We start from the raw sequence: 49,439 nt of genomic DNA, 5'->3' as shown, positions 1-49,439 counted from the left end.
GTCTGTCGCTTGTGGAGCTGTTTCGGGCGTCCCTGATTTTCTCACCACTGGAGCTGTGTTAAGTGGGGTTGGAATAATGGGCACGAATGCAGTTGACTATTTTAACAGCAAATTAAGGTGGTTGTCATTTAAGCAGGGTAAAATAATTGAAAAATAGAATGTGGTTCTAAGAGATGTTTTCGGTTTTATGTTCTGGCTGGAATTATGTTATACTAAATTCCGTTTATGCAATGTTTCAATCCTCTTGAGTAATTTGAAAGAAAGAAAAAATTCGACCCAGCCAGACAAATCGTCTGACTGGGTCGCTTTTCTTTCTTGAACTGTTCGATCTAGCGGCGGCCACGGCCTCCACGGTCGCCACCGCGGTCATCGCGGCGCGGTCCGCGTCCGCGATCGTCGCGGCGTCCGCCGTCCCGGTCGCCGCTGCGCGGGGCAGGGCGCTTGAACTCTTCGAGGTCAACCTCCTGCCCGGCCTGCTCCATGAGGTATGCCTTGCGGGAGAGGCGGATGCGTCCGCCGGGTTCAAGGGCGATGCACTTGACCCAGACCTCCTGGCCGAGCTGGACCACGTCCTCCACGCGTTCCACGCGCTCGATGTCGAGCTGGGAGACGTGGAGCATGCCTTCCTGTCCGGGCAGGATTTCGACCAGGGCACCCACTTCGAGCACCTTGCGCACGGTGCCGTGGTAGTTCTTGCCCGGCTCGGGCTTCTGGTCGTAGTAGAGGACCATTTCCCTGGCCTTTTCCATGGAGGCGAGGGTGGGGGCGAAGATGGAGATCTTGCCGGAGTCCTCGATGTCGATGTCGGCCTCGGTTTCGGCGGTGATCGCCTTGATGTTCTTGCCGCCGGGACCGATGACCGAGCGGATCTTCTCCGGGTCGATGTAGACCACGGCCATCTGCGGGGCCAGGTCCGAGAGTTCGGCGCGGGGCTCGGCCAGCACCTCGGCCATGTGGTCGAGGATGTGCAGGCGCGCGTCCCTGGCCTGGCTGAGGGCCTTTTTCAGGACGTCGGACGGAATGCCCGATATCTTGATGTCCATCTGGATGGAGGTGATGCCGTCACGGGTGCCGGCCACCTTGAAGTCCATGTCGCCCAGGGCGTCCTCGTCACCGAGGATGTCGGTGAGAACGAAGAACTGGTCGCCCTCCTTGCACAGGCCCATGGCAATGCCCGCCACCGGGGCGGAGATGGGCACGCCCGCGTCCATCAGCGACAGGGTCGCGCCGCAGACCGAGGCCATGGACGAGGAGCCGTTGGACTCCATGATCTCGGACACCACGCGGATGGTGAAGGGGAATTCGTCCTGGTTGGGCAGCACAGGCGCAATGGCGCGCTCGGCCAGGGCGCCGTGGCCCACCTCGCGGCGGCTGGTGCCGCGCAGCATGCGGGCCTCGCCCACGCAATAGGGCGGGAAGTTGTAGTGGAGCATGAACCGCTTGGTGGCGTCGCCCAGCAGGGAGTCGTAGCGCTGCTCGTCACGGGTGGAACCCAGGGTGGCCACGGCCAGGGCGCTGGTCTCGCCGCGGCGGAACAGGCTGGAGCCGTGGGTCATGGGCAGCACGCCGGTCTCGATGGAGAGCGGGCGCACCGTGGTGGTATCTCGGCCATCGATGCGCAGCCCTTCCTTGACGATGCGCTCGCGCACGATCTTCTTGGTCAGGTCGCCCACCACACCGCCAACGGCCTTGAGCTTGGCCTCGTCGTCGGGGAACTTCTCGGCCACGGCCTCCTTGGCCTTCTGCTTGGCGGCGTCCTTGGCCGCGTAACGGGTCATCTTTTCGGACGTGGTCACGGCGGCGCGCAGGTCGTCGGTGATGATTTCACCCAGGAAGGCGATAAGCTCTTCGTCCTGTTTGGGCGGGGTGACTTCCATCTTGGGCACGCCTACCTTGGCGCGCAGCTCGTCCTGAATGTCAAAAAGCGGCTGCACCTGCTCATGGCCCCAGGCCAGGGCGTCTGCCACCAGCTCTTCACTGACGAAGTCGCCACCGCCCTCGACCATGACCATGGCGTCGCGCGTGGCGGCGAAGATCAGGTTGAGGCTGGAAAGGCTCTCCATGCCCTTGTAGGACGGGTAGAGAACAAACTCATTGTTCACATAGCCGACGCGCGCGCCCACGATTGGGCCGAGGAAGGGCATCTTGGAGATGTGGGTGGCGGCCGAGGCGCCGGTCAGGGCCAGCACATCGGGGTTGACGTCCTTGTCGGCCGAAAGGACCGTGGCGATGATCTGCACTTCGTCGCCAAAGCCCTTGGCGAACAGGGGGCGGATGGGCCGGTCGATGAGCCGGGAGATGAGCGTTTCGCGCTCGGACGGGCGGCCTTCGCGGCGGAAATAGTTGCCCGGCACGCGCCCGGCGGCGTAGGCCATTTCCTGATAGTTGCAGGTCAGGGGGAAGAAGCCACGGTCAACCTCGATGGGCTGGGTGGTGGACGTGACCAGGATGACGGTGCCGCCGGACCGGATGGTCACGGCGCCGCTGGCCTGCCGGGCGTATTTGCCCGATTCGATGGTGATGTCGATTCCGCCGACCGTGGTGGTCAGGCTTGTGCTGTCAAAAGGTTTCAGCATGGGTAATCCTACCTTTAATGAGGTAATGGGTGGATCACTTCCTGCGATAGACCCTCTCTGGGGTTAGCCGGCTTGGGGAGGAGCTTTTGGAGAGTTTGGACCAGAAATTCGTGTCCAAAAACGCCTTCCGCAGCCAACTAAACATCGCGTGAGGGCATTGGCGGAGCGAAAAGTCGGCTCCGCCGCAGAAAGTGACAAACAACCGGGGGAGGCTGGCGCCTCCCCCGACATCAGTGCTTCAAAGAACTACTTGCGCAGGCCGAGGCGACCGATCAGGTCGCGGTAGCGCTGGACGTCCTTGTTCTGAAGGTATTTCAGAAGCTTCCTGCGCTGGCCGACCATCTTGAGCAGGCCGTTGCGGGAGTGGAAATCCTTCTTGTGGGTCTTGAAGTGGTCGGTCAGGTACTGGATGCGGGCGGTCAGCAGCGCCACCTGGACCTCGGGGGAGCCGGTGTCGCCCTCGCAGGTCTTGTACTCTTCAACGATCTTCTGCTTGTCTTCGGCAGTCATGACCACAGCGGTATCCTCCTAGTTGGGTGTTTCATATCAATAGCCTTCCGTGCGTCGTCGGGCGGGTCAGTCCTCGCCCCACAGACCTCTGAGAATGGCCCACTTGGGCTTGCCATCCTGGATTTTCGCCTCCACCAGGGCCAGCGGCTCGCCGTCGTCATCGAGCAGAAACGCCCGATCGCCGATGGTTCCGCAAAGCTCCCGCGCCGGGTCGTCCGCGACCGGGAGCCATGCCCCGTTCCTGACAAGGCCGGCCAGCGGCCGGGTCAGGGTGAAGCGGGGCCAGTGGGGCAGGGTGTCCCGAAGGGGGATCACCCTATCCGGAAACGAGTCCGGATTCTCCAGAACGTCCGAGAGGTCGTGAGCCGCATCAAGCCCGAAGGGCTCGCTGCGCTCGCGGGTCAGGCTGGTCAGCACCGCGCCGCACCCCATTCGCATCCCCAAGCTGTGGACCAGGGATCGTATGTACGTGCCTGCGGAACAGCTGACCCTGAACACCGCCTCCGGCATTCGCACGTCCAGCACTTCCACATGGGAAACAACAATGGGCTTTGTCTTGACCGGTGTGGCCAGACCCTCGCGGGCCATGGCGTACAGCGGCGTGCCCTCGTGTTTGGCAGCCGAATAGGCAGGAACTTCCTGCTCTGTCAACTGATTCCAATGCAAAATTTCATTTTCGACATCTTTGGCGCTGGCCGTTACCGGGGACTGGGAGACAATTTCTCCTTGAATGTCATAGGTGTCGGTGGCAACGCCGAGCTTGAGCGTCCCGCGATAGGTCTTGACCGCGCCGCTCAAGTACGTTGCCAGTTTGGTACCATGGCCGAGCAGGACCAGCAAGACCCCCTCGGCCAGGGGGTCCAGGGTTCCGGCGTGGCCGATCTTGAACTGCTTGAGCCGGAACTTGATGTCGTTGAGGCAGGCGGCCGAGGTGGGGCCGGACGGCTTGTTGAGCACCAGCAGGCCGTCGAGCTGCTCGGGGCCGCGTTTTCTTCTGCGGCGACCCATCAGGCAAGCTCCAGGGATTTGGTGATGGCGTCCACCATCTGGCGGCGGGCCTCGTCGAGCGGGGCGGCGATGATGCCGCCAGAGGCGTTGCGATGGCCGCCGCCGCCAAAGAGGGCGGCGATGGCCTGGACATTGTCGTCGCCGTAGGAGCGCAGGCTGAACTTGTAGGCACCCGGCTTCTCCTCGCGCAGGATCACGGCCACGCGCACGCTCTTGAGGCGGCGGATGGTGTTGATCAGGTTCTCGGTGTCCTGCGAGTCGGTGCCGGTGCGCCGGAACATGTCGCGGGTGATGACGCCGACGGCCACCCGCTTGTCGGCAAAGAGACCGACGCTGCCCATGACTTCGGTCCACAGGCGCAGCCTCGCCTCGGTCCATTGCTTGTTGATGAGCATGTTCATGCGGGCCAGATCGAGCCCGCCGCGCAGCATCTCGGCCGCCAGTTCCAGCGACTCGGGCGTGGTGGAGCCGTAGGTGAAGAAGCCGGTGTCCGTGGACACGGCCAGGTAGACGCCCTCGGCCAGTCCGCCGTCAAGGGCGAGTCCCAGGTCCTTGGCCAGCAGGGCGATCATGGACCCCACGGCGGGCTGGTCCACGGCCACCCAGTTTTCGTCGCCGTAGTCGCCGTTGCCCAGATGGTGGTCGATATTGATGATCCGGGTCTCGCCTATGCGGTCCAGAAGCTCCGGCCCCATGCGCTCGGCCGCGCCGCAGTCGAGGATGATGGTCCAGGCGGGCATGGTCGCGGGCAGGGCGGTCTCAAGGGGCGCGGGCATGGTGACGAAGTCGTAGCTGGTGGGCAGGCCCGAGGGATTGTAGAGCCGGAAACGCTTGCCAAGGCGGGCCAGGATGTGGCCCATGGCGCAGGTGGAGCCGATGGCGTCGCCGTCAGGGTTGACGTGGGCGGCCACCAGGAAGTCGTCGCCGCCTCGGATGATCTCGCTAACGCGACGCATCGGGTTTTGCATAGACCACGTCCTCAAGGAATTCGTCGAAGGTGAAGCGCAGCTCCGGGGTGAACTGGAGCTTGAGCCGCTTGCCCACGTTGGAGCGCAGGAATCCGGTGGCCTTCTCAAGCCCGGCCTGGACCTCGCGGCGGTGCTCGGCGTCGCCGGAGACGGTGTAGAATATTTCGGCGATGCGCAGGTTTGCGTTCATGCGCACCCCGGAGAGAGTAACCAGGTTGAGTCTCGGGTCCTGGGCTTCTTCCACCAGCAGGATGGCGACCTCGCGCATGATCTGGTCGCCCATGCGCACGGCCCGGCGGGAACTGGATGCCTTCATGGATGTGTCCTCATTCGCTGTCGCTGAATATTTCCGTGTCGCACCGGGTCAGCTCGACCGGGGCGATGGCTTCCACCATGGCCAGCGCCTTGCTCAGGCGGCTTTCGACCTTGTCCGTGCGGTTTGCCGCCGTGACCACCCCGAGCACCAGCCTGTCGTGCGCGTCCATGGCCTCCACCTCGGCCACGGCCACGTTGAAGGTGTTGCGCAGCTTCTGCTTCAGGCTCTGGGCCACGCGGCGCTTCTCCTTGAGGGAGCGATTGCCGTGGAGCCGGAATTCGAGGGTCAGGACGCCGATGATCATGTCTGGTCCGAAAAAGGCGGCGGGCGGCCCCATGGGTGATGGGCCGCCCGCCGTGAATGCCGTGTCTCTAGTCTATGGTACGGGCGACTTCCTTGGTCTCGAAGGCCTCGATGACGTCGCCGGTCTTGATGTCGTTGAACTTATCAAGGCCCATGCCGCACTCGAAGCCCTTGGTGACTTCCTTGACGTCGTCCTTGATCCGGCGCAGCGATGAGACCGATCCGGTGTAGATGACCACGCCGCCGCGCAACAGGCGGACCTTGCAGTTGCGGGTGATCTTGCCATCGGCCACGAAGCAGCCTGCCACGGTGCCGACCTTTGGCACGCTGAAGGTGTCGCGCACCTCGGCCTGACCGAGGTAGACCTCTTCGATGTCCGGGGCGAGCATGCCGCTCATGGCGTCCTTCACCTCGTTCACCAGCTTGTAGATGATGTCGTAGAAGCGGACTTCCACGCCTTCATGCTCGGCGATCTCCTTGACCTTGAGGTTGGGCCGCACGTTGAAGCCGATGGTGATGGCGTCCGAGGCGCTGGCCAGCAGGATGTCGGATTCGGTGATGGCACCCGCGCCGCCGTGGACGACGTTGATCTTGACCTCGTCGGTGGAGAGCTTGTTCAGCGCCTCGGTGACGGCTTCAAGGGAACCCTGCACATCGGCCTTGAGCACCAGGTTGAGGGTCTGGGCCTCGTCGTTGGGCCGGCTGGCCAGGAAGGATTCCAGGGTGACCTTGGTCTTGGAGGAGAGCACCTTTTCCCGCTGCTTCATGGCGCGGGTCTGGGCGATGCGGCGCGCCACCTTCTCGTCATCGACCACGAAGAGTTCGTCGCCTGCCTCGGGCAGTCCGTCAAAGCCCTGTATTTCCACCGGCATGGCAGGACCGGCGCTCTTGATCTTGCGGCCCTGGTCGTCGAACATGGCCCGGACCTTGCCGAAGTGGATGCCCGAGACGAAGCTGTCGCCCTGGTTGATGGTGCCTTCGATGATGAGCATGGTGCCCACCGGGCCGCGTCCCTTGTCGAGTTTGGCCTCCACGATGTGGCCGCGTGCGTGCTTGTCGGGATTGGCCCGAAGCTCCAGCACTTCCGCCTGGAGCAGGATCATTTCGAGCAGTTCGTCCAGCCCGGTCTTCATCTTGGCCGAGACGTGGGCGAAGATGGTCTCGCCGCCCCATTCCTCGGGGATGAGGCCCAGGTCGGCCAGTTCGCGCTTGACGTTGTCGGGGTTGGCCCCTTCCTTGTCCATCTTGTTGACCGCAACCACTATGGGCACGCCAGCGGCCTTGGAGTGGCTGATGGCTTCGCGGGTCTGGTCCATGACGCCGTCGTCTGCCGCCACCACGAGGATGACGATATCCGTCACCTGGGCACCGCGCATGCGCATGGTGGTGAACGCCTCGTGGCCCGGGGTGTCCAGGAACACGATCTCGCCGCGATTGGTGTTGACGTGGTACGCGCCGATGTGCTGCGTGATGCCGCCAGCCTCGCCGTCGGTGACGTTGGTGAGCCGGATGGCGTCGAGCAGCGAGGTCTTGCCGTGATCGACGTGACCCATGATGGTGACCACGGGTGGGCGCGGCTTGAGGTCCTCGGCCTTGTCCACCTCGGTGGGCGTGAGGAATTCCTGTTCGTCAAAGGAGACGTTGTCCACTTCGTAGCCGAACTCGGCTGCCAGCAGCGAGGCGGTGTCGAGGTCAAGGGCCTGGTTGATGGTGGCCATGACGCCCATGCCGAAGAGGGTCTTGATCAGGTCCTGGGCCTTGACGCCCATCTGGTGGGCCATGTCGGCCAGGCGGATCGCCTCGTCGAAGCGGACCTTGCGCTTGGCGGCCTTCATGGGCTGGATGTTCGGGTCCGGGACCATGGGTCTTTGGCCCTTGCGTCCCTTGCGCCCCTTGCGTCCCTGGGGGAAGCCGTCGTTGAACGGCCCGCCGCGATCAGACTTGGCTCCGGCCGCGAATTCGACCACGCGCCGGTCCTTCTTGCCCTTTTTCTTCTTGCTGCGACCATCGGGCATGGACGGGTCAACCGGGGCTGCGTCGTCGCGTCCGCCGGGCGCGGCAAAGCCGCCGGGGCGCGGGCCGGTGGGCCTTGCGCCAGCGGGGCGGGGGCCGCTCGGACCACCCGGGCCACCTGGTCCACCTGGTCCGGCCGGGCGGGCCGGGCGGACCGGGCGCGGGGCGCTCTCGGCGGCCAGTCTGGCCACCTCGCGCGCCCTGACCTCGACGGGATCGGGCATGGAAATGATCTTGACCTTGGGAGCCTCCGGCTCCTTCTTGCGCTTTTTCTTTTTCTTGGGAAGTTCGCCAGCCTCGTCGGCTTCGGCGGCGGTATCGGCTTTCGGGCCTGCGGCTGTCGGAGCCTCGCCGGCATCGGGGGTACCGTCTGCCCGGGCGGGAGCGTACTCGTCGCCGGTCGGGCCGGTTTCCACGGTTTCGGTCCTGGCGACGGGCGCGGTGTTTTCAGGCGCGGGTTCGGGGGCGGCCTCTTCTGCCACGGGGGTCGCTTCGGGAACAGTCTCGGGCTCCGGCTTTGCCTGCACGGCCGGTTTGATGATCCTGACCTGGGGCTCGGACTTTTCGCGCTTCCTGGCCGGTTCGCGAGGGGTTTTGGCGGCGGGTTCCGGCTCGGCGGCAGTGATTTCCGCCTGTCCAGGCGTCACGGTCTCCACCGCCTCGTCGGTCCCGGTGTCCGGGGCCACGGCCGAGTCGGCCTCGTCGGCCGGTGCATCGGGCCCGGCAGCCGGGGCCTTGGTGCGCCTGCGCCTGACGATGACGCCGGTATCGGTCACGCGACGCACTTCCTGTCGCGCGATGGCGCCTTTTTTCAGTTCCGCCTTGAGGCGGTCCACATCCTCGGTGTCAAGGGCGGTCATCTGGCTTTTTGCCTGGATGCCGATCTCGCGGAGGTGTTGTATTATCTCCTTGGTGCTGAGTCCAAGCTCAGCGGCCAAGTCTTCTACCCGAACCTGTGCCGTCATCTACTTTCCCCCTTGCGTTTCTTCATCAGGCCCTTGAACACTTTTGGGAATAATTCCCTGCACCGGGCCTGGACGCATACGTAAAACCCACGCCCCGGCTTGATCTGCTCCGGGTCGGAAACCGGATCGTTCGTTTCCGGTTTCTCCATGTCGGCCGGGCGGACGTGCCGCGTCAGCTCCCCCTTGGGGAACCGCTGGCGGCAGACGATGCACATGCGGACGGGTTGGTGTCCTGTGTTCATCATGTCCGCGTATCCTTGCTGACCGGCCCTTATTTCGTCTCCTCGCCTTGTGCGGGAGTGTCGTTCATTTCGTCTTCATTGTCGGCCTTGGTCTCGCCGTCGCTTCCGATATCGGTCGCTTCCCCTTCAGTCGCTTCGGCGTCGGCCTCGGCCACTGCGGCGGCGATCTCGGGCGCAAGCATGTTGATGGCCAGACGGATATCGGCGATCTTGCGTTCGGTCAGGCCGTTTACGGCGAGCAGTTCCTCGTCGCTGGCGCGAACGATGGATTCCAGGGACTCAAATCCCGCGTTGAAGAAGCTCTCCATGGAGATCTCGGCCACGCTGGCGATCTGATCCATGCCCTTGCGTGAGGCGTTGAGTTCGCCGTAGCGGGATTCCGTGAAGATGTCTATCTTCCAGCCGAGCAGTTTGGCGGCCAGTTTGACGTTCTGGCCCTTGCGCCCGATGGCCAGGGTGAGCTGGTCGTCGGGGCAGACCACCTCGAGCGCCTCTTCCTCGTCGTCCACGGTGATCCGGGTGATGACGGCCGGGGAGAGGGCGTGCTGGGCGTACATGGCGATGTCCGGGCTCCAGACCACGATGTCGATGCGTTCACCCTTCATCTCCTGCACCACGTTCTGGATGCGCGAGCCCCGGATGCCGACGCAGGCGCCCACCGGGTCCACATCGCGCTCGCGGGACATGACGGCCACCTTGGCGCGCAGGCCCGGATCGCGGGCCACGCCCATGATCTTGACCGTGCCGTCGGCCACCTCGGGCACCTCGCGCTTGAACAGCTCGACCATGTAGTCGGGATGGGAGCGCGACACGATGACCTGCGGCCCGCGGGATTCCTTGAGCACGTCGATGATGTACGCCTGGACGCGGTCGCCGCGCTTGTAGCGCTCGCGCGGGATCTGCTCGTCCTTGGGCAGCAGGGCCTCGGTGCGGCCGAGGTTGATGATCCAGCCGGTGCGGTCGCGCCGCTGGACGATGCCGCTGGCGATCTCGCCCATGCGGTCCTTGTATTCCTCGTAGATGATCTCCTGCTCCGCGTCGCGCATGCGCTGGATGATCACCTGCTTGGCCGACTGGGCTGCGATGCGGCCCAGATCCTCGATCTTGACGGGGAAGCCCATCTCGTCGTCGAGCTGGGCGTTGGGGTCGTGCTCCCGGGCGTTTTCGAGGGAAATCTCGCTGATGGGGTCGTGGACTTCGGACACCACCACCTTGAACTCGAAGACCTCGATCTCGCCGCTGTCCTCGTTGAAGGCGACCTCGATGTCCATGGTCTCGCCGTGCTTGCGCGCCACGGCGGAGCGCACGGCCTCTTCAAGGGTGTCGATGAGCAGGTCTCGGTCAATGCCCCTGTCCTTGCTAATCTGGTCGATGGCTCTTTTCAGCTCCGACATGATCAAACCTCCGCTTCATCCGGGGTCAGTCGCCGTCCCGGTATATATTGCTGATATGCTCTAAAATTCAGGGACAAGCCTGACTTCCTTCAGGTCGATCCAGGCCAGGGTCGTTTCCTGTCCGTTTTCGCTCACGGTGAATTCGCCGTCGCCCACCCGGACGAGGGTGCCTGTCACCTTGCGTCTGCCGTCGCGGGCCTCGTGGAGCAGGGCGGTGACCGGGCTGCCCACGTAGTCGGCCATCTGCGCGGTGTCGAAGAACCTCCGGTCAAGACCGGGCGAGGAAACTTCGAGAATGAACGCCCCGGGGATGATGTCTTCCACCTCAAGCAGCAGGCTCACCTGTCGGCTGACCTGGGCGCACTGGTCGATGGTCACGCCGTCGGGTCCGTCGATGTATATCCTTATTATACGCCGTTGGCCCTTGCTTGGCGAGGAGAGTCCCCACAGGCGGCAACCGAGGGCTTCCACCTCCGGGCGGATGAGTTCCGCGAGTGTTTCCTCGAATGTCGGACGCATGGTTTCTCCCGATACCAATAAAAAAGGCGAGCCCGAGCTCACCCTGTTGTGCGAACCCCGCAGGGTCCTCGACGGACCCTGCGAAAGGCGTTGGAGCGGGTGACGGGGGTCGAACCCGCGACACCAAGCTTGGGAAGCTTGTACTCTACCAGCTGAGCTACACCCGCTCGGAAACGAGCCTATTTATACACAACCCACACCAATGTCAACAGCCGCAACCCGGTGAAAAAAAACGGCCGTCAGCCCGATTTGCGTTGGCATGCATAGTGCAAATCATCGGGCAGACAGGAGGTCCGCACCATGCGAGACAGCAGCTTGAGCGCGTTGTTCGGCGCTTTGTCCAATGAAATGAGGATGTCATCCATTGCCAATAATTTGGCGAACGTGAACACCACGGCCTTCAAAAAAGACCACATGGCGTTCCATGACGTCTTCACGCGCTTTGCCCACGACTACGTGGTGACCACCAAGTCGTTCCTGCGCGACAAGGACATGTTTCCCGACCCCAAGATCATGGCCAAGGCCCGGCTCTCTGAGCAGACCGTGGACTTCTCCCAGGGGGGCATGCACCAGACGGGCAACCAGCTCGACTTCGCCCTGGCGGGCGAGGGTTTCTTCCGGGCCCAGGTGGGGGGCGACGTGCTCTACACCCGGGCGGGCAATTTTCTGGTGGACAACACGGGAACCCTTGTCACCCAGGACGGCCATCCGGTCATGGTGGAGGGCGGGCCGCTGGTGGTGCCGCCCGGAGCCACGCTGAGCGTGGAATATGGCGGCATGATCTCCATCAACGGTGAACCGGCCGGGGCCTTTGACCTGGTCACCTTCGAGAATATCGGTGCCCTCGAACGGGTGGGCAGCAATTTTTACCGCGCTGCGCCCGGTGCGGAGGAGATCCCGCCCGAGGATCTGGCCGTGCAGCAGGGGTTCCTCGAAAAGGGAAACGTCGAGGTGGTCACCGAGATGGTCCAGATGATCGAGACCCAGCGCGCCTTTGAAATGTATTCCAAGGTGCTTCAGAACACCGACAGTCTCGACAAGAACATGATCGTCAAGATCGGCAAGCTCTTATGATAACCAGGAGGCAATAGCCAATGATGCGCTCACTTTGGACTGCCGCGACCGGCATGGTCGCCATGCAGACACACATCGACACCCTTTCGAACAACCTGGCCAACGTGAACACCACGGGCTTCAAGAAGAGCCGCGCCGAGTTCGAGGATCTGATGTACCAGACTCTCCAGATCGCGGGCACAGAGACCCAGAACGGCGGTCGGCTGCCCGTGGGCATGCAGATCGGCATGGGCGTGCGGCCGGTGACGGTACACAAGTTCTTCACCCAGGGCGACTTCAAGAACACGGGCAACCCGCTTGATATCGCCATCGAGGGCGAGGGCTTCTTCCTCGTGGATATGAACGGCGAGGATGTCTACACCCGCGATGGCTCCTTCAAGCTCGACAACGAGGGCCGGATGGTCACCGCAGGGGGGCACGCGCTTCAGCCCGAGTTCACCGTGCCGCCCGAGACCGTCAGCGTGGTCATCACCGAGACCGGGCATATCGCCGCCCTGGACCGCGAGGGAGCAGCCCTGGCCGAGGCGGACCTCGACATCTACCGCTTCCAGAACCCGGCTGGCCTGACCGCCATCGGGCGCAACTTCTACCGCGAGAGCGAGGCGTCCGGCGCGGCCGTGGCAGGCACGCCCGGCGACGACAACTTCGGCACCCTGGCCCAGGCCTTTCTGGAAGGGTCCAACGTGGAGATGGTGGACGAGATGGTCGGCCTCATCGTGGGCCAGCGCGCCTACGAGATCAACTCCAAGGCCATCACCACCTCGGACGGCATGCTCCAGACGGCCATCAATATCAAGCGCTAGCGGCATTGTCCGCAGCGAGGAAGGGACGACACATGGCAGGCACGACACGGAAACGGAACAGCCGCTTCGGACAAATGGTCCGCGCTTTGGTGTTGGCGGTCGCTCTGGTCGCGGTTTCGGCCACCATGCCCGGCGCGGGCACAGGCCCGGTCGTCGGCGACAACTGGAAGCTCCTGGTCCGCAGCGTGGCCTGCGTGCGCGGGCCGGACGTGCTTCTGGGCGAGATCGCGGACCCGGTGGGCTCCATCGACCAGCGCACCTGGGAGGCAGTGAGGAATATGAAGCTGTGGAAGGCCTCGGACCGGCTCGGTCGGCCCGTGACCATCGACCGCGACAAGCTGCTCGGCGTGCTGCGCTATTATATGGGCGACATGGTGCGCAACCTCGTGCTGCCCAGCCAACTCACGGTCCAGACCGGGGGAACCGTGGTCTCGGGCGAGGAGTTGGAGGCGGCTGTTGTCGCGTTTTTGACGCTGCGCGCCAGGGACCTGAGCGACGACTTCGAGTTCCGGAATCTGCGGCTGCCCCTGCATTATTTTTTCCCGAACGATTACGACACGCTGTCGGTGGAGCTTGACGGCGACCTGAGGCCCGGCAGCAACCAGGTCAGGCTTCGGGGCGTGTCGCCCGATGGGCGGACCGTGTCCACCAAGGCGGGCTCCGTGTTCGTGGACGTCTGGAAGGCCGTGCCCGTGGCCGCCAAGCCCCTCAACCGCTTCGAGCGCCTGAGCCGGGAGAACATCACCTTCATGCGCATGAACCTGGCCTACAACCAGGAAGTGTGGGACGGCAAGGGCGGTCCTTGGCGCATGACCCGGCCCCTGGGCCGCAACCAGCCGTTTTCCATGGCTCATCTGGAGCGGGTGCCTCCCATTGAGAAGGGCGATGTGGTCACCCTGGTCTACCAGGGCAAGCGGGTCCAGCTGACCATGAAGGCCGAGGCCCTGGCCGACGCGGACATGGGACAGCAGGTGTCGGTGCGAAACATGCAAAGCAACAAGGTGATCGTGGCGACCGTGGTGGACGGCGAAACGGTCGTGGTCAGGTAGCCAAGGAGAATGTCATGAGACGTGTATTTCTGATCGCTGTGGCGGCCGTGATGCTGGCCTCCCTCGCCCTGATGGCCGGGTGCGCCTCCAAGTATCAGGAGATGCCCATGCCGGTGCTGACGGAGCCGGTCTACGAGGAGCAGGACCCGGCCTTGAATCCCGGTTCCCTGTTCGACGCCAACCGGTCGGAATTCCTTTACGACGACAACCGGGCCAGCAGGGTGGGCGACATTGTCCTGGTCAAGGTGGCCGAGGCCTCCAACTCGCGCATCAAGTCCGAGACCAAGGCCAAGAAGGACAATTCCAACAACATTTCGGTCACGGCCATGCCCAGCACCGGGCTCATCGGCAACATGCCCCTGGCCGGCACCCTGGGTGCCAAGGCGGGCATGGAACTGGACACCTCCACCGTGACCGACCTCAAGTCCAACGGCGAGACCAAGCAGGAGTCCGAGTTTGAGGCCGTGGTGGCCACACGCATCGTGCGCAGGCTGCCGGGCAACCTGCTCCAGGTGGAGGGCGCGCGGCGCATCCGCGTCAACAACGAGACCCAGTTCCTGGTGGTGCGCGGGCTCATCCGCCAGCGCGACATCACCTCCAACAACACCATTCCCTCCACCAGCCTTGCCGAGGCGCAGATCGAGATATTCGGGCAGGGCGTCCTGGCCGACAAGCAGCGTCCGGGTTGGCTGTCGCGGATTCTGGACAACATTTATCCCTTCTAGGCGGGCACGATGCACACCCAAGGCACGAGGACGGGAATCATGACGATGCACATTCGGTTTGCGCGGGCGCTGCGCGTCCCGCTGGCGTCCCTGGTCGGCGCGCTGGTCCTGGCCGCATCACTGGCCGTCGCCCCGGGCGACGCCTCGGCGGCCCGGCTCAAGGACATTGCCAGCTTCAGCGGCGTGCGCAACAACGACCTGGTTGGCTATGGCCTGGTGGTCGGCCTCTCCGGCACCGGCGACGGCACCTCGTCCACCTTTACCCTTCAGTCCATGTCCAACATGCTGGAGAAGATGGGCGTTGAGGCCAGCCCAGACAAGCTCAAGCCCAAGAACGTGGCCGCGGTCATGGTCACGGCCAAGATGCCCGTGTCGTCCAAGCCGGGCTCCATGCTCGACGTCACGGTCTCGTCTCTGGGCGACGCCAAGAGCCTGCTGGGCGGCGTCCTCCTGCTAACGCCCCTCAAGGGACTCGACGGCCGTGTCTATGCCGTGGCCCAGGGGGCTCTGACCATCGGTGGTTTCGCCATCGAGGGCGAGGCGGCCACGGCCCAGAAGAACATCGCCACCGTGGGCCGCATTCCGAGCGGGGCGTCTGTGGAGCGCGGCGTGCCCTTCCGGTTCAACAACCAGGACACCATGACCCTCAACCTCATGGTGCAAGATTTCGGCACCACCATGCAGGTGGTCAACAAGATCAACGCCACCATGGGCGGAAACTATGCCTCGGCCCGGGACATCTCCACCGTGGATCTCAACCTGCCCGAAAGGTATCTGGGCAACATGGTCCCCCTGATGGCCTCCCTTGAGAATCTCGACATCGCGCCCGACGGCAGGGCCAGGGTGGTGGTGGACGAAAAGACCGGCACCGTGGTCCTTGGTCACGAGGTACGCCTCAGCCGGGTGGCCGTGGCCCACGGCAACCTGCAGATCGTCATCGCCGAAACCCAGAACGTGAGCCAGCCCGGCCCCTTCTCCGACGGCGAGACCGTGATCACCCCGCAGACCGATCTGGCCATCGAGGAGCAGAACAACCCGCTCATGCTCATGGAGGGTGCCACCCTTCATGAATTGGTGGACGGCCTCAACTCCATCGGGGCCACCCCCCGCGACCTGATATCCATCATTCGCGCACTCAAGGCCGCGGGCTCGCTGCACGCGGAAGTGGAGGTGATCTAGCATGCTCGGTTCAGGAATAGACCCGCAGCTCCTCGCCAAACAGGCCGACACCAGCGACCTCGTCCGCTTCAAGCAGGAGATGGACGGGCTCAAGGAGCGCATGGCCGGGGACGCGGGCGACAAGTCCAAGCAGCTGCGTCAGGCCTGCCAGAACTTCGAGGCCGTGTTCATCAGCAAGCTCTGGCAGGAGATGCGCAACACGGTACCCAAGGACGGGTATACCAAGAGCAAGCAGGAAGACATGTACTTGTCCATGTTCGACAAGGACTTCGCCGAGACCATGGCCCAGGCCGGCGGCATCGGGCTGGCGGACCTGATCTACGATCAGCTCAGCGAAAAGCTCAAGGAAACCAGCCGCGACGCGCTGCCGGGCGCGGTGTCGATCCGGCCGCTCACGGCCCAGCCCATCTCACTCTCCGGTCAAGAGCCCATCGCCCTGAACCGCAACCAGGGCAAGACCTTGGAGGACTGGGGCGGATCGGGTACGGGCGGCGAGGCCGTTTCGACCGGGCAGGGCGGCGGGGGAGCCATGCCCCACGCGCCCATGAGCGATGTGGACGTCAAGGCGCGGCTTGAGGCCCTGACCCGTCGGCTGGACGCCGAGCGCATCCGCGAGGGACTGGTCGCCGGATCGCGGGAGCGGGCCAGAACCTACGGCCGCGAAACCGGCGAGGACGAAACCGTCAAGGTTGGCCGGAGTATTGCAAGAAACGGCTGAGCGAAAGTGTTCGCGCGTCGGAGAATTCTAACATTTCTTTAATCTTCTTAGCAGTATGCAGAGGCAGGTGACGGGCATGATTCGTCTCATAGAGGAAAATTTGGTCCGCCAGAACAAAGCCATGATGCTCCTCCTCGTCCTGTTGGAGGAAGAATTTTCCAGGCTCAACCAGGGCAAGCCCCAGGGGGTTTCCCAGATAGAGCTTTCCATCCAGGAGCTGATGCGTCAGGTGGCTGCCGAGCGCCGGTCGTTGCGGGCCATGATCGGCTCCCTGGTGCCGGGCGCGCAGCGCGTGCGCGAGCTGTTTGCGACTCTGGATGGCGAGTGCCGGGAATCCTTCGAGAAGATGCTTGAAATGCTGGACGATACCGAGCAGAAATGCGCTGTCCAGGCTGCCAAGAACAATGAGATGGCCATGGCTCTCTTCGAGCAGAGCAGCAAGCTGCTGACCTTCATGCACAATCAGATCAAGCCCAAGAATTCGGGAGCCTATGCCCCCTCGGGGCGTCTGGCCCGGGCTCCCAGCTCGGCCCGGTTGCTGACCGGGAGGCTCTAGATGTCCTTTGGCGCCAACTCCATCCTCGACATGGGGCGCTGGGCCTTGTTCGCGTCCCAGGTCCAGCTCCAGGTCACCGGCCAGAACATCTCCAACGTCAACACGGTGGGGTACTCGCGCCAGTCCGTGACCCTTCAGGAAGGGCCATACATCGACTATTCCCCGGGGCAGCTCGGGACCGGCGTCAAGGCCAAGGAAGTGGTGCGCCACTTCGACGAGATGGTCGAGTCCATGTACCTCGGTCAATCGACCATGCGCGACAAGTGGGGGACGCTGTGGGAGCAGCTCAAGGGTGTCGAGAACCTGCTCAACGAGTCGAGCGGTACCGGGGTGAGCAACACCCTGTCGCAGTTCTTCAACTCCTGGAACGAGGTCAGCCAGCGGCCGGACAACTATGGCGCGCGCCAGTCTGTCATCAATGACGCGGCCACCCTCATCTCGACCCTGCGTCAGGTGGACACCGATCTTTCGCTGATGCAGCAGCGCATCAACACCACGGTCACCGCCCAGGTCAAGCAGGCCAACACCCTGATGGTGGAAATCTCGGAACTCAACAAGGAGATCCAGGTCCACCACATCGAGGGTTCCAATAACGCCAATTCCCTGTTCGACGAGCGGGCGCGCAAGGTCCGCGAACTGGCCGGACTGATGGACATCACTACCATCGACAACGGCGGCGGCAAGTTCACGGTCCTGACCAAGGCCGGACACACCCTGGTGGACGGGGCCAGCCACTTCAGCCTGGAATTCCTCGCCCCGCAGAAGAATTCGGACCTGCGGCTCAATTCCACCTTTGCGGGCGACATCTATTTCGACGGCAACGACGACTTCGAGTACACCATCGAGTTCGTGAACGGCGGGCCAGCCACATCGGACGGCTCGGCCGCGCAGTTCCGCGTCTCCCTGGACGGCGGCGTCACCTGGGTTTCCGACGATAGCGGCAAGGAGCGCCACTTTTACGCCCGGGAGTACGAATCGCGGGTCAATGTCGAGGGGCTTCAGATCTGGTTCGGCTCGGCCAACAGCGCGCAGGGCGATCCCACTGGCCAGTTCGTGGCTGGCGACCGCTTCACCATCAGTCCGCACCAGGGGCTCTATTGGGTCGAAAACACGTCGAGCAAGATGGAGATCACGCCCCAGATTCATTTCAACGGAGAGGAGAACACCACGCGGCTCACCGGCGGCAGCCTGGCCGCGCTGCTCTCCTTTCGCGACAACTATGTCGGCAAGTATCGCGAGAAGCTGGAAAACCTGACAGAAACCCTGATCTGGGAGACCAACCGCAGACACAGCCAGGGAGCGGGGCTCCAGGCCTTCAGCGTGGTGGATGGAACCTACGGCGTGACCTCGACCACCAAGGCCCTCGGCTCGGACTCCACGGGGCTCGTCTTTGGCGACAAGCTTCAGGCGGGCAGCGCCTTCATCTATGTCTACAACGAGAGCACCGGGCTGCTCGCCTCGTCCGCGTCACTGGACTTCGGCGGCGGCGCGACCTTCGACCCAAAAATCCATTCGCTCACCGACGTGATGAACGCCGTCAACACCAGTTTTGCCGGGTCCATCAACGCCAGCATCGTCAACAACAAGCTGCGGCTCGAAGCCGAGGAAGGGTGTACCTTCGCCTTTGGCAACGACAGCGCCGGGCTCATGGCCGCCCTGGGCATCAACACCTTCTTCAAGGGGTCGTCGCCCATGGACTTTCAGGTGAACGAGAAGATCTCCGGCGACCTCGACTATCTGGCCACCGGCCATGTCAACGGTGCGGGCGAGATGAACGTGGGCGACAACACCACGGCCCTGGCCATGTACGCCCTGCGCGAGGTCCAGGTGGCCATCTCCTCGGTGGTCGAGGGCACCACCAATACGACCCTGCTCAGCTACTACAACGGGCTTGTGGGCAATGTGGGCTCTGACACCAACCGGGCCAAGTTCAACCAGAACTTCTACAACACCCTGGCCACGGACCTCAACGAGCGCCAGCAGCAGGTGTCTGGCGTGAACCTCGACGAGGAAATGAGCAACCTGATCCGCTATCAGGCCTCATACACCGCGGCGGCCAGGCTCATCACCACCGCCGACCAGATGCTTCAGACGATCCTGTCGCTGAAGTCGTAGGAACAAGGGGACGGTCATGCGCGTATCGCAGCAAATGCTCTTCAGCAGGTATATCCATAACCTCAATACCTCGCTGACCACGCTGATGGACCTGAACACCAAGGCCCAGACGCAGAAGAAGATCAACAAGCCAAGTGATGATCCCACGGGCATGACGCGGATTCTCGACCACCGCGATACCCTGCGCTCGCTGGATCAGTATGCGGAGAACATCTCCACGGCCAAGGGGTGGCTCGGTGGGGCCGACGAGGCGCTCAGGCAGGTCTCGACCCTGATCACCCGCGCCAAGGAGCTGGCCACCCAGGCCGCCACAGGCACCGTGGACGGCAACAACCGCGAGCAGATCAGCTACGAGCTGCGCAGCATCTTCGAGCAGATGGTCGGGCTGGCCAACAGCAGCTTTGAGGGCAAGAGCCTTTTTGCGGGCCAGAAGGTGGATGGCAACGCCTTTGAGCAGATCATGTGGCTGACCACCAACGACGAGAATTTCGGGCGCACCGATTTCACCATCCAGGGGTCGTCGGACACCACCGTGCTGGTCCAGTTCATCGACACCACGGGCGCGACCCCGGCGGGCGACACCATGGACCTTTCCGACCCCAACCTCGGGGTGCGCTACAGCATCGACGGCGGCCGCACCTGGCTGACCAACGGTGCCTTGACCTTCAATGCCGGGCAGGCCAACCTCAGCCTGCCGGCCAGTGGCACCAATGTGGTCTTTCATTCCGACGCCACGGTCAAGGTCAACGACCCCGACGATCCGTCCGTGGCCGACGGCACCTGGTTGTGGGTGCGCCCCTCGGTCAGATATGTGGGCGACGACAAGGATGCCCCGCCCATGGTGGACAAGCTCGGCATCGGCAGCGCCACGGTGTCCGCCACCGCCTCGGGCTCGTTCCTGAGCACCAACGTCACCGTGCGCATCGACAACACCTCGGCCGTGGCCATGAACGAGGCCATCCGCTATTCCTACAGCATGGACGGCGGCATCAGCTGGGTCACGGGCAACGTGGCCCAGGCCGACACCACCAGCAACGCCTCGGTCCTGAGCATCGCCAACGGCGGCATCCTCACCCTCGCCTCCAACGGCGGCAACACCCTGCAGCCGGGCCAGCAGTTCGTCATCCGTCCGAGGTCCGCGGACATCAAGCTCGACATCTCGTCCAGCGAGCGGGTGCGCGTCAACGACGTGGGCAAGGACATCTTCGGCGGCATTTACATGGACCCGGACGCGGTGCTGGCCGCAGGCGGTGCCATCGTCACCCTGAGCAGCGAGAACGCGAACCGGGTATTTCATTCCAATGGAGCCCCCAGAATGGCCCTGACCGTCCAGGGCGACGATGAGTTTTCCAAGAACCTCTTCGAGGTCATGGGCAACCTGGTGGCCTTCACCGAGACCAACAACCAGACCGGCGTGCAGCAGATGCTGGAGAACCTGAACAACGCCCAGGCCCAGATCCTGAACAAGATCGCCGACGTGGGCGGCCGTCAGAATCGGCTCCTCGTCAGCGAGAACATTCTGGGTGGGCTCAAGTTCAACGAGGAGGCGCTGCTCAGTTCCATCGAGGATGCCGACGTCAGCGAACTGATGACCGATCTGGTCCAGCAGCAGATCGTCTACGAGGCCGTGCTGCGTTCCACCTCCATGATCATGCAGCTCAACCTGAGCAAGTTCATCTAGGACCCCGGAATGCCTGTGCGATTTCTTCTGTGCGCTGGACTTCCCGGGCAAGGTGATGTAGTCGCCAGGGAGAACCCGCGAGCATGCGGACTCAAGCCGTAGGATGACTCATTTGGTGGCATTATGCTGATACTGACCCGGAGACCGGGAGAGAGCCTGTACCTGGGCGATACGATCAAGCTGAAAATCCTGAGCGTTCAGGGGAAGCAGATAAAGATCGGCCTTCAGGTGCCCGAGGACATGACTGTCTATCGGGAAGAGGTGTATCTGAAGATCAAGGAACAGAACAAGCAGGCGCTGGAAACAAGCCAGCAGGACCTGCTCGCGGCGGCTGCGCTATGGGAAAAGAAAGAACCAAGAAAATAATGACCAGGCTGGGCGAGCGGGAAGTGAGCCTGGACGGCATCGTCTATTTCCCCCGCGGTCTCATTGGTCTTGAGGACAAGCGCGAGTTCGCGCTCCTGAGCGTGCGCGAGGGGGATTCGCCGTTCCTGCTCCTGCAATGCGTGACCGATCCCGGGCTGGGCCTGCTCGTGGCCGATCCCTATTCCTTTCTCGAAAACTACGACGTCAAGCTCGAAAACCTGGATCGCAAGACCCTCAAGCTCACCAGCATCAAGCAGTTGGCCGTCCTGGTCACGGTGACCATCCCCCAGAGCAGGCCCGAGGAGACCACCCTCAACCTTCAGGGTCCCATCGTCATCAACACCGAGGCGAGGATCGGTGTGCAGGTGCCGCAGACCGAGAGCGGGTATCCCACGCACTACAATCCCATCCGGGGCTGATCCCCTTTTCGCCACACGGGGTGGCCGGGCGGTCCGGCAGTTATCCCCCGAATTTTGGCAAAAAAGAACCCCTGCGGTTTCGGGCGACAGCCCGCGCAGGGGTTCTTTTTTGGCCGATCGCGCAGGCGCGACGGTTCGTTGTCCGCGCAAGGCGGGCAGGGTGAGCCGGGTCTATTCCGACTGTGTGGAAAGCAGGTCGAGGTCGTCGCGGATGAGGTTGGCCGCCGCCCTTTTCAGGTCGGGCTTGTAGGTCCCGTCCTTGATCTGCTGCTTGAGGTCGTCGATCTTGCGGCGGCGGACGTCGGGCGCGTCATTGGCTGCCTGCAGGGCGGCGCCGCGCAGCCTGGCCTCGGAGGAGAGCACCACCTTGTCGGCGGGCTCGCCCGAGGTCCTGGCGGACTCCTGGCCCCGGCGCTGCTGTTCGGCCGTGCGCTGGTTCTCGATCTTCCTGTTGCTGTACGGGGTCATGTCCCCCGCGATGTTCTTGATGACCATGTTTCCCTCCCGGAACCATAATCCTGTACTAGAGCATGGTGTCGTCAACCTTCGAAAGCGCTATCTCCCAGAGCCGTCGCATGACCCGGTTGCGCTCCGGGCCGGTGACTTCCTGCGGCCCGCCGGGTGTGTTTCGCAATATGATCACGTCCGTCCCGTCCACCGGGTACTCGAAGAGGAACGGATACCCGAACTCCCCTTCAATCTGGTCGAGGATGGCCGTGACCACGGGCGAGGGGGTCGAACTGACGATGAGGTTTTCGATGACCTCCCTCGCGATGCGCTCCACCAGCTCGCGGCGCTTGGTCTGCCGGTCCACTTCGTCCAGGGGCCTGGCTTCTCCCAGGGCCTGTCTGAACCGTGCCAGACGTTTCGCGTTGGTGAGCTGCTTCCCGTAGGTGCGCAGCATGGTGCGAACATTGGCCGACGAAGTATTCACGCGCAAACCCTTCCTTGATTGTATAGATCGTCCTTCGTCAAGGTTACTTTAGGGGTAAACGGAGAAAAAATCCAGGAAACCTTGCCGCGCGCTACGACCGGCTCATCCTGCAAACGGAAAAAGGTTGAATGGTTTTAAAATTTTAGCTACTCATTGAAGACATGTCCATCCATCTGCGAAAAGTTCTCGTGGTCATCCGGCCAGACGCTCCGGAAGCTGCGGCCCTCGGGGCCGAAGTGGCCGCTTTCCTGGCCGATTCCGGTGTCGAGGCCGAGGTCTGCCAGCATCGGCCCGACGCCTGCGGTCCGGACGGTTCCGACCAGCCCGGGCTGGATCTGATCGTGATCCTCGGCGGCGACGGCACCTTCATCGGCGTGGCCCGTCGGATGCTCCACCTGGGCGCGCCCCTTGTGGGCATCAACCTGGGCCGGGTGGGTTTCCTGGCCCAGCTGGACAGGACAGGGTGGAAGCCCTGGCTGGCCGAGGCCCTGGGCGGTAACATCCCGGTGGCGCGCCGGCTGGCCCTTGCCTACGACGTGGTCCGCAAGGGAAGCGTGGTGCGCTCCGGGCTGGCGGTCAACGACGTGGTGGTGGGCCGGGGCGTGCTGGCCCGGCTGGTCCGGCTGGGGCTCTCCTATGCTGGCAGGCGGATCGCCTCGGTCAGGGCCGACGGCCTGATCATCTCCACGCCCACGGGTTCCACCGCCTACGGCGCGTCGGCTGGCGGTCCGCTGGTCCATGCCGACCTGTTCGCCTACAGCGTCACGGCGGTGTGTCCCTTCCTGAGCGGTTTCAAGCCCATGGTCCTCCCGGCCGGGGACGAGTGCGTGATCCGTGTCGAAGACGCGTCCACAGGCATCTCCCTGACCGAGGACGGGCAGTTCTCCTTTGTCCTCGAACCCGGCGACGAGGTGCGGGTGGGCCGCAGCCCCTCGGACCTCCTGGTGGCCGACATGGGGCAGGGCACGTATTTCGATAAATTGAAGAATCACGGCTTCCTGACGGAGAGATAACAATGGCTTTCAACCGGCACTTCCATTCCGTACTTGATGTCAAGTACGGCGACGATGCTTCCCTCGACGCACTGTTGCTGCACTTCATGACCGAGAACAACCTCGAATACACCATAGACCCGACCAAGAACGCCTCCATGGAGCAGCTCAAGTTCATGGTGGCCCTCCAGCCGGGCGAGTTCTACGCCCCGTGCTCGGACTGGATGTTCCTCATGCTGCTCAAGGAGGGGCTGCCGCGCCTGTTGCTGCATGAATACATCCTGCAATGGCGGGCGTTCATCCGCCTGTCGCGCGAGTACTGTCCGGACCGCTCCGTGTCCAGCCGCTTCATCCAGCTGGCGCGCCACAAGTTCCGCATGGCCCTGGCCTCGCCCATTGTCATCCCCTCACGGCTGCTCAAGCGGTTCATGACCATCTTCATGACCCAAAGCGGCATCGACGACCCCTATCGGCAGGTGCGGCGCGACCTCAACCGCCAGGCCACCCAGGTGGTTCGAAGCGAGACCTTCGACAGCGTGATCAACGCCTATGCCGAGAACTGCGGCCCGTGCGACCGCATCGACACCAAGCGCTTTTCCCTCGACATGCTGGAAGTGGAGCGGCTCATGCGCGTCGCCACCCTGTGCGACAACTGGGACGTGGGCACTTTCGACGCCGAGGCCCTCAAATCCACCGGCGTGACCGAGGAACTGGCCGGGTCGTCCGAGTTGTTCGCGCCGGTCTACGAGGCCCTGAGCCAGGCCGGGGGCGGGGAGAAGCGCATTCTCTACATCCCCAGCCGGGCTGGCGGCATCATTTTCGATCTCCAGGTGGTCAGGAGCCTGCTGCGCCTGGGACATCGCGTGGTCATGGCCCTCAAGGAGGGGTTCTTCTTCGACCACTCGACCTTCTGGGACCGCGACTTTGATCCGGCGCTGGCCGGGGCCTTCGAGGGCGCCAAGTTCGTCAACGAGGACCGGCTCACCAAGAACGAGCTGCTCGACATCATGGGCAAGCACCGGTTCGTGGTCATCTCCGAGGGCACGCGCGAGCGGTTCAACCCGTATCGCTGTTCCGTAACCTTTGCTAGGGCGTGGAAGGAGTGCGACCTGATCCTGGCCCGGGGCTCGGAACTCTACAACCGACTCATCCAGTGCAGCCACGGATTTACAAGGGACATCGTCAACTTCTTCCGTGACGAGGCCGGAACCTTTCACCTCTATCACCGCCCCAAGCCGGAGTGGGTGCGCAAGTTCAGCGAGCGCTACATCAACGGCAAGGCGGACGAGATCATTACCGAGATGCGCCGCGCCCGGCGCGAGGGCAAGACGGTCATGTTCTATTCCGGCATCATCGGCAGCGTGCCCGGCCAGACCAAGGCGGCCATCGAAATCATGACCACCTTTGTCGCCCACTTGCGCTCCCAGCTCGACGACGTGTATATCATCAACCCGGGCGAGCACTTCGAGGAGGGCATGGACGGCGACGACCTGATGTTCATGTGGGAGAAGGTGCAGCGAAGTGGCTACATCAACGTCTGGCGCTTCCAGACCCATTTCGACATCGAGAAGAGCTTCGCCCTGATGGGCAGGAAGGTGCCCCCGGTCTGGACCGGCAAGGACGCCACCTACTCCACCGGCTGCACCAAGGAGATGCACATCGCCCTGGATGTGCTCAAGACCTCGCCGGAGTTGCAGATCATCGGCCCCAGCGCCGAGAAGTTCTTCCGCAGGCGGGAGTATGGCGTGGGCAAGTTCTGCGATGTGGCCGTGGATTCCTGCACCAATTGACGCGACGTGGAGTGGGCCTTTCGTCGGGCTGCAAAGGAAAGTGCGAATCAAGACATGACAATACTGTGGCGTGACGCGACGGCCTTGAGAGCGGCCGGGCTTGTTCTCGTCGTGCTGTGCGCGGCGGGCCTGGCCGCGTGCGTCAAGGGCGGCCCATTTTTCGGGACGGGCGGCACCGCCAGCAGGGCGGAAGGCAATGGGACCGTGGCCGCCTGCGACAAGGTGGCGGGGTCGGTATCCGAGGTGGGCCTGCAACGGTCGCGGGCCACGGGTGTGCTGACCCTCAAGCCCTTGACCGACCTGCGCAACCTGCCTACCTGTGATCTGTTCTTCCCCCTCTCGAACACCGAGGGAGCGCAGAGCAACGCACGCATCGACCTGGCCAGCCAGGGGCTCTCCTCCTGGGCCGATCTCGCCGGACCGGCGCAGCGCAGCCTGGAATATGCCATGAACATGCCCCGGGACAGGCTCGCCCTGACCCGGCCCGGCATGACCCTGACCTGGGGGCAGGTGGTGCGCAGCCTGGAGGAATTCCTGGAGCTGTTGCCGCATCTTGACGAGAATCCGCACCTGCTGGCCAGCCGGTTCGTCTGGTTCGGCATGCGTCAGAAGCCACTCATGACCGGCTACTACACGCCGGAGATCCAGGCCAGCCTGACCAAAAAGCCCGGCTACGAGTTTCCCATCTACGGCGTGCCCGACGATCTGCGAAGCGGATTGGTGCGCGGCAAGCGGGCTGTCTACCGTGTGGAGCGGGGCAGGGTGCTGCCCTATCACGACCGGGGCGATGTGGACGTGCGCGGCGTTCTGGCCGGGCGCGGGCTGGAGATCGCCTGGGCCAAGGACCCCGTCGACGTGTTCTACATGCAGGTGGAGGGGGCCGGGCGGCTGCTCCTGCCCGACGGCACCACCCGCAACGTGCTCTACGGGGCCAAGAACGGCCATGAGTTCCGTAGCCTGGGGCTCATCCTCCACGCCAGGGGGTTGCTCCCGCGCGCCCGGCTGTCCAAGGCCCATGTGAAGGAATTTTTTGCCAAGCATCCCGAGACGATGTTCGAGCTGATGGCCGAGAACCGCAGCTATGTCTTCTTCCGCATGGAGGACTCGCCGCCCGAGGGAGCCATGGGAAAGCCGTTGACGCCGATGGTTTCGCTGGCTACAGACCGTGAACTCCTTCCGCTTGGCAGCCTGCTCGCCTTCGAGGCCGAGATTCCCCGGTCCGAGAACGGCAGGAACGTGGGCAAGCGGACCGTGGCCGGCATCGGACTGGCCCAGGACGTGGGCACGGCCATTCGCGGCCCAAGGCTCGACTACTACATCGGCGAGGGCAATCAGGTGGAGCCCATCGCCAACAACATCATGACCGAGGCCACCGTCTACCTCCTCATTAGCAAAGAAGCACTGATCAATGGCTGAGACATCATTCGACACTGTCAAGGGGGCTGTGCGCGACGCCGTGGCGCACCAGATCCGTTCCGTCACCGACTGGCACTTCGGCGATCCCGTTTACGAGGGCGAACCGGGCGAACTCGCAGGCATCGAAGGCTTTCGCGAACTGGTGGCCCGCCAGCACTGGACCAATTTCCAGCTCTGGCATGTGGAGGACCGCGCCCGCCGTACGGATGTGGACGCCGAGGTCATCGCCAACTGCAAGTACGCCATCGACAAGCTCAATCAGAAGCGCAACGATCTCATCGAGCGCGTGGACGCCTGCCTCAACGGCGTGCTGGCCCCGATGCTGCCGCCCGACGCGGCCGGGCGTTACAACACCGAGACCGTGGGCGCGGCCCTGGACAGACTCTCCATCCAGGCGTTGAAAATCTACCACATGCAGGAGCAGTGCACCCGTCGCGGCGTGGACGCGGCCCACGTGGAGCAGTGCCAGGCCAAGCTTGGGGTGCTCACGCGCCAGCACGCCGACCTTGAGAACGCCGTGCTCGAACTCCTTGACGAGTACGCGGCGGGCAGTAAGCGGCCCAAGGTCTATTATCAGTTCAAGATGTACAACGACCCGAGCCTCAACCCGGAACTGTACGGAAAAAACGGCTAGCGGCCGCAAGGAGACGCCCTGCATGTCCCGGTACGAAACCGTCATCGGCCTTGAGGTCCATGCCCATCTCAAGACCCGGACCAAGATTTTCTGCGCCTGCTCCACCACCTTTGGCAGCGAGCCCAACGAGAACGTCTGCGCCGTGTGCTCGGGCATGCCCGGCGTGCTGCCCGTTCTCAACGCCATGGTCCCGGAATACGCGGCCAAGATGGGGCTGGCCACCGGTTGCGAGGTGAACCTCAAGTCCGTGTTCGCGCGCAAGAACTACTTCTATCCCGACCTGCCCAAGGGGTACCAGATATCCCAGTTCGAGCTGCCCATCTGCGAGCATGGCAGCGTGGCCATCGAGGTGGACGGCCAGCGCAAGGTCATCGGCCTGACGCGCATCCACATGGAAGAGGACGCGGGCAAGAACATCCACTCCGCGGCCGAGAACGCCAGCTTCGTGGATCTCAACCGGGCCGGGGTGCCCCTCATCGAGATCGTGTCCGAGCCGGACATGCGCTCGGCCGAGGAGGCCGTGGCCTACCTCAAGGAACTGCGTTCCATCCTCCTCTACCTTGGCATCTGCGACGGCAACATGGAGGAGGGCAGCTTTCGCTGCGACGCCAACGTCTCCATCCGCCCCGTGGGCCAGGAGGCATTGGGCACCCGCGCCGAACTGAAGAACCTCAACTCCTTCAAGCACGTCCAGAAGGCTATCGAATACGAGGTGGCCCGCCAGATCGACCTGATCGAGGACGGCGAGGATGTGGTCCAGGAGACCCGGCTCTACAACGCGGACAAGGGCACAACCCACTCCATGCGCGGCAAGGAGGAGGCCCACGACTATCGCTATTTCCCGGACCCGGATCTGGTGCCACTTGTCCTGGACCCGGCCTGGGTGGAGCAGTGGCGGGCCGAACTGCCCGAGCTGCCTGCGGCCAAGCGGACGCGCTTCATGGCCGACTACGGGCTGGCCGACTACGATGCCGTCCTGCTCACCGCCGAACTGGCCGTGGCCGACTACTTCGAGGCGGCGGCCAAGGCATACTCCGGCCAGGCCAGAAAGATCGCCAACTGGGTGGTGGGCGATCTGCTGCCCTCTCTGGGCGAGACCGGGATCGCGGCGGGCGACTGCCTGCTGACGCCCGCCAGACTGGCCGGGCTGCTCACGCTGGTGGACGACGGGACCATCTCGGTCAAGATCGGCAAGGACAGCTTCCGCGACCTGTGCGCCAGCGGCGACGACCCGGCGGAGTACGTCCGGGCCAGGGGCTTGGCCCAGGTGTCGGACACCGGCGAGCTGGAGGCCATGGTGGACCGCGTCATCAGCGAGAACCCGGCCGAGGTCGAGGCCTACAGGGGCGGCAAGACCAAGCTCATGAGCTTCTTCATGGGCCAGGTCATGCGCCTCTCCAAGGGGCAGGCCAACCCCGGCGTGGTGACCAAGCTCATCCAGCAGAAACTCTCGTAGCCGCGGCCAGTTGCGGCTTTGTCGGCACGACACCGGCCATGTGCCGGGGCGTGGCCATGTTCCAGACCCACAGCTTTTCGGAGGCGATCCCATGACCGAACATATCCAGTATTCTCCCGACAAGGACGCCCTGATCCTGCTCGACCAGCGCTACCTGCCCAACCGCGAGGAGTGGTTCGAGTGCCGGACCACGGACGACATATGCTTCGCCCTGGTGGTCATGGTGGTGCGCGGCGCGCCAGCCATCGGCGTGACTGCGGCCTACGGCTGCTATCTGGCGGGCCGCGAGGTCCAGGCCATGGACAGCGATTGGAAGGCGAACCTGAACGACAAGCTCGACCAGATCGAGAAGGCCCGGCCCACGGCCGTGAACCTGCGCTGGGCCGTGCGCGAGATGCGCCGCGTCTGGCTGGAGGCCGGGGACGTCTCCCTTGAGTCCCTGCTGACCACCTGGCTGGCCCGGGCCAGGGAGATTCACGAGGGCGACATCGCCATGTGCGAGGCCATTGGCCGGTTCGGCGGCGCGCTCATGGACGACGGCGACACCATCATGACCCACTGCAATGCGGGCGCGCTGGCCACGGCCGGGTACGGCACCGCGCTGGGCGTGGTGCGCGGGGCCGTGGACCAGGGCAAGCGGGTCTCGGTCATCGCCAACGAGACACGGCCCTTTCTCTAGGGCGCGCGCCTGACCGCCTACGAGCTGCACAAGGACGGCATCCCGGTCAAGGTGGCCTGCGACAACGCCTGCGCCCTGCTCATGAAGCGCGGGCTGGTGGACAAGGTGGTGGTGGGCGCGGACCGCATCGCGGCCAACGGCGACGCGGTCAACAAGATCGGCACCTTCGGCGTGGCCATCATGGCCCAGCGTTTCGGCATTCCCTTCTATGTGGCCGCCCCGGTCTATACCATCGACCCCGAAACCCCCACCGGCGACGACGTGCCCATCGAGGACCGCGACCCGCGCGAGGTCACCCACATCGGCGACCACCGCATCCCGCCAGAGGGTGTCGAGGTCTACAACCTCGCCTTCGACCCCACGCCAAACGAGCTGATCACCGGCATCATCACGGAAAAGGGCGTCCTCTATCCGCCGTATTCCGAGGCCATCCGCAAGCTCTTCGCCGACGATTGACCCAGCCGGCGGCGGGTGTCACCCTCCCCGATTTTGAGACAGCGTTTCATGAAGCCGACGGCTGAGCCCGTCGACTTTTGTCGTAGTCAGCGCATAAATTTGACAAAATTGCTTGTTTCTGTAACAATTATTACTTGTGAAGTGTTGCGGCGCAGGGGAGCGTCGCCATCCTGGCGGAACAAAGGACAAGCCAATGCAAGTACGAAGCGTCAATACGGTCATCGCCGCGCTGATTTCGGTGGTCATCCTGACCGCGGTTGGTGCGGGCGTCTGGTGGGTGAGCAGCCATACCTACGAGACGGTGCTCAAGGAAGAGTCCGTGGCCATGCACAACATGGTCGAGCAGTCCATGGCCGCCCTTGACGCCTACATGGAGCAGACCGAGAGCATGGCCGCCATGCTCGCCTCGCAGCAGTCCATCAGCGACGCCCTTATGGGGCGCGACCTGCTCAGCGCCGACTGGCTGTTCAGGGACCTGCTCGAAAACACCCGTGGTTACTGGGCCGCCTTCGCCTTTGACACCAATGGCAAGGTGGTGGCCGGGTACAACGCCAAGGGCGATAACATGGCAGGCGCGGATCGCAGCGAGCGTGAATACGTCAAGGTCATCCTCGACGGTCGCCACAAGAGCTATCTTTCAAACGACATCCTCATCGCCAAGAGCGGCAGCGACAACCTGCTCATTTTCGCGGTGGCCAGCGCGGTTTACGGCCCGGACGGCAAGGTCATCGGCGGAGTGGGCCTCTTTCCCAACTGGGAGACCTTCACCGGGAGATTTATTGACCCCTTCCGTGTGGCCGTGAACGGTTACGGCTTCATGCTCGACGCCAAGGGGCGCATCATCGCCCATGCTGTGAACAAGGATCTCTACCTCAAAGATTTGAGTGAGTTGGATTTTGTTCGCACCGCCTTGTCGCAAAAAACCGGCAGCACCCCCTACACGTGGGAGAATCGCAAAAAATACATGGTATTCGACACCATGTCCAGGAACGGCTGGGTCATGGTCATGAGTGCCTACGAGGACGACATGGCCGCCCCGGCCATTACCCAGCGCAACTATCTGGCCGTGGGCGGGGCCATGGTGGCCGTGCTCCTGGCCGGCGTGCTGGTGGTCATCATCCGGCTTCTGGTCACCCATCCGGTGCAGGGAATTCTCGGCTTCGCCACCCAGGTGGCAGGCGGTGATCTCAACGCGAAGCTGGAAGGGGTCTACCGTTTCGAGTTCAAGGAACTGGCCGGGCAGATCGCGGTGATGGTGGCCGAACTCAAGACCAAGCTCGGCTTCTCCGAGGGCGTGCTTAAGGGGCTGACTCTGCCCTGCGCCCTGGTGGGTGGCGATCACAAGCTGCTCTGGGTCAACCGCCAGATGTGCGATCTTCTGGGTCGCGACGGCGAACCTGACAGCTTCATCGGCATGTCGCCCGGACGGTTCTTCTACGACGAACCCGGACGCGAGACCCTTTCGGACCGGGCCATCAAGGAGCGCAACCAGCTTTCAAACGAAATCGAGTACGAGACGCGCTCGGGCCAGACCCGCCACGTCTTGTGTACGTCCACGCCGTTTTTCGACATGGACGGGATGATGCTCGGCTCCCTGGCCGTGTGGATCGACATGACCGACATCCGCAGCCAGCAGCGCGTCATCGAGGAGCAGAACGCGCGCATCGCCCAGGCCGTGACCGAGGCCGAGGAAATATCGCAATACCTCTCCAGCGCTGCCGAGGAGCTTTCGGCCCAGATCGAGCAGGCCAGCCGGGGCGCTGACGAGCAGAAGGCCCGGGTGACAGAGACATCCACGGCCATGGAGGAGATGAACTCCACCGTGCTCGAAGTGGCCAGGAGCGCCAGCCAGGCTGCCGAGGACGCGGACAAGGCCAAGGATAACGCCAAGCTGGGCGAGGCCAGCGTGGGCCAGGTCATCGCGGCCGTGGCCGATGTGCAGCGGCAGGCCGAGAGCCTCAAGACCTCCATGGAGGAACTGGGGCGGCAAGCGGCAGGCATCGGCAATGTGCTGGAAGTGATCACCGACATCGCGGACCAGACCAACCTTCTGGCGCTCAACGCGGCCATCGAGGCGGCGCGCGCTGGCGAGGCCGGGCGCGGTTTCGCCGTGGTGGCCGACGAGGTGCGCAAGCTGGCAGAAAAGACCATGTCCGCCACCAGCGAGGTGGGCGGGGCCATCGAGCGCATCCAGACCATGACCCGCGACAACGTGGCCGCCACCGAGCGCGCGGCCAAGGCCGTGGCCCGCAGCACCGAGCTGGCCAACGAGTCCGGCCGGGCTCTCACGGAGATAGTCGACCGGGTGGACAACGCCGCCGATCAGGTGCGCTCCATCGCCACCGCCTCGGAGGAGCAGTCGGCCACCAGCGAGGAGATCAACCGCGCCACCGAGGACATCAATCGCATCTCCACCGAGACCTCGCAGGTCATGCTCGAATCCTCCCAGGCTATCCAGGAGGTGGCGTCCATGGCCTCGCGGCTCAACACCGTCATCGAGCGAATGTCGGCCAGGGATTGATGATCGAATGCCCGATGCCGGGAACAATGGACTCGACATTTGATTGAAGGTAAGGTAAGCCCGCGCTTCCCACATATCGGGAGGCGCGGGTTTCGCGCTGCCCCGGCCCGCTGTCACATCATCCCTGGAGTCTGTACCCATGCTGCCCATCGTCGCCCTCGTGGGACGCCCCAATGTTGGCAAGTCCACCCTTTTCAACCGGCTGCTTCGGAAGTCGCGAGCCATTACCCACGATCTGCCCGGTGTGACGCGCGACCGCATCTATGGTGAATGTCAGATGGGCGATGTCAAGTTCGATCTGGTGGACACTGGCGGCATGGTCCTCGAATCCGAGGCCACGCCGGAACTGAGCAAGGATTTCGAGGACGAGATTTTCGAGCAGGCGCGCGAGGCCATCAACGAGGCCCACGCCATCCTCTTCGTGGTTGACGGCAAGCATGGCATGAGCCCCCTGGACGAGCAGGCCGCCGAGTTCGTCCGCCGCAGCGGCAAACCGGTCATGGTCCTGGTGAACAAGGTGGACAGCCATGAGCTCGCGGCCCAGAGAACGGCGGAGTTCCACGCCCTGGGGCTGCCCGTGATTCCGGTCTCGGCGGCCCACGGCTACAATCTGCACGAGGTGCGCGAGAAGGTCCGCCGGTTCGTCCTCGACCTGGGCATGGACACCGACGAGGAGGACACCACCGAGCGGGGGCTGCGCCTGACCATGCTCGGCCGCCCCAACGCGGGCAAGTCGTCCCTCATCAACCGCATCATCGGCACCGACCGGCTCATTGTCAGCGATGTGGCGGGCACCACCCGGGACTCCATCGACGTGACCTTCGAGCGCCAGGACAAGCGCTACACCTTCGTGGACACCGCTGGCGTGCGCAGGCGCGCCAACATCCAGGAACACCTGGAAAAGATCAGCGTCATCCGGGCACTCAAGAACTCCAAGCGCTCGGACGTGACCATCCTGGTCATCGACATCACCCTGGGCGTGGGCAGGCAGGACAAGCGGCTCATCGAGTTCTTGTCCAAGGAAAAGACGCCGTTCATGGTCGTGGTCAACAAGGCGGACCTCATCCCGCGAGGCGAGACCAAGCGCGCCCTGGAGGCCTTCCGCGAGGAACTGCGCATCATCCCGCATGTGCCCCTGATCATGACCTCGGCCAACAAGGGCGTGGGCATCGGCAAGATCATTCCCGTGGCAGAGACCCTGCGCCGCGAGTGCGAAATCCGCATCGGCACCGGCATACTCAATCGCGCCCTGGCCCAGGTGGTGGAAAAGCTCCAGCCCCCGGTGGTCAAGCGCCGCAGGCCCAAGTTCTTCTATGTCACCCAGGCCGACGAGGCGGTTCCGACCTTTGTCTTTTTCTGCAACGACCATACCCTGGTCAAGGAGTCCTACGCCCGGTACCTGGAGAACCAGTTTCGCAAGCTGCTGGGCATCAATTCCGCGCCGGTCGATGTCGTCTTCCGTTCCAGCCACGACAAGAAGGAGTGGGAGAAGAGCCGGGGTATCTCTGCCCTGGGCAAGCGCGGCCCCGGTCGCGAGCGCATCGGCGGGGCCAAGACGCGCCGCCACGAGGACAGGTTCAAGGCCCTCAAGAGCAAGCGCCGCCGCGATGAACGGGACAAGAAAGAGAAATAGGACCGGCGTGTTGACAAGGACCGACGGAAAAGGGTAGAGCGTTCTTCCTCGACCCGGCCCGCCTTGCGGCCCGGATTCGAGCCAGGAGAAGTGGCCGAGTTGGCTGAAGGCGCACGCCTGCTAAGCGTGTATACGGTGTAGAGCCGTATCGAGGGTTCAAATCCCTCCTTCTCCGCCAGATTTCAAGGGCTTGCGATGAATGTCGCAAGCCCTTTTCGCGTGGGTGAGAATCGGGAAGTGTGGAACAAGGTGTTAACAGTTGTGCAGAATCACGCTGCGATGCCTTGGGGCGAGGCCGGACGCCAGCGGCATCCCTCCTGCGGTCCCACCCGGAAGGCTCACCGTCAGTCAGGCCGGTGGCAGCCGGAAAAACGCATGAATTCGCGCCGCAAAGGGATGTCAGGTGCCGCAGAAGGTCTGGTAGGGCTGTGCCGACGGGTCGGGAGGCTGGCGGTAGGGGGCGTCTTCCGGCCTCTCCTCGTAGGGGCTGGACAGAGCGGCCAGCAGCCGCTTCAGTGGAGCGTAATCCCCGTGCCTTGTGGCTTTCTCAAGGACTTCTTCAACGATGTGGTTGCGCGGGATGAGCGCAGGGTTGTGCGCGCGCATCACGCTGCGGGCCGCGTCCAGGTCTTGCGGCTGTCGTGTCAGCCTCGCCTGCCAACGGCTCAGCCATTCCGTCAAGGCCGGGATCTGAAGCGCCGGAGCCCGCTGCATCGCTGCCGACGCAAGCGCGCGCAGGGTGTTGGTGTAGTCTGCCCGGCCTTCCTGCATGCCCGTAAGCAGATCCTTGACCAGGGAGAGGTCGTCAGGCTCCTGGGTGAACAGCCCGAGCTTGGCTTGCATCCCGGAGAGCCATGCCCTGCGGAACAGCTCCGGGAAGGTCTGGATGGCCTCCTGGACCAGCTCGACGGCCTTGTGCGTATCCTTGTGCAGCAGGGGCAGGAGCGTTTCGCCAAAGCGCGCCAGGTTCCACTGGGCCATGTGCGGTTGGTTGCCATAGGCGTAGCGCCCGCCCTGGTCGATGGAACTGAACACCGTTGCCGGATCATAGGCGTCCATGAAGGCGCACGGGCCATAATCGATGGTGTCACCGCAAATCGACATGTTGTCGGTGTTCATGACCCCATGGATGAAGCCAACATGCAGCCACTTGGCCACCAGCGAGGCCTGCCGTTGCATGACAGTATGGAAAAGCCCCAGATACGGGTTCGCATCCTCCTTGAGCGCAGGGAAGTGCCGGTCCAGGACGTGGTCGGCAAGGGCCTGCAGGCCCTCAAGGTCGCCCCGGGTCGAGAGGTATTCAAAGGTGCCAACCCGAATGTGACTGGCCGCAACGCGGGTCAGGATTGCCCCCTGCAGGGAGGTCTCGCGTTGCACCGGCTCCCCGGTAACCACAACGGCAAGACTGCGGGTCGTGGGAATGCCAAGCCCGTGCATGGCCTCGCTGATGATGTATTCCCGCAGCATCGGGCCGAGGGCCGCGCGTCCGTCGCCACTGCGGGAGAAGGGGGTCCGGCCCGATCCTTTGAGCTGGATGTCAAAGCGCTCGCGCTGAGGTGTTATCTGTTCGCCCAGCAGGATGGCCCGGCCGTCGCCGAGCATGGTGAAAGACCCGAACTGGTGCCCGGCGTAAGCCTGGGCCAGGGGCTGGGCGCCCTCGGGGAGCATGTTGCCGGAAAAGATGGCGGCCCCGGCGTCAGAGTCCAGCGCCCCGGCGTCCAGGCCAAGAGACTCGCAGAGCGCTCGGTTGAGCACGGCCAGGCGTGGCTCGCGCACCGGAACCGGGTCGATTAGGGTATATAATGAATTGGGTAACCGGGCATAGCTGTTATCGAAGTTCCAGCCCATATCGGAACTCGCCACACTGATGGTGTCAGTAATAGCCACTTGTATTCCTTGTCTTGATTAAGAAAGGGGAGCTGGGGTTAAAACAGCGCCCCATATCCATATTTGAGGGCCGTGCCAAGGACCACGACGGCGAGCATCCACTTGATGACCTGGGCCGGGACGTGCTTTTGGCAGCGCGCGCCCAGATACATGCCGACCATGCCGCCCAGGCCGAAGAGGATGCCCAGCAGCCAGTCCGGGCCAACGGCCATGTCCGGGTGGAACGGGGCCAGGAACTGGTAGAAAGCCACGCCCGCCACCGAGGTGACAAAGGTGCCCATGAGTGCGGCCCCGGCCACGGTGTAGATAGGCAGGCCGAAGACCGTGACGAAGAACGGGGCCACGATGGACCCGCCGCCGATCCCGTAGGTGCCGCCCACGATGCCCACGAAAAAGCTCAGGGCAAAGATGCCCGGCGTGGACACATCGTGGCGCTCGCCGTAGAATTCGTAGCAGGTGCGCCGCAGGTTGAAGGCGATGGTCCTCACCACGGGCAGCGGCTCGCCGGAACCGGCCTTGCTGCGGTGCTTTCTGACCAGTTCCTGGAATCGGTGCTCGGACGCGGCCTTGGCCGATCCGTTGGACCGGCCCGTCAGGTCGCGGACCATCTTGATGCCGATATAGAGCAGCACCGCCCCGGCGAACAGTTTGAAATTGCTGGCGTCCGGTAGCCAGGTGACGCGGACGACCGCGCCGATGAGCACCCCGGGCAGGGTGCCTGCGATGACGATCCATGTCAGGGGCCAGACCATGCGCCCCTCGCGCAGATAGCGCAGCACGCCGCTCGGGATGGCCACGATGTTGAAGAGATGGTTGGTGGCGCTGACCGAAGGCGAGGCATAGCCGAGAAAGGACATCTGGAACGGCAGCAGCAGGAACGCGCCCGACACGCCGCCCATGGAGGTGAAGAAGGATACCGCCATGGCCACCAGCGGCGGAACCCACGGCGAAACCTCGATGCCTGCGACCGGGAAATACATGGCAACACCTCCTGCGCACTCCAGTGACTGGTGTGGTAGCATGGCCGCGCCGCTGGATGCAAGCGGACGCTGCGGCAAATGATTTCCAGCCGGTGGGCGGGGCGGGCGGGGCACATGTCGCCTTACCCCTTTACAATCGCGCAGGGATGCGTATATAAGGCCCTACTCAGCGTGACTGGACGCACGAAAATCCTCCCTGCCCCATCGGGCATATGATCCACCTCGTCCCAGAGACCTGCAATGACATCCGGCGCAGCCGGAATGCGACAGCCGTCACGCGCAGTCGTAGATTTCCTCTTTTCACCCTAGGATATTTTGTGACCTTTGATTGTTTCTCTTTTGACCAGCGTATCAACGCTGGCATCAAGTCCTGTGGCTTTACCGTCCCCACCCCCATCCAGACCGTTGCCATCCCCGAAGTGCTCAAGGGGCGCGATGTCATGGGCCTAGCCCAGACCGGCACCGGCAAGACCGCTGCCTTTGCCCTGCCCATTCTCCAGCGCCTCCTCGACTCGGACGCCCGCGGCCAGGGTCCGGTGCGCACCCTGGTGCTCGCCCCCACCCGCGAGCTGGCCCTCCAGATCCAGGAGACCTTTGATGTCCTCGGTCGGCAGACCGGCATCCGCAGCGCCTGCGTCTTCGGCGGCGTGGGTTTCAACCCGCAGATCAACGCCGCCCGCCGGTCCACCGTGGTGGTGGCCTGCCCGGGCCGACTCCTGGCCCTGCTGCGCCAGGGCGACATCCGGCTCGACCATGTGGACACCCTGGTCCTGGACGAGGCGGACCGCATGCTCGACATGGGCTTCATGCCCGATCTCAAAAGGATCATGGAGCGGCTGCCCGCCAAGCGGCAGAACCTGCTCTTCTCGGCTACCATGCCCGCCGACATCCGCAAGCTGGCCGATACCATCCTGGTGGACCCGGCCCGGGTCCAGGTGTCCAACACCGAGCCGGTCAAGAGCGTGTCCCAGGCCTTTTACCCGGTGTCCGACCACCTCAAGGCGAATTTGCTCGAGGCCCTCATCGGCTCTCTCAACCGTGAAAGCGTGCTCATCTTCACCCGCACCAAGCACAAGGCCAAAAACCTGGCCAAGCGGCTTGGCCTGAGCGGGCTGAACACCACCTTTCTCCAGGGCAACATGAGCCAGAATCAGCGCCAGCGCGCCCTCGACGGCTTCCGCTGCGGGGATTTCGACATCATGGTCGCCACCGACATCGCGGCCCGGGGCATTGACTGCGAGCGCATCTCCCATGTCATCAATTTCGATGCGCCGGACACGGCCGAGACCTATACCCACCGCATCGGCCGCACCGGCCGGGCAGGGCGCACGGGCGAGGCCCTGAGCCTGATCACCCGCGAAGACCACCTCGTGGTGCGCGACATCGAGCGGGTGCTCGGCCGTCGTGTGGAAGTGCGCACCATGGACGGTTTCGACTACGACCAGCCTTTCACGGCCAAGCCCGGCGTGAGCCAGGGCCGCCCCCGGGGCGGGGCTGTCCCGGCAGAGAGCCAGGGCCGCCGCGCGCAGCGGGGCCGCCGGGGCGGACAGCGCGCCTCCCGCTAGGCGTTCATTCACACCAATCCCCGCCCCGGGCGCGTTCATTCGCGCCCGGGGCGTTGTGCTTTTTCAAGGTGCGGTGTAGCCTGATCATGCCGCCTGGGCGGCGGCAACCTGGAGGACGCGATGGCGAATGTTGATTCTTTTCTTCATGATCTCAAATTGATACGTGAGACAGGCCCGCTGGTGCTGAACATCACCAACGTGGTGGTGGCCAACCCCACGGCCAACGCCCTGCTGGCCTTGGGTGGTTCGCCGCTGATGTCCCACGCCGAGGAGGAGGCCGTTGATCTGGTGGCCATCAGCCATGCCCTGGTGGTCAACATCGGCACCCTCAACCAGCCCGACATCCGCGCCATGCGCGCCGCCTGGGCGGCTGCTGCGGCCAGGCCCATCCCGGTGGTCTTCGATCCGGTGGGCGCGGGCGCGTCCGGCCTGCGCACGGCCACTTCCCTCTCCCTGCTCGACGCGCACCGGCCAACGATCATAAGGGGCAACGGCTCAGAGGTGCTGACCCTGGCCGGGGAGTCGGGCGGGGCCAAGGGCGTGGACTCCACCCGCTCCACGGACGCGGCGCTGGACAGTGCCCGGATACTGGCCCGGGCGCGGGGCTGCGTGGTCTGCGTCAGCGGCGAATCGGACGTGGTCACGGACGGCCACCGTGTGTGCCGGGTTTTCGGGGGCCATGCCCTCATGCCGCGCGTCACCGGGCTGGGCTGCACGGCCACGGCCCTGTGCGCCGCCTTTGCGGCCGTCAACCCGGACCCCTTCGAGGCCACTGTCCACGGCATGGCCTGCATGGCCATGGCCGGAGCGTTGGCCGGTGCCAGGGCCACAGGGCCGGGCACCATGCAGCTGCATTTCCTCGACGCCCTCCATGCCCTCGACGCCGCCGATGCCGGGCGGCTCTTCCGGGTCGAAGGATCGTGAGCCCGGACCGCGCCTTGCCATCGGGCCGTGGGGGACGTATAGGGATGAAGGAAAGCTCCCGGCTCTCGGAAGGTATCGAAATTGCAAGGCTCTGACCGGCGGCAAGTGTCACCGGGTCACTGAACGGTTCACGGCGGGACAATGCTCGATTTCCATGTGCAACTGGACTACCTGCGCGACGTGCAGCGCACCTTTGGCAGCGGCTCGTCGCGGCTGGACCTGATAGAGGTCTTTGCGACCATCCTGGCCTTTGTCGCGCCAGTGGTGCTGGTCATGGCCCTCTGGTACTACCGCCACACCCTGGGTTTCGCCTTTCTGCGCTTCTTTTCGCGCCTGCTGGCCGGTCGCAGTCAGACCATCGTCGAGAACTACCTCGTGTCCAAGGGCGTCATGCTCGACATCTACCTCTACTCGGGCGGCGTGGTGGGCAAATTCCTGTGCAACGCGCGCATCTCGGCCGTGGTGGGCGGCAGGATGCAGCTTGAGCTGGTCAACGTCAAACCCACGACCCTGAAGCTCAAGAACATGCACGTGGTCTGTTTCGTCAAGCCCTTTGCCTACTCGGGCCGCAAGATCAATTCCTTCATCACCCTGATCGGCAATGTGAAAAAGCGCGGCTCGGTGATCAAGGAGCTGATGTTGCTCACGCCCATCCGCTACCGCTTCATCATCCGGCGCAGGCACGACCGCAAGAAGGTCGCCATGGAGGGTGCGGTGCGCGTCAAGGCTTGGGATGCTCGCAAGCGGAAATCCTTCTGGCTGGTCAAGCCGGACTTGCAGACAATTAACAATCCCGCGCACTACGGCGACAAGATGCGCTTGAGTGTAGAGAATATCTCGGCCGGCGGCATCCGTCTGCTAATCATCAATCCCAAGGGGCAGATACCGCCCGTCGCGGTGGGCAATCAGCTGGTCCTGCGGGTGAGCGTGTGGAATCCGCAGTCAAGGAAGTTCACCTATTTCACGGTGATAGGGACGATACGCAGCCGCTTCAAGGGCGGTGGAGGAGCCCTCGGCATGGGCATACAGTTCACGGCCGAGGGCGAGCAGGGGGGCGGCGGCTTCCTGTGGAAGCCCGTGCAGGGGGAGATATCCTCCCTGGCGGAATTTCTGGAGAAGGTCCAGTAGGGCGGGCTTTCGGTCTATTGTTTCTTTTTTCGGCACTCCCCGCACATGCCGTAGAGATACATCTTGTGCCGCAGCAGGGTGAAGCCGTGCTCGGCGGCGAGTTCCTCCTGACGGCGTTCGATGACCGTGTCGAGAATCTCGATGTTCTTGCCGCACCGCTCGCAGATGAGGTGGTCGTGGTGTTCCTCGCCGTAGCTCGGCTCGTAGCGGGTCACGCCGTCGGCGAAATCCAGCGGCTCGATGAGCCCGGATTCGTTGAGCAGCTTCAGCGTGCGGTAGACCGTGGCCTGCCCGATGGACTTGTCGCGCTTTTTGACCTTGGCGTAAAGTTCCTCCGGCGAGAGGTGGTCGTTTTGCTTGAGCAGGGTATCCAGGATCAGACGACGCTGGGGCGTTGTCTTCAGATTCCTGTCGGCCAGAAAGTCGGCGAACACTTCTTGCGGAGATTTCATACTATATCCGGTCGTTTTGTTTGAATATCATTTTCATCTTCCCCATACGGGATGCCGGGTTCCATGTCAAATGCCATTGTGTCCCTGCCCGGTCTTATCGATTTTGATTCACCGGCTTGACATTCCCGGGCCCGGTTCCTACAACCAGTTGCCTGTTTCCGGCTCCCCGCGCTGGATGTCGGCCCCCACGGAGAGGTGGCAGAGCTCGGTTTAATGCGCTGGTCTTGAAAACCAGAGGCGGGGCAACCCGTCCGGGGGTTCGAATCCCTCCCTCTCCGCCATTCTAAAAAATCGCTTCATGCCAAGAAGTGTCTTAAGCCCTCAAAATGAGGGCTTTTTTGTTGTGTTTGGCACGTCTTGATGAGTTATTCCAGGGCCTGACAATTCTTCGGAAGATTCCAGGCCACGAAACAGCAGGGTGATGGTCTGTGCCAAATCTCGTTTTCTACGCACGAAGCTCTACGAATTCGTTATTGTGCTTGCGCTCAAGTCCGTAGCGTGAAAATCTCCCAACACGGGTGTTGCAGGCAGCAAGGCGACTTTGGCGGCAATCGCTGCTGGGACGTCATGAAACACCTGCTTCAGTTTTTCCGGCCGTTATGCTTCGCCTGTCCATCATGTTTCAGCCGACCTCGGCACACTCTCACTCCAGATGCCCTCTGTGGAAACCAAAGCCACGGGACGCAGGCGGGAGAGCGAGAGCGATCCAGCACCAAGCGAAATCTTGAGGGGTATCAAGTGAGAATGAAGGCCGCGTTCCAGATCGCCGTGGTGGTTTTGTTGGTGTTGAGTACGTCAGTCCCGGCTCTCGCATACTCGGAGAAAGTCCCCTGGCCACCGTTGTATGAAGCCATCTACAGGAACGATTTAGCCAAGGTCAGAGACGCGATAGGGCGCGGCGCCGACGTCAACGCCATATACGACCACGACTCCATGCTGTGCTGGGCGCTGCGGAGCCAAAACCCGGACATCACCAGATTGATTCTGCAATCTCCCGGAGTGGACGTCAACAAACGCAGCGTGAGTTATGATGCCTGGGGCGATTGGGAGCGCACGCCGCTCATCCTCGCCTCGCACACAGGGCAGGCGGACATCGTCGCCATCCTGTTGCGTATGGGCGCCAAGGTGAACGCCAAGGACCGGACGGACAGCACCCCGGAATCAAGGGGCAATACGGCGCTCATCAAGGCCGCGCAGAGGGACCATGCGGACGTGATCCAGGTGCTCGTCACCCAGGGAAAGGGCCTCGACATCAACGCACGGACCAAGGACGGTGAGTCGTCACTCTGGTTCATCTCTGAGTACGAAGACTTCGAGACGCTGAAGTTCCTGCACAAGCACGGAGCGACCATCAATACTGCTGACAACTCCGGCAAGTCCGTACTGACGACGGTATTTCTGCACAAGCAACGCGAAGTGCTCGACTACCTCGTGGCCAATGGAGCGGACATCAACCATGTGGATAATGGCGGAAGCACGACGCTCATGACGGCCATCAGCAGCCTCGGCGGCGATGATTCAAAGACAATTTTCAAATTTATGGAAAAATTCATCACCTTCAAGCCACAACTCGATTTGCAGAAGATCGGGCAGGACGGCGGCGGCATGGCCGCCCTGCACCTGGCCTCACAATTCGGCTTTGTCGATGCCGCCAGGCTGCTGCTGGACAATGGTGCGGCCATCGACCTCGAGGGGTTGGCCACGGGCGGAACGCCGCTGCATTACGCGGCAGGGGCAAACCAGATCGCTGCGGCCAAATATCTGATCAAGAGCAAGGCAAAGCTCGATATTTTTGACAAATCGGGCTCCACGGCGCTCATGCTTGCCGTGCATCAAACCCATGCCGACATGGTGAAGACCCTGGTTGATGCCGACGCGGAGATAAATGTGAAGTCGCCTGTGAACATTCTCGTGACCCCGCTGGTTGCAGCGGCCACGAATCCTGATCCATTCAAGAACAAGGACAACCTTACAATCATCAAGCACCTCTTGTCCGGGCGGGGCAACGTCGATTTCCAGGCCGCAAACGGCTGGACCGCGCTCATGGCCGCTGCCCAACAGTCCAACATCGGGCAGGGATACGAACGGGCTGCCCTGCTGATCAGCAAGGGCGCGAACCTCGACATGGTGAATGACAAGGGCGAAACCGCACTGATGCTTGCGGCCGGAGCAGGCAATCAAAAACTCGTGAAGCTCCTCATGGAGAAGGGCGCAGACGCCCAGAAGACAAACGGCGCAGGCGAAACGGTCATGAGCTACGCCAACCGGGCGGGCAACGCGGGCAGCGTGTCGCTGCTCGAATCACAAGGCGTCAAGCCGGAGGCTCCCATTGTCCGCAAGAGCGTCATCGTGGACGCGCTGCTCGGCACATGGAAAGGCTTTCAGGACGGGATGCCGCAGGCCGTGTACACGATTGTGTTGAACAAGAACGGCACCTTTGATTTCAATTCGAAATTGACGCCGGAGGTCATGAAACAATTCCCCAAGGGCACCATGAACGAGACAATCGCTGCGCAGAAGGGAACGTACACCTTCAACGGCGATACCATGATTTGGGCCCCTGTCGGCGCTCCGCCCACTTCCATGAAATGGCAGCTTGAGAAGGGAATGCTGATCATCGACAACAAGATACGGCTGAAAAAGACCAAGTAGAAACTTTTTTCGCAGCGGGACGCGGCGTGCTTCGCCGTCGGAAAGAATGTGGTTTTAAGTGGGTAGTGAGACAGGTATGACCTGAACACTCGGAACCCCGCCTCCCGTTTTCAGGGGGCGGGGTTCTTTGTTGGCGTCGTTTCCGGGCCGTCAGATCATGGTGTTGATGATGGAGCCCTTGGCGTGTGCGCCGAGGACGCTGGTCTGGAAGTCGTAACTTTGGGCCATGCCCGTGCTGTCGCTGAACGAAGGCCCGGAGTTCATGTAATCCAGGGTCTTGCTGACGAGGGCACCGCCGGTGGACGCCTTGTCCACCGGGGCGAAGCCCGGGCTGCCGCCCTGATTGTTCATGTAATCCATGGTCTTCGATACCACGGCAGCGCCAAACGTCTGCTGGTCGAAGGGCGAGAAGCCCCCGAAACCGCCGATTGCCATGGTCATAGTCTACCCTCCCGCCTTCTGGCCGGAAACAACGCCTCTCCATTCGCCGTGAATGGAAATTCTTTCGCCTTGACGGGATGTTCGCCCTGGCCAGCCTCTCCCCGGACTGCGGACGAAATGATCCTCCATCAGCCTTATCGGCCGGAATCCGCATGTCTTTAGATGGTGCCCGCGAAAAATGCGCAGCCCGGGGCTTGAGATGCGCCGCGCGCCTGCTCCAATGCCCGTGGCGTCCTAGCCCGCCGTTTCCCGCATGGAGGCCGGATTGACGTATTGTCTCGTCTGGGGAGTTCTGTTATGGTTTTGAGCGCCATTTTGCGCTTGCTTCCCGAAACAATTCTCCTGCATGGTCGGCAATCGTACGCACAGGGATGGACAGGGCCCGGGCTTTGCTTGGGGTTGAACGGTCGGCTTGGCGGGGGCATTCATGGCGGCGGCCCGGACGGACAGGGGTGTGCCCTGCGGATTGAGGCGGCCCGCATGGGTGGCGGGCAAACAGTGTTTGCGCGATGCGGTCGGCGCGTTGGCGGCACACAGGATCACGAACGGCGGGCAAATGAAGATATACAGAGTTTGGGCGGTATCATGCGTCCTGGCCGTGAGCCTCGTGCTGCATGCCGGGTTGGGGCGGGCGGAGACGGAGCTTCCGGCCCCGGTCAGCCTTGATCAGGCGTGCCGCGCCATCTCCTCCAAGCTGGCCAGCGTCGATTACGACGAGTGCCGGGGCAGCGGGATGCTCTGCACACACGCATTCTCCTCCGAGGGGTTCCCCCTGATGGTCAAGGAGTATCCGCCGCTGGAGAACAGGCAGCCGCAGTCGCGCGTTCTGGTGCTCGGTGGCACCCATGGCGACGAGTATTCGTCCATCAGCATCGTGTTCAAGTGGATGCAGATTCTCGATGTTCATCATTCCGGCTTGTTCCACTGGGTCTTTGTACCGCTGCTCAACCCGGATGGATTGCTTCGGGATAACTCCACCCGCACCAATCATCGCGGCGTGGATATCAACCGGAATTTCCCCTCGCCCCTCTGGCTTGAGGTCGGCTACCAGCGCTGGGTCGATTCGGTCAGGCGCAACCCGCGCTATTATCCTGGCCCCCGGGCCATGAGCGAGCCTGAGACGCAGTTCCTTGTGGAACTCATTCAGCGCTTTCGGCCCCATGCCATTGTTTCGGTTCATGCACCCCTCGGGCTTGTGGACTATGACGGCCCGGGCGTGCCGCCCCAGGGCTTGGGGAGCCTGCCCTTGCGCAAGTTGGGCAACTATCCGGGAACACTGGGCAACTATGCGTCCGAGTTCGGGGTGCCGGTGCTCACCATCGAGTTGGATTCAGCCGGGCGCATGCCTTCCCAGACCGAAATCTCCGCCATCTGGCGCGACCTCGTGCGCTGGCTGGTGGACTCCACGCCGCTGCCGTCCTGGGGTGTGATCGAGGCCCACAAGCCCGGCCCCCTGCTGGACGAGGCGTTTTTCGCCAAGTAGCGACCACCTGTCCCGGGCCGCGTGACAGACCTTGGCGGCGGGTGTATGCTGCTTTCATGGAAGAGATCGGATTCATCGTGATTTCGGCCATTATCGGCCTGGGGCTGGCCGGGCTGGCGGCCTGGAAACTCAGGGAGCGTTGCGCGCCGTGAGTCTTCATCTATCTCGCCCTCGGCGGAGGTTTCGCCGTGTACTTCCTGCTTGGCCTGTTGCGCTGACGGCCCCCTCGCCCCGGAAGGGGAAGGGGCGGTCGGGAGCGGTCACTCTCCGGTCTTGACCTCGTCCCAGAGGACGTTCATGGCCTCAAGCTCCAGTTCCGAAAAGTCCAGGCCGCGTATCTCGGCCAGGTCCTCCATGGCCGCAAAACGGCGCAGGAACTTCTGGTTGGCGAAATCAAGGGCCGCGTTGGCCTTGATTCCCTTGCGCCTGCCCAGCTCCACCAGGGTGAAGAGGTAGTCGCCGAATTCTCGCTCTGCGGCCTCCTCATCCTTCTCGATCATGGCCTGCCGCCATTCGTACCACTCGGCCCGCAGTTGGGTCTCCACATCCTCATCCGTCTTCCATGTGAAGTTGTTGCGCGCGGCCTTGGAGTTGATCCGATAGGCCTTGAGCAGGGGCGGGAGCCCGGCGGGCAGGGAGTCGAAGACGCGCCTGCGGCCGGTGCCTTCGTTCTCCCGGCGCTTGGTGCGCTCCCAGTTGTCCCACAGTTCCTGGATCGAGCCAAAGGTCTTGTCGTCGAAGACGTGGGGATGGCGGCGGATCATCTTGGCCGCGCTGTGCCTGAGGGAGTCGGCCAGGGTGAAGCTTTCGGCGCGTTCGTACAGGGCGGCGATGAAGAGCAGGATGAAGAAGACGTCCCCGAGTTCCTCCATGGCCTCGCCGCTGTCGCCCCGGCGGATGCCGTCGATGAGTTCGAAGGATTCCTCGACGAGGTAGTCGCACAGGCTCTGCGGGGTCTGCGCCTGATCCCAGGGGCAGCCGCCGGGTCCCAGCAGGGCGTCGATGACGTCGCGCAATTCCTGGAGGGCCGCCGATGGGGCGGCGGTGTCGTGTTCGCTCATGGCGAGTGTTCCTTGCGTGGGACCGGGCCGCGGGGGGCTGTCCGGCGTGGTTATTGCGGCTCGCCTTCGTCGGGCAGGCCGAGGGCCTCACGAGCGGCGTCGAGGGTGTCCTGGGCCGTGGGCAGCTCGAATCCCTTGCCCTTGAGGGTGTCGCGCATGGATTCCGGCACCAGGTCCACCATCAGGCCCACCATGTGCTGCGAGCGCGGGGCGATGGTCGATTCCCTGAGCCAGGCCGATTCCGGGGCGAAGGCCTGGATGAAGGTCAGGAATATCAGGCCCACCAGGACGCCCTCAATGAGGCCGAAGACGCCACCAGTCGTCCTGTCCACCCAGCCGAGCAGGGAGATGTCCAGGGCTGATCTGAGGAGCTTGGCCAGTGCCCAGAAAACGGTCACTGTGCCAAGAAACACGCAGACATAGGCCAGCCCGTCCACGGTCATCTCGTTCTTGATGTACATTTCCAGATGGGGCACCAGCAGATGCTGGTACCGGGACGCGAGAAACACGCCCAGAATGATCGCCGACAGCGAGAGCACCTCTCTGACCAGCCCCCTGACGAGGCCGCGGATGAGAAAGATGGCGGCTATGCCGATGAGAAGAAAATCCAGAAAATTCATGCGTGCTACCTTGCTGGTTGTGTCGGTGCCCTCTCTGCTGATGCCACTAGCAAACTGCCGGGGAAATGTGAACTGGCCGGAACGATTTTTTTCCGGCGGTCGCCGTGTTTTGCCGGTGCGGGCTTGTGTCTGCCCCGGAACTCGGCTAATTGATACGACCAACCGCACGATAATACCCAAGGGAGGAGTGGATGCTGGTCCACAAGACCGAATGCCCCGGCCTTTTGATCCTGGAACCGCGCGTCTTCCAGGACGAGCGCGGGTTCTTTCTGGAAAGCTACAACCGGGAAGCCTTTCATCTGGTCGGGATCGACTGTGAGTTCGTGCAGGACAACCACGCCTATTCGCGCGATGCGGGCGTGATGCGCGGCTTTCATTTCCAGCTGCCGCCCTTTGCCCAGGCCAAGCTCGTCTGGGTGTCCCGAGGGGCGGTGCTCGACGTGGTGGTGGATCTGCGCAAGGGGGCGCCATCCTTTGGCAGATGCCAGCACGTCATCCTCAGTGCCGCCAACTTCAAGCGCATGTATATCCCCAGGGGGTTCGGCCACGCCTATGTGACCATCATGCCGGACACCGAGTTCCAATACAAGGTGGATGCCCCCTACAGGCCCGATCACGAGCGCGGCATCGCCTGGAACGACCCGGACATCGCTTTTGACTGGACCCCCGCCCTCGGGGAGCGACCGCCCATATTGTCCGAAAAGGACCGCAGGCTCGGCTCCTTTGCCGATTTTGATTCCCCCTTCATTCACGAGGAAAACTGACATGCCCGAGTCCAATCCCGGGGCCGGATTTGCCGAGGAGTGCCACGCCGTCGTTCTGGCTGGCGGGTCCGGCACCAGGCTATGGCCCCTGAGCCGCAACCTGCTGCCCAAGCAACTGCTGGTGCTTGGTGGCGAGTTGACCCTGCTCCAGCAGACCGTGCGGCGCGTATTGACCGCCTTTGCGCCCGCCCGAGTCTGGGTCGTGACCAACGAGGAGCACCTCTTTGAGGTGCGCAAACAGGTGGCGGCCATTGACCCCGGACTGGCCGGACAGGTGCTGGCCGAGCCCTTGAGCCGCAACACCCTCCCGGCCATCATGCTCGGTCTGGACCAAGTCGTCGGCAACAACGAAAAGGTGCTGGCCGCAGTGTTCCCGTCGGACCACCTGATAGGCAATGGCGAGGCCTGGATCGGCGATCTGGTCAAGGCGTCCCGGCTTGCGGCCCGGGGCCGGTTCGTCACCTTTGGCGTGGAGCCATCCAAGCCGGAGACGGGCTACGGCTACATCACGCTCGGCCAGTCGCTGGAGGAGGGCGTGTTCGCCGTGGACGGCTTTGTCGAAAAGCCCGACCTGGCGACGGCCCAGGATTTTCTGCGTAAAGGCAGCCATCTCTGGAACAGCGGCATGTTCCTGTTCCGGGCCAGGGATTTTCTGAAACAGGTGGCCCGGTGCCAGCCCGATCTGTGGGACTGGTGGATGGCCAGGGCAGAGCGTCCCCTTGTCCAGGGATACCGGGATATTCCAAATATTTCAGTCGATTACGGCGTGGTCGAGAAGATCGACAACATCGACGTGGTCCGCGCCAGCTTCGAGTGGGATGACCTGGGCAGCTGGGAGGCAATGTACCGCCTGGGCGACAAGGACGAAAACGGCAACGTGATCATGGGCGACGTGCTGGCCATGGACTGCCGCAATTCGCTGCTCATCAGCCAGGGCGGCAAGCTCGCGGCCGTGGGACTTGAGGATATGATAATGGTCCAGACCCGCGACGCCACCCTGAGTTGCCCCATGAAGCAGGTGCAGTCGGTGCGCGGCGTGGTGGACGCCCTCAGGGCCGAGGGCAGCAGGCTGGTGGAGAGCCACCCGACAGTGGTCCGCCCCTGGGGCAGCTACTGCGTCCTCGAGGAGGGCCCGCACTACAAGATCAAGCGTATCCAGGTGAATCCCGGGGCGCGGTTGAGTTCACAGATGCATCATCACCGCAGCGAGCACTGGGTGGTGGTGGACGGAACAGCCGAGGTGGAGGTGGACGGCGAGGTCAGGATCATGGTCGAAAACCAGTCGGTGGACATCGCCAAGGCCTCGCAGCACCGGCTTGCCAATCCGGGCAAGGTCCCTCTGGATATCATCGAGATCCAGAGCGGCCCGTACCTTGAAGAGGACGACATTGTGCGCTTCGAGGACGTCTACGGACGAGTGAAGAAATAAATGCAAATCGAGATTTTCCCATGAAGCACAAGGATATGATTGG

The 49,439-nt window shown here is 63.2% G+C and carries 43 protein-coding genes, 3 tRNA genes and 1 pseudogene; 28 read left to right on the top strand and 19 right to left on the bottom strand.

The genetic code is table 11. The features are described from left to right. Positions 1-329 precede the first annotated feature (329 nt). From pnp to QQS14_RS11040, 11 genes are all read right to left on the bottom strand, one after another. Positions 330-2,576 (bottom strand): polyribonucleotide nucleotidyltransferase, encoded by a 2,247-nt coding sequence (gene pnp / locus QQS14_RS11090; RefSeq protein ID WP_285907063.1) that lies wholly within the window; start codon positions 2,574-2,576, stop codon positions 330-332. A gap of 246 nt (positions 2,577-2,822) precedes the next feature. Next, complete coding sequence (gene rpsO, locus QQS14_RS11085; protein WP_285907062.1) at positions 2,823-3,092, bottom strand: 30S ribosomal protein S15; 270 nt, start codon at positions 3,090-3,092, stop codon at positions 2,823-2,825. Positions 3,093-3,152: 60 nt separating this feature from the next. Next, entirely contained in the window at positions 3,153-4,094 is a 942-nt protein-coding gene (gene truB / locus QQS14_RS11080) for a tRNA pseudouridine(55) synthase TruB (protein ID WP_285907061.1), read from the bottom strand. Then, on the bottom strand, positions 4,094-5,050 hold the full coding sequence (locus QQS14_RS11075; protein WP_285907060.1) for a DHH family phosphoesterase: 957 nt from the start codon (positions 5,048-5,050) through the stop codon (positions 4,094-4,096). Before QQS14_RS11075 ends, truB begins: the two co-directional genes overlap by 1 nt. After that, positions 5,037-5,378, bottom strand: a complete 342-nt coding sequence (rbfA, locus tag QQS14_RS11070; RefSeq protein ID WP_285907059.1) for a 30S ribosome-binding factor RbfA — start codon at positions 5,376-5,378, stop codon at positions 5,037-5,039. Before rbfA ends, QQS14_RS11075 begins: the two co-directional genes overlap by 14 nt. A 10-nt stretch (positions 5,379-5,388) precedes the next feature. Next, positions 5,389-5,682 carry a DUF503 domain-containing protein gene (locus tag QQS14_RS11065; RefSeq protein WP_285907058.1) on the bottom strand — a complete coding sequence of 98 codons (294 nt, stop codon included), beginning with the start codon at positions 5,680-5,682 and terminating at the stop codon, positions 5,389-5,391. A gap of 67 nt (positions 5,683-5,749) precedes the next feature. After that, the gene (gene infB, locus QQS14_RS11060; RefSeq protein ID WP_285907057.1) at positions 5,750-8,659 is read right to left on the bottom strand and encodes a translation initiation factor IF-2; all 2,910 of its coding nucleotides are present in this window, start codon (positions 8,657-8,659) and stop codon (positions 5,750-5,752) included. Next, positions 8,656-8,874, bottom strand: coding sequence for a DUF448 domain-containing protein (locus QQS14_RS11055; protein ID WP_345782797.1), 219 nt, complete (start codon positions 8,872-8,874; stop codon positions 8,656-8,658). The genes infB and QQS14_RS11055 overlap by 4 nt, the downstream gene beginning before the upstream one ends. A gap of 56 nt (positions 8,875-8,930) precedes the next feature. Beyond that, a complete protein-coding gene (nusA, locus tag QQS14_RS11050; protein WP_285907055.1) occupies positions 8,931-10,295 on the bottom strand; it encodes a transcription termination factor NusA in 1,365 nt (454 codons plus the stop codon). A 60-nt stretch (positions 10,296-10,355) separates the two neighbouring features. Beyond that, positions 10,356-10,814, bottom strand: coding sequence for a ribosome maturation factor RimP (locus QQS14_RS11045; RefSeq protein ID WP_285907054.1), 459 nt, complete (start codon positions 10,812-10,814; stop codon positions 10,356-10,358). Between the two features lie 91 nt (positions 10,815-10,905). Next, a tRNA-Gly gene (locus QQS14_RS11040) sits at positions 10,906-10,981 on the bottom strand. Positions 10,982-11,114: 133 nt separating this feature from the next. Between QQS14_RS11040 and flgF the strand changes: the two genes are divergently transcribed. From flgF to fliW, 11 genes are all read left to right on the top strand, one after another. Next, a complete protein-coding gene (gene flgF, locus QQS14_RS11035; RefSeq protein ID WP_285907053.1) occupies positions 11,115-11,888 on the top strand; it encodes a flagellar basal-body rod protein FlgF in 774 nt (257 codons plus the stop codon). A 20-nt stretch (positions 11,889-11,908) separates the two neighbouring features. Then, positions 11,909-12,691, top strand: coding sequence for a flagellar basal-body rod protein FlgG (gene flgG, locus QQS14_RS11030; protein ID WP_285907052.1), 783 nt, complete (start codon positions 11,909-11,911; stop codon positions 12,689-12,691). Between the two features lie 32 nt (positions 12,692-12,723). After that, positions 12,724-13,740, top strand: a complete 1,017-nt coding sequence (gene flgA, locus QQS14_RS11025; protein WP_285907051.1) for a flagellar basal body P-ring formation chaperone FlgA — start codon at positions 12,724-12,726, stop codon at positions 13,738-13,740. 14 nt (positions 13,741-13,754) lie between these two features. Further along, positions 13,755-14,465 carry a flagellar basal body L-ring protein FlgH gene (locus QQS14_RS11020; RefSeq protein WP_285907050.1) on the top strand — a complete coding sequence of 237 codons (711 nt, stop codon included), beginning with the start codon at positions 13,755-13,757 and terminating at the stop codon, positions 14,463-14,465. A gap of 39 nt (positions 14,466-14,504) precedes the next feature. Next, positions 14,505-15,644 (top strand): flagellar basal body P-ring protein FlgI, encoded by a 1,140-nt coding sequence (locus QQS14_RS11015; RefSeq protein WP_285907049.1) that lies wholly within the window; start codon positions 14,505-14,507, stop codon positions 15,642-15,644. 1 nt (position 15,645) lies between these two features. Next, positions 15,646-16,362 carry a rod-binding protein gene (locus QQS14_RS11010; RefSeq protein ID WP_285907048.1) on the top strand — a complete coding sequence of 239 codons (717 nt, stop codon included), beginning with the start codon at positions 15,646-15,648 and terminating at the stop codon, positions 16,360-16,362. 76 nt (positions 16,363-16,438) lie between these two features. Next, on the top strand, positions 16,439-16,918 hold the full coding sequence (flgN, locus tag QQS14_RS11005; protein ID WP_285907047.1) for a flagellar export chaperone FlgN: 480 nt from the start codon (positions 16,439-16,441) through the stop codon (positions 16,916-16,918). Further along, the gene (gene flgK / locus QQS14_RS11000) at positions 16,919-19,033 is read left to right on the top strand and encodes a flagellar hook-associated protein FlgK (RefSeq protein WP_285907046.1); all 2,115 of its coding nucleotides are present in this window, start codon (positions 16,919-16,921) and stop codon (positions 19,031-19,033) included. It abuts the gene before it with no gap. Between the two features lie 16 nt (positions 19,034-19,049). Continuing rightward, on the top strand, positions 19,050-20,714 hold the full coding sequence (flgL, locus tag QQS14_RS10995; RefSeq protein WP_285907045.1) for a flagellar hook-associated protein FlgL: 1,665 nt from the start codon (positions 19,050-19,052) through the stop codon (positions 20,712-20,714). A gap of 123 nt (positions 20,715-20,837) precedes the next feature. After that, positions 20,838-21,080 (top strand): carbon storage regulator CsrA, encoded by a 243-nt coding sequence (gene csrA, locus QQS14_RS10990; protein WP_285907044.1) that lies wholly within the window; start codon positions 20,838-20,840, stop codon positions 21,078-21,080. Next, complete coding sequence (gene fliW, locus QQS14_RS10985) at positions 21,053-21,499, top strand: flagellar assembly protein FliW (RefSeq protein ID WP_285907043.1); 447 nt, start codon at positions 21,053-21,055, stop codon at positions 21,497-21,499. The genes csrA and fliW overlap by 28 nt, the downstream gene beginning before the upstream one ends. A 171-nt stretch (positions 21,500-21,670) precedes the next feature. On the opposite strand, the gene flgM is transcribed toward fliW, so the two are convergent. Together flgM and QQS14_RS10975 are read right to left on the bottom strand one after the other, a co-directional pair. Next, positions 21,671-21,994 carry a flagellar biosynthesis anti-sigma factor FlgM gene (flgM, locus tag QQS14_RS10980; protein ID WP_285907042.1) on the bottom strand — a complete coding sequence of 108 codons (324 nt, stop codon included), beginning with the start codon at positions 21,992-21,994 and terminating at the stop codon, positions 21,671-21,673. Positions 21,995-22,022: 28 nt separating this feature from the next. Next, positions 22,023-22,433 carry a DVU0524 family FlgM-associated protein gene (locus QQS14_RS10975; RefSeq protein WP_285907041.1) on the bottom strand — a complete coding sequence of 137 codons (411 nt, stop codon included), beginning with the start codon at positions 22,431-22,433 and terminating at the stop codon, positions 22,023-22,025. A gap of 161 nt (positions 22,434-22,594) precedes the next feature. On the opposite strand from QQS14_RS10975, the gene QQS14_RS10970 reads away from it, so the two are divergent. The 9 genes and pseudogenes from QQS14_RS10970 to QQS14_RS10930 all read left to right on the top strand — a co-directional run bounded on the left by QQS14_RS10970 (position 22,595) and on the right by QQS14_RS10930 (position 34,188). Next, positions 22,595-23,446 carry an NAD(+)/NADH kinase gene (locus QQS14_RS10970; RefSeq protein ID WP_285907040.1) on the top strand — a complete coding sequence of 284 codons (852 nt, stop codon included), beginning with the start codon at positions 22,595-22,597 and terminating at the stop codon, positions 23,444-23,446. A 2-nt stretch (positions 23,447-23,448) separates the two neighbouring features. Then, entirely contained in the window at positions 23,449-25,215 is a 1,767-nt protein-coding gene (locus QQS14_RS10965; RefSeq protein WP_285907039.1) for an ARMT1-like domain-containing protein, read from the top strand. Between the two features lie 54 nt (positions 25,216-25,269). After that, positions 25,270-26,631 carry an MltA domain-containing protein gene (locus tag QQS14_RS10960; protein WP_285907038.1) on the top strand — a complete coding sequence of 454 codons (1,362 nt, stop codon included), beginning with the start codon at positions 25,270-25,272 and terminating at the stop codon, positions 26,629-26,631. Next, positions 26,624-27,265 (top strand): DUF4254 domain-containing protein, encoded by a 642-nt coding sequence (locus tag QQS14_RS10955; protein WP_285907037.1) that lies wholly within the window; start codon positions 26,624-26,626, stop codon positions 27,263-27,265. The genes QQS14_RS10960 and QQS14_RS10955 overlap by 8 nt, the downstream gene beginning before the upstream one ends. A 22-nt stretch (positions 27,266-27,287) precedes the next feature. After that, complete coding sequence (gene gatB / locus QQS14_RS10950) at positions 27,288-28,721, top strand: Asp-tRNA(Asn)/Glu-tRNA(Gln) amidotransferase subunit GatB (protein WP_285907036.1); 1,434 nt, start codon at positions 27,288-27,290, stop codon at positions 28,719-28,721. A gap of 91 nt (positions 28,722-28,812) precedes the next feature. Then, a pseudogene (gene mtnA, locus QQS14_RS10945) lies at positions 28,813-29,856 on the top strand (S-methyl-5-thioribose-1-phosphate isomerase). A 193-nt stretch (positions 29,857-30,049) separates the two neighbouring features. After that, the gene (locus QQS14_RS10940) at positions 30,050-32,377 is read left to right on the top strand and encodes a methyl-accepting chemotaxis protein (RefSeq protein WP_285907035.1); all 2,328 of its coding nucleotides are present in this window, start codon (positions 30,050-30,052) and stop codon (positions 32,375-32,377) included. A gap of 139 nt (positions 32,378-32,516) precedes the next feature. Continuing rightward, positions 32,517-34,010 (top strand): ribosome biogenesis GTPase Der, encoded by a 1,494-nt coding sequence (gene der / locus QQS14_RS10935; RefSeq protein WP_285907034.1) that lies wholly within the window; start codon positions 32,517-32,519, stop codon positions 34,008-34,010. 84 nt (positions 34,011-34,094) lie between these two features. Further along, positions 34,095-34,188: transfer RNA gene (locus QQS14_RS10930), tRNA-Ser, on the top strand. 221 nt (positions 34,189-34,409) lie between these two features. On the opposite strand, the gene QQS14_RS10925 is transcribed toward QQS14_RS10930, so the two are convergent. Together QQS14_RS10925 and QQS14_RS10920 are read right to left on the bottom strand one after the other, a co-directional pair. Continuing rightward, positions 34,410-35,897 carry a protein adenylyltransferase SelO gene (locus tag QQS14_RS10925; RefSeq protein ID WP_285907033.1) on the bottom strand — a complete coding sequence of 496 codons (1,488 nt, stop codon included), beginning with the start codon at positions 35,895-35,897 and terminating at the stop codon, positions 34,410-34,412. Positions 35,898-35,935: 38 nt separating this feature from the next. Next, entirely contained in the window at positions 35,936-36,877 is a 942-nt protein-coding gene (locus tag QQS14_RS10920) for a sulfite exporter TauE/SafE family protein (protein ID WP_285907032.1), read from the bottom strand. Positions 36,878-37,194: 317 nt separating this feature from the next. Here QQS14_RS10920 and QQS14_RS10915 point away from each other — a divergent pair, with 317 nt between their 5' ends. The 3 genes from QQS14_RS10915 (at position 37,195) to QQS14_RS10905 (ending at position 40,494) form a co-directional block, all read left to right on the top strand. Further along, complete coding sequence (locus QQS14_RS10915; RefSeq protein WP_285907031.1) at positions 37,195-38,442, top strand: DEAD/DEAH box helicase; 1,248 nt, start codon at positions 37,195-37,197, stop codon at positions 38,440-38,442. A 120-nt stretch (positions 38,443-38,562) separates the two neighbouring features. Continuing rightward, positions 38,563-39,366 carry a hydroxyethylthiazole kinase gene (gene thiM, locus QQS14_RS10910; protein WP_285907030.1) on the top strand — a complete coding sequence of 268 codons (804 nt, stop codon included), beginning with the start codon at positions 38,563-38,565 and terminating at the stop codon, positions 39,364-39,366. Between the two features lie 141 nt (positions 39,367-39,507). After that, positions 39,508-40,494, top strand: coding sequence for a hypothetical protein (locus tag QQS14_RS10905; RefSeq protein WP_285907029.1), 987 nt, complete (start codon positions 39,508-39,510; stop codon positions 40,492-40,494). Between the two features lie 14 nt (positions 40,495-40,508). Here the strand turns inward: QQS14_RS10905 and QQS14_RS10900 are convergent, their stop codons facing one another. After that, positions 40,509-40,946 carry a Fur family transcriptional regulator gene (locus QQS14_RS10900; protein ID WP_285907028.1) on the bottom strand — a complete coding sequence of 146 codons (438 nt, stop codon included), beginning with the start codon at positions 40,944-40,946 and terminating at the stop codon, positions 40,509-40,511. 189 nt (positions 40,947-41,135) lie between these two features. Here QQS14_RS10900 and QQS14_RS10895 point away from each other — a divergent pair. Both QQS14_RS10895 and QQS14_RS10890 read left to right on the top strand, forming a co-directional pair. Continuing rightward, positions 41,136-41,227: transfer RNA gene (locus tag QQS14_RS10895), tRNA-Ser, on the top strand. Between the two features lie 463 nt (positions 41,228-41,690). Beyond that, entirely contained in the window at positions 41,691-43,598 is a 1,908-nt protein-coding gene (locus QQS14_RS10890) for an ankyrin repeat domain-containing protein (protein WP_285907027.1), read from the top strand. Positions 43,599-43,748: 150 nt separating this feature from the next. Here QQS14_RS10890 and QQS14_RS10885 read toward each other — a convergent pair whose 3' ends face one another. Continuing rightward, complete coding sequence (locus QQS14_RS10885) at positions 43,749-44,039, bottom strand: hypothetical protein (protein ID WP_285907026.1); 291 nt, start codon at positions 44,037-44,039, stop codon at positions 43,749-43,751. Between the two features lie 556 nt (positions 44,040-44,595). Between QQS14_RS10885 and QQS14_RS10880 the strand changes: the two genes are divergently transcribed. Continuing rightward, a complete protein-coding gene (locus QQS14_RS10880; protein ID WP_285907025.1) occupies positions 44,596-45,522 on the top strand; it encodes a M14 family murein peptide amidase A in 927 nt (308 codons plus the stop codon). Between the two features lie 260 nt (positions 45,523-45,782). Here the strand turns inward: QQS14_RS10880 and mazG are convergent, their stop codons facing one another. After that, positions 45,783-46,583, bottom strand: coding sequence for a nucleoside triphosphate pyrophosphohydrolase (gene mazG / locus QQS14_RS10875; protein WP_285907024.1), 801 nt, complete (start codon positions 46,581-46,583; stop codon positions 45,783-45,785). Positions 46,584-46,633: 50 nt separating this feature from the next. Next, positions 46,634-47,203, bottom strand: a complete 570-nt coding sequence (locus QQS14_RS10870) for a CvpA family protein (RefSeq protein ID WP_285907023.1) — start codon at positions 47,201-47,203, stop codon at positions 46,634-46,636. A 191-nt stretch (positions 47,204-47,394) separates the two neighbouring features. Here QQS14_RS10870 and rfbC point away from each other — a divergent pair, with 191 nt between their 5' ends. Together rfbC and QQS14_RS10860 are read left to right on the top strand one after the other, a co-directional pair. Continuing rightward, a complete protein-coding gene (gene rfbC / locus QQS14_RS10865; protein WP_285907022.1) occupies positions 47,395-47,967 on the top strand; it encodes a dTDP-4-dehydrorhamnose 3,5-epimerase in 573 nt (190 codons plus the stop codon). A gap of 1 nt (position 47,968) precedes the next feature. Continuing rightward, positions 47,969-49,396 (top strand): mannose-1-phosphate guanylyltransferase/mannose-6-phosphate isomerase, encoded by a 1,428-nt coding sequence (locus QQS14_RS10860; RefSeq protein ID WP_285907021.1) that lies wholly within the window; start codon positions 47,969-47,971, stop codon positions 49,394-49,396. The last annotated feature ends 43 nt before the right edge of the window (positions 49,397-49,439 follow it).

The sequence above is a fragment of the Pseudodesulfovibrio pelocollis genome (assembly GCF_030282845.1).
Taxonomy (GTDB): Bacteria; Desulfobacterota; Desulfovibrionia; order Desulfovibrionales; family Desulfovibrionaceae; genus Pseudodesulfovibrio; species Pseudodesulfovibrio pelocollis.
The sequence above is the reverse complement of the archived record's forward strand: the minus strand, read 5'-3'. Positions and strand labels throughout refer to the sequence as shown.

Excerpts from the sequence above, each read along its gene's own strand:
- QQS14_RS11055 (WP_345782797.1), bottom strand. The coding sequence starts at position 8,874 with ATGTGCATCGTCTGCCGCCAGCGGTTCCCCAAGGGGGAGCTGACGCGG.
- flgM (WP_285907042.1), bottom strand. The coding sequence starts at position 21,994 with ATGGTCATCAAGAACATCGCGGGGGACATGACCCCGTACAGCAACAGG.
- QQS14_RS10860 (WP_285907021.1), top strand. The coding sequence starts at position 47,969 with ATGCCCGAGTCCAATCCCGGGGCCGGATTTGCCGAGGAGTGCCACGCC.
- gatB (WP_285907036.1), top strand. The coding sequence starts at position 27,288 with ATGTCCCGGTACGAAACCGTCATCGGCCTTGAGGTCCATGCCCATCTC.
- nusA (WP_285907055.1), bottom strand. The coding sequence starts at position 10,295 with ATGTCGGAGCTGAAAAGAGCCATCGACCAGATTAGCAAGGACAGGGGC.
- truB (WP_285907061.1), bottom strand. The coding sequence starts at position 4,094 with ATGGGTCGCCGCAGAAGAAAACGCGGCCCCGAGCAGCTCGACGGCCTG.
- rfbC (WP_285907022.1), top strand. The coding sequence starts at position 47,395 with ATGCTGGTCCACAAGACCGAATGCCCCGGCCTTTTGATCCTGGAACCG.
- der (WP_285907034.1), top strand. The coding sequence starts at position 32,517 with ATGCTGCCCATCGTCGCCCTCGTGGGACGCCCCAATGTTGGCAAGTCC.
- flgG (WP_285907052.1), top strand. The coding sequence starts at position 11,909 with ATGATGCGCTCACTTTGGACTGCCGCGACCGGCATGGTCGCCATGCAG.
- QQS14_RS11020 (WP_285907050.1), top strand. The coding sequence starts at position 13,755 with ATGAGACGTGTATTTCTGATCGCTGTGGCGGCCGTGATGCTGGCCTCC.
- flgK (WP_285907046.1), top strand. The coding sequence starts at position 16,919 with ATGTCCTTTGGCGCCAACTCCATCCTCGACATGGGGCGCTGGGCCTTG.
- QQS14_RS11075 (WP_285907060.1), bottom strand. The coding sequence starts at position 5,050 with ATGCGTCGCGTTAGCGAGATCATCCGAGGCGGCGACGACTTCCTGGTG.
- flgL (WP_285907045.1), top strand. The coding sequence starts at position 19,050 with ATGCGCGTATCGCAGCAAATGCTCTTCAGCAGGTATATCCATAACCTC.
- QQS14_RS11065 (WP_285907058.1), bottom strand. The coding sequence starts at position 5,682 with ATGATCATCGGCGTCCTGACCCTCGAATTCCGGCTCCACGGCAATCGC.
- QQS14_RS10940 (WP_285907035.1), top strand. The coding sequence starts at position 30,050 with ATGCAAGTACGAAGCGTCAATACGGTCATCGCCGCGCTGATTTCGGTG.
- pnp (WP_285907063.1), bottom strand. The coding sequence starts at position 2,576 with ATGCTGAAACCTTTTGACAGCACAAGCCTGACCACCACGGTCGGCGGA.
- flgN (WP_285907047.1), top strand. The coding sequence starts at position 16,439 with ATGATTCGTCTCATAGAGGAAAATTTGGTCCGCCAGAACAAAGCCATG.
- QQS14_RS11015 (WP_285907049.1), top strand. The coding sequence starts at position 14,505 with ATGACGATGCACATTCGGTTTGCGCGGGCGCTGCGCGTCCCGCTGGCG.
- QQS14_RS10970 (WP_285907040.1), top strand. The coding sequence starts at position 22,595 with ATGTCCATCCATCTGCGAAAAGTTCTCGTGGTCATCCGGCCAGACGCT.
- flgA (WP_285907051.1), top strand. The coding sequence starts at position 12,724 with ATGGCAGGCACGACACGGAAACGGAACAGCCGCTTCGGACAAATGGTC.
- thiM (WP_285907030.1), top strand. The coding sequence starts at position 38,563 with ATGGCGAATGTTGATTCTTTTCTTCATGATCTCAAATTGATACGTGAG.
- QQS14_RS10900 (WP_285907028.1), bottom strand. The coding sequence starts at position 40,946 with ATGAAATCTCCGCAAGAAGTGTTCGCCGACTTTCTGGCCGACAGGAAT.
- QQS14_RS10965 (WP_285907039.1), top strand. The coding sequence starts at position 23,449 with ATGGCTTTCAACCGGCACTTCCATTCCGTACTTGATGTCAAGTACGGC.
- QQS14_RS10880 (WP_285907025.1), top strand. The coding sequence starts at position 44,596 with ATGAAGATATACAGAGTTTGGGCGGTATCATGCGTCCTGGCCGTGAGC.
- QQS14_RS10905 (WP_285907029.1), top strand. The coding sequence starts at position 39,508 with ATGCTCGATTTCCATGTGCAACTGGACTACCTGCGCGACGTGCAGCGC.
- QQS14_RS10885 (WP_285907026.1), bottom strand. The coding sequence starts at position 44,039 with ATGACCATGGCAATCGGCGGTTTCGGGGGCTTCTCGCCCTTCGACCAG.
- rbfA (WP_285907059.1), bottom strand. The coding sequence starts at position 5,378 with ATGAAGGCATCCAGTTCCCGCCGGGCCGTGCGCATGGGCGACCAGATC.
- QQS14_RS10920 (WP_285907032.1), bottom strand. The coding sequence starts at position 36,877 with ATGTATTTCCCGGTCGCAGGCATCGAGGTTTCGCCGTGGGTTCCGCCG.
- csrA (WP_285907044.1), top strand. The coding sequence starts at position 20,838 with ATGCTGATACTGACCCGGAGACCGGGAGAGAGCCTGTACCTGGGCGAT.
- QQS14_RS10955 (WP_285907037.1), top strand. The coding sequence starts at position 26,624 with ATGGCTGAGACATCATTCGACACTGTCAAGGGGGCTGTGCGCGACGCC.
- mazG (WP_285907024.1), bottom strand. The coding sequence starts at position 46,583 with ATGAGCGAACACGACACCGCCGCCCCATCGGCGGCCCTCCAGGAATTG.
- flgF (WP_285907053.1), top strand. The coding sequence starts at position 11,115 with ATGCGAGACAGCAGCTTGAGCGCGTTGTTCGGCGCTTTGTCCAATGAA.
- QQS14_RS11045 (WP_285907054.1), bottom strand. The coding sequence starts at position 10,814 with ATGCGTCCGACATTCGAGGAAACACTCGCGGAACTCATCCGCCCGGAG.
- infB (WP_285907057.1), bottom strand. The coding sequence starts at position 8,659 with ATGACGGCACAGGTTCGGGTAGAAGACTTGGCCGCTGAGCTTGGACTC.
- QQS14_RS11010 (WP_285907048.1), top strand. The coding sequence starts at position 15,646 with ATGCTCGGTTCAGGAATAGACCCGCAGCTCCTCGCCAAACAGGCCGAC.
- fliW (WP_285907043.1), top strand. The coding sequence starts at position 21,053 with ATGGGAAAAGAAAGAACCAAGAAAATAATGACCAGGCTGGGCGAGCGG.
- QQS14_RS10870 (WP_285907023.1), bottom strand. The coding sequence starts at position 47,203 with ATGAATTTTCTGGATTTTCTTCTCATCGGCATAGCCGCCATCTTTCTC.
- QQS14_RS10960 (WP_285907038.1), top strand. The coding sequence starts at position 25,270 with ATGACAATACTGTGGCGTGACGCGACGGCCTTGAGAGCGGCCGGGCTT.
- QQS14_RS10890 (WP_285907027.1), top strand. The coding sequence starts at position 41,691 with ATGAAGGCCGCGTTCCAGATCGCCGTGGTGGTTTTGTTGGTGTTGAGT.